53 protein-coding genes (2 of these 53 running past the window's edge) are annotated in these 56,967 nt (G+C 59.2%); 33 read left to right on the top strand and 20 right to left on the bottom strand.

Annotation, left to right across the window (positions count from 1 at the left end):
- The 7 genes from BLU01_RS19770 to BLU01_RS19740 form a co-directional block, all read left to right on the top strand.
- Positions 1 to 713: the 3' portion of a putative bifunctional diguanylate cyclase/phosphodiesterase gene (locus BLU01_RS19770; protein ID WP_092278685.1), read on the top strand. The gene continues 1,339 nt to the left of window position 1, outside the view; only the last 713 of its 2,052 coding nucleotides appear in the window; its start codon lies off the left edge, out of view; it ends in the stop codon at positions 711 to 713.
- A gap of 303 nt (positions 714 to 1,016) precedes the next feature.
- Positions 1,017 to 2,372 carry an imelysin family protein gene (locus tag BLU01_RS19765; protein WP_092278683.1) on the top strand — a complete coding sequence of 452 codons (1,356 nt, stop codon included), beginning with the start codon at positions 1,017 to 1,019 and terminating at the stop codon, positions 2,370 to 2,372.
- Between the two features lie 289 nt (positions 2,373 to 2,661).
- A complete protein-coding gene (locus tag BLU01_RS19760) occupies positions 2,662 to 4,089 on the top strand; it encodes a di-heme oxidoreductase family protein (RefSeq protein WP_092278681.1) in 1,428 nt (475 codons plus the stop codon).
- Between the two features lie 30 nt (positions 4,090 to 4,119).
- Positions 4,120 to 5,184 carry an imelysin family protein gene (locus BLU01_RS19755; protein WP_092278679.1) on the top strand — a complete coding sequence of 355 codons (1,065 nt, stop codon included), beginning with the start codon at positions 4,120 to 4,122 and terminating at the stop codon, positions 5,182 to 5,184.
- Positions 5,185 to 5,198: 14 nt separating this feature from the next.
- Positions 5,199 to 6,296, top strand: coding sequence for a DUF1513 domain-containing protein (locus tag BLU01_RS19750; protein ID WP_092278677.1), 1,098 nt, complete (start codon positions 5,199 to 5,201; stop codon positions 6,294 to 6,296).
- Between the two features lie 146 nt (positions 6,297 to 6,442).
- On the top strand, positions 6,443 to 7,591 hold the full coding sequence (locus tag BLU01_RS19745; RefSeq protein WP_092278675.1) for an efflux RND transporter periplasmic adaptor subunit: 1,149 nt from the start codon (positions 6,443 to 6,445) through the stop codon (positions 7,589 to 7,591).
- A 13-nt stretch (positions 7,592 to 7,604) separates the two neighbouring features.
- On the top strand, positions 7,605 to 10,631 hold the full coding sequence (locus BLU01_RS19740) for a multidrug efflux RND transporter permease subunit (RefSeq protein WP_092278673.1): 3,027 nt from the start codon (positions 7,605 to 7,607) through the stop codon (positions 10,629 to 10,631).
- A gap of 181 nt (positions 10,632 to 10,812) precedes the next feature.
- On the opposite strand, the gene BLU01_RS19735 is transcribed toward BLU01_RS19740, so the two are convergent.
- The 5 genes from BLU01_RS19735 to colR all read right to left on the bottom strand — a co-directional run bounded on the left by BLU01_RS19735 (position 10,813) and on the right by colR (position 14,549).
- Entirely contained in the window at positions 10,813 to 11,034 is a 222-nt protein-coding gene (locus BLU01_RS19735) for a hypothetical protein (RefSeq protein WP_092278671.1), read from the bottom strand.
- Positions 11,035 to 11,036: 2 nt separating this feature from the next.
- The gene (locus tag BLU01_RS19730) at positions 11,037 to 11,750 is read right to left on the bottom strand and encodes a lipopolysaccharide kinase InaA family protein (protein WP_092278669.1); all 714 of its coding nucleotides are present in this window, start codon (positions 11,748 to 11,750) and stop codon (positions 11,037 to 11,039) included.
- 4 nt (positions 11,751 to 11,754) lie between these two features.
- Positions 11,755 to 12,423 carry a class I SAM-dependent methyltransferase gene (locus BLU01_RS19725; protein ID WP_092281670.1) on the bottom strand — a complete coding sequence of 223 codons (669 nt, stop codon included), beginning with the start codon at positions 12,421 to 12,423 and terminating at the stop codon, positions 11,755 to 11,757.
- A gap of 172 nt (positions 12,424 to 12,595) precedes the next feature.
- Positions 12,596 to 13,876, bottom strand: a complete 1,281-nt coding sequence (locus tag BLU01_RS19720; protein WP_092278667.1) for a sensor histidine kinase — start codon at positions 13,874 to 13,876, stop codon at positions 12,596 to 12,598.
- The gene (gene colR, locus BLU01_RS19715) at positions 13,866 to 14,549 is read right to left on the bottom strand and encodes a two-component system response regulator ColR (protein WP_054045155.1); all 684 of its coding nucleotides are present in this window, start codon (positions 14,547 to 14,549) and stop codon (positions 13,866 to 13,868) included. Before colR ends, BLU01_RS19720 begins: the two co-directional genes overlap by 11 nt.
- Before the next feature lie 219 nt (positions 14,550 to 14,768).
- Between colR and BLU01_RS19710 the strand changes: the two genes are divergently transcribed.
- A complete protein-coding gene (locus tag BLU01_RS19710) occupies positions 14,769 to 15,512 on the top strand; it encodes a phosphatase PAP2 family protein (protein WP_092278665.1) in 744 nt (247 codons plus the stop codon).
- An 889-nt stretch (positions 15,513 to 16,401) separates the two neighbouring features.
- On the opposite strand, the gene BLU01_RS19705 is transcribed toward BLU01_RS19710, so the two are convergent.
- The 6 genes from BLU01_RS19705 to BLU01_RS19685 all read right to left on the bottom strand — a co-directional run bounded on the left by BLU01_RS19705 (position 16,402) and on the right by BLU01_RS19685 (position 22,089).
- The gene (locus BLU01_RS19705; RefSeq protein WP_231987174.1) at positions 16,402 to 17,226 is read right to left on the bottom strand and encodes an IS3 family transposase; all 825 of its coding nucleotides are present in this window, start codon (positions 17,224 to 17,226) and stop codon (positions 16,402 to 16,404) included.
- A gap of 8 nt (positions 17,227 to 17,234) precedes the next feature.
- Positions 17,235 to 17,537, bottom strand: coding sequence for a transposase (locus tag BLU01_RS28050; RefSeq protein WP_231987094.1), 303 nt, complete (start codon positions 17,535 to 17,537; stop codon positions 17,235 to 17,237).
- A 1,043-nt stretch (positions 17,538 to 18,580) separates the two neighbouring features.
- A complete protein-coding gene (gene groL, locus BLU01_RS19700; protein WP_092278663.1) occupies positions 18,581 to 20,224 on the bottom strand; it encodes a chaperonin GroEL in 1,644 nt (547 codons plus the stop codon).
- Positions 20,225 to 20,273: 49 nt separating this feature from the next.
- Positions 20,274 to 20,567 (bottom strand): co-chaperone GroES, encoded by a 294-nt coding sequence (locus BLU01_RS19695; protein ID WP_019827816.1) that lies wholly within the window; start codon positions 20,565 to 20,567, stop codon positions 20,274 to 20,276.
- Between the two features lie 247 nt (positions 20,568 to 20,814).
- On the bottom strand, positions 20,815 to 21,291 hold the full coding sequence (locus BLU01_RS19690) for an FxsA family protein (RefSeq protein WP_092278661.1): 477 nt from the start codon (positions 21,289 to 21,291) through the stop codon (positions 20,815 to 20,817).
- Positions 21,292 to 21,357: 66 nt separating this feature from the next.
- Positions 21,358 to 22,089: a HugZ family pyridoxamine 5'-phosphate oxidase gene (locus BLU01_RS19685; RefSeq protein WP_092278659.1), complete on the bottom strand. Its 732-nt coding sequence runs from the start codon at positions 22,087 to 22,089 to the stop codon at positions 21,358 to 21,360.
- 164 nt (positions 22,090 to 22,253) lie between these two features.
- Between BLU01_RS19685 and BLU01_RS19680 the strand changes: the two genes are divergently transcribed.
- Positions 22,254 to 23,012, top strand: coding sequence for an SDR family oxidoreductase (locus BLU01_RS19680; RefSeq protein ID WP_092278657.1), 759 nt, complete (start codon positions 22,254 to 22,256; stop codon positions 23,010 to 23,012).
- Positions 23,013 to 23,142: 130 nt separating this feature from the next.
- Here BLU01_RS19680 and apbC read toward each other — a convergent pair whose 3' ends face one another.
- On the bottom strand, positions 23,143 to 24,237 hold the full coding sequence (apbC, locus tag BLU01_RS19675) for an iron-sulfur cluster carrier protein ApbC (RefSeq protein WP_092278655.1): 1,095 nt from the start codon (positions 24,235 to 24,237) through the stop codon (positions 23,143 to 23,145).
- 315 nt (positions 24,238 to 24,552) lie between these two features.
- On the opposite strand from apbC, the gene metG reads away from it, so the two are divergent.
- The 8 genes from metG to BLU01_RS19635 all read left to right on the top strand — a co-directional run bounded on the left by metG (position 24,553) and on the right by BLU01_RS19635 (position 31,640).
- The gene (gene metG / locus BLU01_RS19670; RefSeq protein ID WP_092278653.1) at positions 24,553 to 26,604 is read left to right on the top strand and encodes a methionine--tRNA ligase; all 2,052 of its coding nucleotides are present in this window, start codon (positions 24,553 to 24,555) and stop codon (positions 26,602 to 26,604) included.
- A 128-nt stretch (positions 26,605 to 26,732) separates the two neighbouring features.
- Positions 26,733 to 27,302 carry an Rnf-Nqr domain containing protein gene (locus BLU01_RS19665; RefSeq protein ID WP_092281668.1) on the top strand — a complete coding sequence of 190 codons (570 nt, stop codon included), beginning with the start codon at positions 26,733 to 26,735 and terminating at the stop codon, positions 27,300 to 27,302.
- On the top strand, positions 27,299 to 28,531 hold the full coding sequence (gene rsxB, locus BLU01_RS19660) for an electron transport complex subunit RsxB (RefSeq protein ID WP_092278651.1): 1,233 nt from the start codon (positions 27,299 to 27,301) through the stop codon (positions 28,529 to 28,531). The genes BLU01_RS19665 and rsxB overlap by 4 nt, the downstream gene beginning before the upstream one ends.
- Positions 28,518 to 29,510, top strand: coding sequence for an RnfABCDGE type electron transport complex subunit D (locus BLU01_RS19655; protein ID WP_092278649.1), 993 nt, complete (start codon positions 28,518 to 28,520; stop codon positions 29,508 to 29,510). Before rsxB ends, BLU01_RS19655 begins: the two co-directional genes overlap by 14 nt.
- Complete coding sequence (locus tag BLU01_RS19650; RefSeq protein ID WP_092278647.1) at positions 29,507 to 30,118, top strand: RnfABCDGE type electron transport complex subunit G; 612 nt, start codon at positions 29,507 to 29,509, stop codon at positions 30,116 to 30,118. The genes BLU01_RS19655 and BLU01_RS19650 overlap by 4 nt, the downstream gene beginning before the upstream one ends.
- On the top strand, positions 30,111 to 30,719 hold the full coding sequence (locus tag BLU01_RS19645) for an Rnf-Nqr domain containing protein (RefSeq protein WP_092278645.1): 609 nt from the start codon (positions 30,111 to 30,113) through the stop codon (positions 30,717 to 30,719). Before BLU01_RS19650 ends, BLU01_RS19645 begins: the two co-directional genes overlap by 8 nt.
- Complete coding sequence (gene nth, locus BLU01_RS19640; RefSeq protein ID WP_092278643.1) at positions 30,716 to 31,354, top strand: endonuclease III; 639 nt, start codon at positions 30,716 to 30,718, stop codon at positions 31,352 to 31,354. The genes BLU01_RS19645 and nth overlap by 4 nt, the downstream gene beginning before the upstream one ends.
- Before the next feature lie 106 nt (positions 31,355 to 31,460).
- Complete coding sequence (locus BLU01_RS19635) at positions 31,461 to 31,640, top strand: PA3496 family putative envelope integrity protein (protein WP_092278641.1); 180 nt, start codon at positions 31,461 to 31,463, stop codon at positions 31,638 to 31,640.
- A gap of 43 nt (positions 31,641 to 31,683) precedes the next feature.
- On the opposite strand, the gene BLU01_RS19630 is transcribed toward BLU01_RS19635, so the two are convergent.
- On the bottom strand, positions 31,684 to 32,310 hold the full coding sequence (locus tag BLU01_RS19630) for a response regulator transcription factor (RefSeq protein WP_092278639.1): 627 nt from the start codon (positions 32,308 to 32,310) through the stop codon (positions 31,684 to 31,686).
- A 549-nt stretch (positions 32,311 to 32,859) separates the two neighbouring features.
- Between BLU01_RS19630 and BLU01_RS19625 the strand changes: the two genes are divergently transcribed.
- Positions 32,860 to 33,558: a hypothetical protein gene (locus BLU01_RS19625; protein WP_092278637.1), complete on the top strand. Its 699-nt coding sequence runs from the start codon at positions 32,860 to 32,862 to the stop codon at positions 33,556 to 33,558.
- Positions 33,559 to 33,687: 129 nt separating this feature from the next.
- On the opposite strand, the gene BLU01_RS19620 is transcribed toward BLU01_RS19625, so the two are convergent.
- Positions 33,688 to 34,905 (bottom strand): argininosuccinate synthase, encoded by a 1,218-nt coding sequence (locus BLU01_RS19620; protein ID WP_092278635.1) that lies wholly within the window; start codon positions 34,903 to 34,905, stop codon positions 33,688 to 33,690.
- Between the two features lie 128 nt (positions 34,906 to 35,033).
- Positions 35,034 to 35,942 carry a flagellar protein MotY gene (locus BLU01_RS19615; RefSeq protein WP_092278633.1) on the bottom strand — a complete coding sequence of 303 codons (909 nt, stop codon included), beginning with the start codon at positions 35,940 to 35,942 and terminating at the stop codon, positions 35,034 to 35,036.
- Between the two features lie 157 nt (positions 35,943 to 36,099).
- Here BLU01_RS19615 and pyrC point away from each other — a divergent pair, with 157 nt between their 5' ends.
- Entirely contained in the window at positions 36,100 to 37,146 is a 1,047-nt protein-coding gene (pyrC, locus tag BLU01_RS19610) for a dihydroorotase (protein ID WP_092278631.1), read from the top strand.
- Entirely contained in the window at positions 37,143 to 37,820 is a 678-nt protein-coding gene (gene rnt / locus BLU01_RS19605) for a ribonuclease T (protein WP_092278628.1), read from the top strand. The genes pyrC and rnt overlap by 4 nt, the downstream gene beginning before the upstream one ends.
- Positions 37,821 to 37,895: 75 nt before the next feature.
- Here the strand turns inward: rnt and BLU01_RS19600 are convergent, their stop codons facing one another.
- Complete coding sequence (locus tag BLU01_RS19600) at positions 37,896 to 38,498, bottom strand: peroxiredoxin (protein ID WP_092278626.1); 603 nt, start codon at positions 38,496 to 38,498, stop codon at positions 37,896 to 37,898.
- Between the two features lie 313 nt (positions 38,499 to 38,811).
- Here BLU01_RS19600 and BLU01_RS19595 point away from each other — a divergent pair, with 313 nt between their 5' ends.
- The gene (locus tag BLU01_RS19595; protein WP_008057530.1) at positions 38,812 to 39,030 is read left to right on the top strand and encodes a bacterioferritin-associated ferredoxin; all 219 of its coding nucleotides are present in this window, start codon (positions 38,812 to 38,814) and stop codon (positions 39,028 to 39,030) included.
- A gap of 198 nt (positions 39,031 to 39,228) precedes the next feature.
- Positions 39,229 to 39,702, top strand: a complete 474-nt coding sequence (gene bfr / locus BLU01_RS19590) for a bacterioferritin (RefSeq protein WP_092278624.1) — start codon at positions 39,229 to 39,231, stop codon at positions 39,700 to 39,702.
- Between the two features lie 203 nt (positions 39,703 to 39,905).
- Here bfr and grxD read toward each other — a convergent pair whose 3' ends face one another.
- The 3 genes from grxD to BLU01_RS19575 all read right to left on the bottom strand — a co-directional run bounded on the left by grxD (position 39,906) and on the right by BLU01_RS19575 (position 42,875).
- Positions 39,906 to 40,247 (bottom strand): Grx4 family monothiol glutaredoxin, encoded by a 342-nt coding sequence (grxD, locus tag BLU01_RS19585; RefSeq protein WP_092278622.1) that lies wholly within the window; start codon positions 40,245 to 40,247, stop codon positions 39,906 to 39,908.
- Between the two features lie 97 nt (positions 40,248 to 40,344).
- Positions 40,345 to 42,450, bottom strand: coding sequence for a molybdopterin oxidoreductase family protein (locus BLU01_RS19580; protein ID WP_092278620.1), 2,106 nt, complete (start codon positions 42,448 to 42,450; stop codon positions 40,345 to 40,347).
- A 134-nt stretch (positions 42,451 to 42,584) separates the two neighbouring features.
- Positions 42,585 to 42,875, bottom strand: a complete 291-nt coding sequence (locus tag BLU01_RS19575) for a hypothetical protein (protein WP_092278618.1) — start codon at positions 42,873 to 42,875, stop codon at positions 42,585 to 42,587.
- A gap of 393 nt (positions 42,876 to 43,268) precedes the next feature.
- Between BLU01_RS19575 and argF the strand changes: the two genes are divergently transcribed.
- Both argF and BLU01_RS19565 read left to right on the top strand, forming a co-directional pair.
- Positions 43,269 to 44,189: an ornithine carbamoyltransferase gene (gene argF / locus BLU01_RS19570; RefSeq protein ID WP_092278616.1), complete on the top strand. Its 921-nt coding sequence runs from the start codon at positions 43,269 to 43,271 to the stop codon at positions 44,187 to 44,189.
- Complete coding sequence (locus BLU01_RS19565) at positions 44,186 to 45,295, top strand: ABC transporter ATP-binding protein (protein WP_092278614.1); 1,110 nt, start codon at positions 44,186 to 44,188, stop codon at positions 45,293 to 45,295. Before argF ends, BLU01_RS19565 begins: the two co-directional genes overlap by 4 nt.
- A 115-nt stretch (positions 45,296 to 45,410) precedes the next feature.
- Here BLU01_RS19565 and ybaK read toward each other — a convergent pair whose 3' ends face one another.
- Positions 45,411 to 45,881, bottom strand: a complete 471-nt coding sequence (ybaK, locus tag BLU01_RS19560; RefSeq protein ID WP_092278612.1) for a Cys-tRNA(Pro) deacylase — start codon at positions 45,879 to 45,881, stop codon at positions 45,411 to 45,413.
- Positions 45,882 to 46,251: 370 nt separating this feature from the next.
- On the opposite strand from ybaK, the gene BLU01_RS19555 reads away from it, so the two are divergent.
- From BLU01_RS19555 to aauS, 9 genes are all read left to right on the top strand, one after another.
- The gene (locus BLU01_RS19555; protein WP_092278610.1) at positions 46,252 to 47,103 is read left to right on the top strand and encodes an MIP/aquaporin family protein; all 852 of its coding nucleotides are present in this window, start codon (positions 46,252 to 46,254) and stop codon (positions 47,101 to 47,103) included.
- Between the two features lie 73 nt (positions 47,104 to 47,176).
- Positions 47,177 to 48,682, top strand: a complete 1,506-nt coding sequence (gene glpK, locus BLU01_RS19550) for a glycerol kinase GlpK (RefSeq protein WP_092278608.1) — start codon at positions 47,177 to 47,179, stop codon at positions 48,680 to 48,682.
- A 95-nt stretch (positions 48,683 to 48,777) separates the two neighbouring features.
- Positions 48,778 to 49,533 carry a DeoR/GlpR family transcriptional regulator gene (locus BLU01_RS19545; RefSeq protein ID WP_007916700.1) on the top strand — a complete coding sequence of 252 codons (756 nt, stop codon included), beginning with the start codon at positions 48,778 to 48,780 and terminating at the stop codon, positions 49,531 to 49,533.
- Between the two features lie 295 nt (positions 49,534 to 49,828).
- Positions 49,829 to 51,367 (top strand): glycerol-3-phosphate dehydrogenase, encoded by a 1,539-nt coding sequence (gene glpD / locus BLU01_RS19540; protein WP_092278606.1) that lies wholly within the window; start codon positions 49,829 to 49,831, stop codon positions 51,365 to 51,367.
- Between the two features lie 434 nt (positions 51,368 to 51,801).
- Positions 51,802 to 52,716 (top strand): glutamate/aspartate ABC transporter substrate-binding protein, encoded by a 915-nt coding sequence (locus BLU01_RS19535; protein ID WP_092278604.1) that lies wholly within the window; start codon positions 51,802 to 51,804, stop codon positions 52,714 to 52,716.
- A 193-nt stretch (positions 52,717 to 52,909) separates the two neighbouring features.
- A complete protein-coding gene (locus BLU01_RS19530; protein WP_092278602.1) occupies positions 52,910 to 53,656 on the top strand; it encodes an amino acid ABC transporter permease in 747 nt (248 codons plus the stop codon).
- Entirely contained in the window at positions 53,656 to 54,327 is a 672-nt protein-coding gene (locus BLU01_RS19525) for an amino acid ABC transporter permease (RefSeq protein WP_092278600.1), read from the top strand. The genes BLU01_RS19530 and BLU01_RS19525 overlap by 1 nt, the downstream gene beginning before the upstream one ends.
- Positions 54,324 to 55,058, top strand: coding sequence for an amino acid ABC transporter ATP-binding protein (locus tag BLU01_RS19520; protein WP_092278598.1), 735 nt, complete (start codon positions 54,324 to 54,326; stop codon positions 55,056 to 55,058). Before BLU01_RS19525 ends, BLU01_RS19520 begins: the two co-directional genes overlap by 4 nt.
- Positions 55,059 to 55,281: 223 nt before the next feature.
- Positions 55,282 to 56,967, top strand: partial view of a two-component sensor histidine kinase AauS gene (gene aauS, locus BLU01_RS19515; RefSeq protein WP_092278596.1) — the 5' portion only. The gene runs 216 nt beyond the window's last position; only the first 1,686 of its 1,902 coding nucleotides appear in the window; it begins with the start codon at positions 55,282 to 55,284; its stop codon lies off the right edge, out of view.

Raw genomic sequence — 56,967 nt, 5'->3', positions numbered from 1 at the left:
GCTATCGCGACCATCGCGTGGTCGGCGTCGAAGCGTTGATTCGCTGGCAGCATCCCGAGCACGGTTTGGTGCCGCCGGACCTGTTTATCCCGCTAGCGGAACAGAACGGCACGATCATCGCCATCGGCGAATGGGTGCTCGATCAGGCCTGCAAACAGCTGCGCGACTGGCATGACCAAGGGTTCGCCGACCTGCGCATGGCGGTCAACCTGTCCACCGTGCAGTTGCACCACGCCGAGTTGCCGCGGGTGGTCAACAACCTGCTGCAGATCTATCGCCTGCCGCCGCGCAGCCTGGAACTGGAAGTCACCGAAACCGGCCTGATGGAAGACATCAGCACCGCCGCCCAGCATTTGCTCAGCCTGCGGCGCTCCGGCGCGTTGATTGCGATTGATGACTTCGGCACCGGTTACTCGTCCCTCAGCTACCTGAAAAGCCTGCCGCTGGACAAGATCAAGATCGACAAAAGCTTCGTTCAGGACCTGCTTGATGACGACGATGACGCGACCATCGTTCGCGCGATCATTCAGTTGGGCAAGAGCCTCGGCATGCAGGTGATCGCCGAGGGCGTGGAAACCGCCGAGCAAGAGGCGTACATCATTTCCGAAGGCTGCCACGAAGGTCAGGGTTACCACTACAGCAAACCGCTGCCGGCGCGCGAATTGAGCGCCTACCTCAAGCAGGCGCAACGCAGCAACGCCGCGATCCTCTGACCACCGCAGTCCTGTGTAGCAGCTGGCGCAGCCTGCGTTCGGCGGCGCAGCCGTCGTGAAATCATGCACTTCGGTGTATCAGGCAGACCGCAGCGCCTGAATTCACGACGGCTTTGCCGCCGAACGCAGGCTGCGCCAGCTGCTACAGGGCTGCAATCTTTTGATCTATCGCACTATCCCTCCTGAATAAGAAATATTTCCAAGCGCAACCCCTTTACACAGAATGCGAAAGATTTGCATTATGTCGCAGCTTTGCGCGCCTGCGGGCGCCATTCCACCCCCCTTCGAAGCAGGATGTTCGCCATGATTCGTATGCCTCTGGCTACCGCCAGTCTGTTGGCCATCGCTATTTCCCTCGCCGGTTGCGGCGAAGGCAAAGACAAGGCCGCCGCGCCAGCAACGCCGACCCCGGCCGCCAGCACCGCGACGCCAGCGGCACCCGCCACGGCGCCAGCCGCCGCCGGCAAAGTCGACGAAGCCGCGGCCAAAGCCGTTGTCGCGCATTACGCTGACGTCGTCTTCGCCGTTTACAGCGATGCCGAATCTACCGCGAAAACCCTGCAAACCGCCGTCGACGCATTCCTCGCCAAGCCGGACGCCGAGACCCTGAAAGCCGCGAAGGCTGCCTGGGTTGCGGCACGCGTTCCTTACCTGCAGAGCGAAGTGTTCCGCTTCGGCAACACCATCATCGACGACTGGGAAGGTCAGGTGAACGCCTGGCCACTGGACGAAGGCCTGATCGACTACGTCGACAAATCCTACGAACACGCACTGGGTAACCCGGGCGCCACGGCCAACATCATCGCCAACACTCAGGTTCAGGTTGGCGAAGACAAGATCGACGTCAAGGACATCACCCCGGAAAAACTCGCCAGCCTGAACGAGCTGGGCGGTTCCGAAGCCAACGTGGCGACCGGCTACCACGCCATCGAATTCCTGCTGTGGGGCCAGGACCTCAACGGCACCGGCCCTGGCGCCGGCAACCGTCCTGCTTCCGACTACCTGGAAGGCAAAGGCGCGACTGGCGGGCATAACGATCGTCGTCGCGCGTACCTGAAATCCGTGACCCAACTGCTGGTCAGCGACCTCGAAGAAATGGTCGGTAACTGGAAGCCGAACGTGGCTGACAACTACCGCGCCACGCTGGAAGCCGAGCCAGGCGAAAGCGGCCTGCGCAAAATGCTCTTCGGCATGGGCAGCCTGTCCTTGGGCGAACTGGCGGGCGAGCGCATGAAGGTTTCCCTGGAAGCCAACTCCCCGGAAGACGAACACGACTGCTTCAGCGACAACACGCACAACTCGCAGTTTTACGATGCCAAAGGCATTCGTAACGTCTACCTGGGCGAATACACCCGCGTTGACGGCACCAAAATGACCGGCGCCAGCCTGTCGTCGCTGGTGGCCAAGGCTGACCCGGCTGCCGACACCGCACTGAAAGCTGACCTGGAAGCCACCGAAGCGAAGATGCAAGTCATCGTCGATCACGCCAACAAGGGTGAGCACTACGACCAACTGATCGCCGCGGGCAACACCGCTGGCAACCAGATCGTCCGCGACGCCATCGCATCGCTGGTCAAGCAGACCGGTTCGATCGAAGCCGCCGCTGGCAAACTGGGGATCAGCGACCTCAACCCGGACAACGCTGATCACGAATTCTGATCAACGCCGGCTGAGTAAAAAGGCGACCTTCGGGTCGCCTTTTTTATGCCCGCCACAACACGATCCATTGTGGGAGCGAGGCTTGCCCGCGAAGACGGCTTAACATGCAACATCTTTAGCGACTGACACGCCGCTTTCGCGAGCAAGCTTCGCTCCCACATTGGATCGCAGTGACCGTGGTATTCGGGGAAACCTGCCCCACGTCAACCAAACGATAATTCCTCTTATTCAATCCCCCCCGCCCTGTTAGACTTTGCGCCCATATTTTGCTCGCCCGTCAGGAATTCTGATGCCGTCGCTGCCTCTTCGCTGGTGCACCCTGTTCATGGCCCTGGGCCTGAGTGCCTGCGATGACGCCCCGCGTTTCACCCAGGCCGAACCCGGTGAAGCGCGCTCCGGTGGCGGCGCGACGGTGCGCAAGACCGATCAGAATGCGTTCTCGCTGCCCTCGGCGAATCTGCCGCCCTCGCGGCGCGTGGATTTCAGCGTCGGCAACAGTTTCTTCCGCAACCCGTGGGTGATCGCCCCGTCGACCACCACTGCGCGCGATGGCCTCGGGCCGCTCTTCAACACCAACGCTTGCCAGAACTGCCACATCAAGGACGGTCGCGGGCATCCGCCGACGCCTGATGCGGCGAACGCCGTGTCGATGCTGGTGCGCCTGTCGATTCCCGATGCGCCCGCCTACGCCAAAGTCATCGAGCAACTCGGCGTGGTGCCGGAGCCGGTCTACGGTGGCCAGTTCCAGGACATGTCGGTGCCCGGCGTAGTGCCGGAAGGCAAGGTCCGCGTCGAATACACGCCGGTGCCGGTGCGCTTCAAGGACGGCAGCGAAGTCGAACTGCGCAAACCGACGCTGCAGATCAGCCAGCTCGGCTACGGCCCGATGCACCCCGACACGCGCTTTTCGGCCCGCGTCGCGCCGCCGATGATCGGCCTCGGCCTGCTCGAAGCGATCCCCGACGAAGCGATCCTCGCCAATGCGCAAGCGCAGGCAAAAGACCACAACGGCATTGCCGGCCGGCCGAACCAGGTCTGGGACGATACACAGCAAAAAACCGTGCTCGGACGATTTGGCTGGAAGGCCGGACAACCGAACCTCAATCAGCAAAACGTCCACGCGTTCTCTGGCGACATGGGCCTGACCACCAGCCTGCGCCCCTTCGACGATTGCACCGAGACGCAAACCGCGTGCAAACAGGCGCCCAACGGCAATGGCGCCGACGGTGAACCGGAAGTCAGCGATAACATCCTGCGATTAGTGTTGTTCTACAGCCGCAACCTCGCCGTGCCCGCTCGCCGCGAGGTCAATGCGCCGCAAGTGCTGGCCGGGAAAAACCTGTTTTTCCAGGCCGGTTGCCAGTCCTGTCACACACCGAAATACACCACCCGCGCCGACGCCGCCGAACCTGAACTGGCCAATCAAGTGATTCGCCCTTACAGCGATCTGCTGCTGCATGACATGGGCGACGGCCTGGCCGACAACCGCACTGAATTCAAGGCCAGTGGCCGCGACTGGCGCACCCCGCCGTTGTGGGGCATTGGCCTGACGCAAGCGGTCAGCGGCCACACCCAGTTTTTGCACGATGGACGCGCGCGCAATCTGCTTGAAGCCGTGCTCTGGCATGGCGGCGAAGCGACGGCGGCGCAGCAACAGGTTTTAGCGTTCAATGCCGAGCAGCGCGCTGCGTTGCTGGCGTTTTTGAATTCTCTTTAAACACTTTTATAAAAGAATCGGGAGCCCGACATGTTCCGTCCCAAATTGTTGTTCACCAGCCTTGCAGCGCTCGCCCTCGGCGCCTGTTCGCCGCAAGACCCGCAAGCCGTGACTTCGGCCGCCATCGCCAAATCGGTGATTTTGCCGACCTACACGCGCTGGGTTGAAGCCGATCGCCAATTGGCCGTCAGCGCCCTCGCCTACTGCGAAGGCAAGGAAACCCTCGACACCGCGCGCAAGGATTTCCTCCACGCGCAAAAAGCCTGGGCACAGCTGCAACCGCTGCTGATCGGGCCGTTGGCGGAAGGCAATCGCGCCTGGTCGGTACAGTTCTGGCCGGACAAGAAAAACCTCGTCGGCCGTCAGGTCGAGCAACTGGTGATCGCCCAGCCCCAGATCGATGCCGCTGCGCTGGCGAAATCCAGCGTCGTCGTGCAAGGCCTGTCGGCTTACGAATACATCCTTTTCGACAGCAAGCCTGACGTTGCCAACGACGCGCAAAAAGCCAAGTATTGCCCGCTGCTCAAAGCGATTGGCGAGCACCAGAAACTTCTCGCCGAAGAGATTCTGCAGAGCTGGAACAACACTGACGGCATGCTCGCGCAGATGAGCAAATTCCCCAATCAGCGTTACGCCGATTCCCACGAAGCCATCGCCGACCTGCTGCGCGTGCAAGTCACCGCCCTCGACAGCCTGAAGAAAAAACTCGGCACGCCGATGGGCCGCCAGAGCAAAGGCGTGCCGCAACCGTTCCAGGCCGATGCATGGCGCAGCGCGTCTTCGTTGACCGCTCTGGAAGCCAGCCTTGCCGCCGCCAAAACGGTCTGGGAAGGTGTCGACAACAAAGGCCTGCGCGGTCTGTTGCCGAGCGAGCAGAAGCCGTTGGCCGACAAGATCGACGCCGCTTATGCAGCCTCCTTGAAACTGTTCGCCAGCAACCAGCGCTCGCTCAGCGAAATGCTCAACGACGATGCCGGGCGCCAGCAACTCAACGATATCTACGACAGCCTCAACGTCGTCCATCGCCTGCACGAAGGCGAACTGGCCAAGGCGCTGAGCATCCAACTGGGCTTTAACGCCAACGACGGTGACTGATGAGGACGAGTGCCATGCTGCGACGTCAGGCTCTGACTTTAGGTAGTTTGCTGCTGGGAGCAGTGACGCTGGGCGGCTGGACGCTGTTCAAACAAAAGGACAAGAGCCCGCTGCTGTTGTCGGCGCGCGACGATACCGACGGCAAGCATTACGCCGTCGGCTATCGGCTGGACGGCACTCGGGTGTTTGCCACCGAAGTCGGCCAGCGCTGCCACGACATCATCAATCACCCGACGTTGCCGATCGCACTGTTTGTCGCCCGGCGGCCGGGCACCGAGAGTTACCTGATCGACTTGCGCGACGGCACGCTGCTGCAAACCGTGACCTCGCAGCCGAACCGGCATTTCTACGGGCACGCGGTGATTCACAAGGACGGCGAGTTTCTATACGCGACCGAGAACGACACGTCCGATCCGGGCCGTGGCTTGCTCGGTGTGTATAAGTTCGAGGGCGAGCGACTTATCCACAGCGGCGAGATTCCCACCCACGGCATCGGCCCGCATCAGGTGTCGTGGATGCCTGACGGCGAAACCCTGGTGGTGGCCAACGGCGGCATTCGCACCGAGGCCGAAAGCCGCGTCGAAATGAACCTGAAGGCCATGGAGCCAAGCCTGGTATTGATGCAGCGCGACGGCACGTTGCTGAGCAAGGAAACCCTCGCCCAGCAAATGAACAGCGTGCGCCACATGGGCATCGCCAGCGACGGCACGATTGTCGCCGGCCAGCAATTCATGGGGCCGTCCCACGAGTCGTCGCAGCTGCTGGCGATCAAGCGTCCGGGCCAGCCATTCATGGCGTTCCCGGTGCCGGAACATCAGTTGCAGGCGATGGGGCATTACACCGCGAGCGTCGCGGTGCACAGCGATCTGCGCTTGGTGGCGTTGACGGCGCCGCGCGGTAACCGGTTTTTCATCTGGGACCTGGACAGCGGCGAAGTGCGCCTCGATGCACCGCTGCCGGACTGCGCCGGGGTTGGCGCGGTGGCTGACGGCTTTGTGGTGACCTCGGGTCAGGGGCGTTGCCGCTATTACGATTGTCGACAGGCTGAACTGGTGGCCAAACCGCTGGACCTGCCGGCAGGGCTCTGGGACAACCACCTTCACCTGATCTGACAACCCCCTCCTGTGCACATTCCCCCTCGCCACAGGGACTGGCTCGCGGCAAAGCCAGATGGCGAAAAGCAGCAGTTGGATTCACTGCCACACTCGGAGTAATGTCAGCGCCTGTCTCACCTGATTTTCTCCAAGGAAGTGGAAATATGCTGCGTCGCCGCATGCTGATCATGTTGGGAGTTGTGCTGCTGATCGTGTTGGTGCTGGGCGCTTACAAAGCGTTTTCGGTCTACACGATGATTCAGGGTTTCTCTAAACCGAAACCGCCCATCAGTGTTGCCGTGGCCACGGTCGCCGAACAGCCGTGGCAAATGCGCTTGCCCACGGTGGGCACGCTCAAGGCGTTGCAAGGGGTGAACCTCAGTCTGGAGATTGCCGGCACCGTCAAAGACCTGATGTTCGAATCCGGGCAGAAGGTCAAGGCCGGCCAGCCGCTGCTGCAACTCGACAGCGCGGTCGAAAGCGCGCTGCTCGAAACCGCCCAGGCTGACCTCGGTTTGGCCCAGCTGGATTTCGGCCGTGGCAGTCAACTGGTCGACAGCCGCGCGATCTCCAAAGGTGAGTTCGACCGGCTCTCGGCGCAATTGCAAAAGAACAAAGCCACGGTCAATCAGCTCAAGGCCTCACTGGCGAAAAAACGCATTGTTGCGCCGTTCAGCGGCACCATCGGCATTCGCCAGGTGGACGTCGGCGACTACCTCGCCAGCGGCACCATGATCGCCACCCTGCAAGACCTCAGCAGCCTGTATGTCGACTTCTTCCTGCCCGAGCAATCGGTGCCGAAAATCGCCCTCGGCCAACCGGTGCAGGTGATCGTCTCGGCCTATCCGAGCGAAAACTTCGCCGGGACCATCAGCGCGATCAACCCGAAAGTCGAGAACAGCACCCGCAACATCCTCGTGCGCGCCACCCTCGCCAACCCGGACGGCAAACTGTTGCCGGGCATGTTCGCCAGCCTGCAAGTGCTGCTGCCAGACCCGCAACCGCACATCGTCGTGCCGGAAAGCGCGATCACCTACACCCTGTACGGCAATTCGCTGTACGTGGTCGGGCAGAAAAAAGCCGAGGACGGCAGCGTCGAAAAAGATGACCAAGGCCAACCGATCCTGATCGCCGAACGTCGATTCATCGAAACCGGCGAGCGCCGTGATGGCTGGGTGATGATCAACAAAGGCGTGCAGACCGGCGAACAAGTGGTCACCGCTGGCCAGCTCAAACTGGACAACGGTGCACACATCGCAATCAGCGACGACAAGACCCTGACCGATAAGAACAGTCAGCCACGCACTGACTGATCAAGGAATCCTCATGGCTTTTACCGATCCGTTCATCCGCCGCCCGGTGCTCGCCACCGTGGTCAGCCTGTTGATTGTGCTGCTGGGTTTCCAGGCCTGGAGCAAGCTGCCGCTGCGCCAATACCCGCAAATGGAAAACGCCCTGATCACGGTGACAACCGCCTACCCCGGCGCCAACGCCGAAACCATCCAGGGCTACATCACCCAGCCGATGCAGCAAAGCCTGGCGAGCGCCGAAGGCATTGACTATATGACCTCGGTGAGTCGGCAGAACTTCTCGGTGATTTCGATCTACGCGCGCATCGGCGCCAACAGCGACCGCTTGTTTACCGAGTTGCTGGCCAAGGCCAACGAGGTGAAAAACCAGCTGCCGCAAGACGCCGAAGACCCGGTGCTGAGCAAGGAAGCCGCGGATGCCTCGGCGCTGATGTACATCAGTTATTTCAGCAAGGAACTGAATAACCCGCAGATCACCGATTACCTCTCGCGGGTAATCCAGCCAAAACTGGCGACGCTGCCGGGCATGGCCGAAGCAGAGATTCTCGGCAATCAGGTGTTCGCCATGCGCCTGTGGCTCGATCCGGTGAAACTTGCCGGTTTTGGCTTGAGCGCCAGCGACGTGACCAACGCGGTGCGCCAGTACAACTTCCTCTCCGCCGCCGGCGAAGTGAAAGGCGAGTACGTGGTCACCAGCATCAACGCCAACACCGAATTGAAGTCCGCCGAGGCGTTTGCGGCGATTCCGCTGAAGGTCGACGGTGACAGCCGCGTGCTGCTCAGCGATGTCGCGCGGGTCGAAATGGGCGCCGAAAACTACAACTCCATCAGCTCGTTCGGCGGCACGCCGTCGGTCTACATCGGCATCAAGGCAACGCCCGGCGCCAACCCGCTGGACGTGATCAAGGAAGTGCGCAAGATCATGCCGGAGCTCGAAGCGCAGTTGCCGCCCAACCTGAAAAGCGAAATTGCCTACGACGCCACACTGTTTATTCAGGCCTCGATCAACGAAGTGATCAAGACCTTGTTCGAAGCGGTGCTGATCGTCATCGTCGTGGTGTTCCTGTTCCTCGGCGCCCTGCGTTCGGTGGTGATTCCAGTGGTGACGATTCCGCTGTCGATGATCGGCGTGATGTTTTTCATGCAGATGATGGGCTACTCGATCAACCTGCTGACCCTGCTGGCGATGGTATTGGCCATCGGTCTGGTGGTGGATGACGCAATCGTCGTGGTGGAGAACATTCACCGCCACATCGAGGAAGGCAAAACTCCGCTCGACGCCGCGATTGAAGGCGCGCGGGAGATCGCCATGCCGGTGATTTCGATGACCATCACCCTCGCGGCGGTGTATGCGCCGATTGGTTTTCTCACCGGCCTGACCGGCGCGTTGTTCAAGGAATTCGCGTTGACGCTGGCCGGTGCCGTGGTGATTTCCGGGATCGTCGCCCTGACGCTGTCGCCGATGATGTGTGCCCTGCTGCTGCGCCACGATGAAAACCCCAGCGGCCTGGCGCATCGCCTCGACCGGATCTTCGAAAGCCTCAAGCGCCGCTATCAAAGCATGCTCCACGGCACGCTCAACACGCGGCCGGTGGTGCTGGTGTTCGCGGTGATTGTGCTGTGCCTGATTCCGGTTTTCCTCAAGTTCACCAAAACCGAACTGGCGCCGGACGAGGATCAGGGCATCATTTTCATGATCGCCACCGCCCCGCAGCCGACCAACCTCGATTACCTGAATGCCTACACCGACGAGTTCATCGAAATCTTCAAGCAGTTCCCGGAGTACTACTCGTCGTTCCAGATCAACGGCTACAACGGCGTGCAATCCGGGATTGGCGGCTTCCTGCTGAAACCGTGGAACGAGCGCGACCGCACGCAAATGCAGATCCTGCCCGAGGTGCAAAGCAAACTCGAAGGCATTCCAGGCCTGCAGATCTTCGGTTTCAACCTGCCGTCACTGCCGGGCACGGGTGAAGGCCTGCCGTTCGAGTTCGTGATCAACACGGCCAACGATTATCAGTTGTTGCTGCAAGTGGCGGATCGGATCAAGAAACGCGCCGCCGAGTCGGGCAAGTTCGCCTTCGTCGACCTCGACCTGGCGTTCGACAAACCGGAAGTGGTGGTTGATATCGACCGCGCGAAAGCCGCGCAAATGGGCGTGTCGATGCAGGATTTGGGCGGCACGCTGGCGACCCTGCTGGGTGAGGCGGAAATCAACCGGTTCACCATCGAAGGGCGCAGCTACAAGGTGATCGCTCAGGTCGAGCGCGCCTTTCGCGACAACCCGGACTGGCTCAACAACTATTACGTGAAAAACACTCAGGGTGAACTGCTGCCCTTGTCGACCCTGATCACCGTGACTGATCGCGCACGACCGAGGGAGCTCAAGCAGTTCCAGCAACTCAATGCGGCCAAGCTGTCGGGGTTTCCGCTGGTGAGCATGGGCGAAGCCATCGAGACCGTCTTGCAAATCGCCCGCGAAGAAGCGCCGGCCGGGTTTGCCTTCGACTACGGCGGCGCCTCGCGGCAATTCGTCCAGGAAGGCAGCGCGTTGTGGGTGACGTTTGCCTTGGCGCTGGCGATTATTTTCCTGGTGCTGGCGGCGCAGTTTGAAAGCTTCCGCGATCCGCTGGTGATTCTGGTGACGGTGCCGCTGTCGATTTGCGGGGCGTTGATTCCGCTGTTCCTCGGCTGGTCGAGCATGAACATTTACACCCAGGTTGGGCTGGTGACGCTGATCGGTTTGATCAGCAAGCACGGGATTCTGATCGTCGAGTTTGCCAACAAGCTGCGCAAGGAAAAGGGCCTGAGCCCGCGTGAAGCGGTGGAGGAAGCGGCGGCGATTCGCCTGCGGCCAGTGTTGATGACCACAGCGGCAATGGTGTTCGGCATGGTGCCGCTGATTCTGGCCAGCGGCGCGGGCGCGGTCAGCCGGTTTGATATCGGTACGGTGATCGCCACGGGAATGTCGATCGGCACGTTGTTTACCCTGTTTGTGTTGCCGTGCGTGTACACGCTGCTGGCCAAACCCGATAAACCCTGACCTCGCATGATCTCTGTAGGAGCAAGGCTTGCCCGCGATGAACGATAACGCGGTGTACCGGACACACCGAGGCGCCTCAATCGCGGGCAAGCCCTGCTCCCACAGAAGGCAAAAAACACAGAGGGCAAAAAAAAGCCCCGCATCTGCGAGGCTTTTTATTTTGGCTTCAATCTGTTCAACGCTACGGCCTCAATCCTTGTGAAAGACCGAACATGAACAGCAACAAGTCATGATCAGGTTGTGTCGCCACGGATGCCTTGGCAATCCGTGGCAACGGGCAGTGAGCGCCATCGCTCACTGCACTGAGGACTTGTGTGCGCGGCTGCTCCCAGGCAGCCATCGCCAATGAAGCAACTGCCAAGGCACCTATCAGAAACACACCTCGTGCAATTTCGAGTTTCATCGCTATAAACCCTTGATAGCGCTGCCAAACGCCGTCTCATAAAAGTAGACGAGTTTGCGCCAATCCGCGTCGCTGAACGACGAGTGGCGACGTAATTGCTTCATGTCGTGCGAAGCCGCGCGGTAGGCGGTCAGGCGTTGGCGGCACTTTTCCAGATCGATCAGCGCCACTTCCGCCGTCGCGGCCTCACCTTCGCCGGTTACTCGCACAAAGGCATGTTTGATATAGATGCAACTGTGCTGCCAACGACCCTTGTGCATGCGGGCGAGGTTCTCGGCCAGATCCTTGAGCACACGCTCCCAGACCACTTGGCCGTGGCGCTCGACACCGCCACCGGCGCGCCAATGTTCGATTTCTTCGAAACCGTCCAGCGACTTGGTCACCAGCAGCGCACGCCATTTGTGCACCGGGTCACGTTGCGCGCCGCAGAAGACCATTTCCGGCACTCGCACACCCAACGCCGAAACGCCATTGAGCGCATCACGTTCGCGCAACACGGTCGGGCGGCCGAACGGGTGCAGCCAGCTGCGATAAATGTGGCCGGTTTGCCGCTTGGCATACAGCAGTTGTCCATTGCTGCCCACGACCCGCTGCACGCCACTCTCGCCACCGCGTCGAACGTTGGGTTCTTCTACCCATTCGCCGCGCTGATTCCAGAAATAGTCGAAACGATCCTGAGGAGCAACTTCCGTTTCTGCCGCATATTGCACTGCCATCCTGCTACCTCTTGCGTAATACGTAAACTCGCCACATGGCATAAAGCGGTATGAAATCCAATTGTTCCTGAATGCGGAAACCAGCCTGCTCGAACTCTTTCTCAACCGTAGCGGCCGGTAACACAAAGCGATTTTGGTAACCTTCCTGCCCGCGTTTCTGCTCTGAACGCTTGCGTTTCCAGGCTTTGAAATTGCCGTCCACCCACAGCGAAATGATCACGCTGTCACGGGTGACACGCTCGAACTCGCGCAAAATGGCCAGTCGGTGCTCGGCTTCGCCAACGTGATGGAGCAAACGCATGCAGAAAATGTTGTCGACGGCGTTATCCGGCAAGGCAATGTCGAATGCAGAAGTGTGCAAGGGTTGTACCCGTTTCACCACGTCGGCAGGTTGCGCCTGCGTCGCGATCTTCAACATCGACTCGGAGTTGTCGGCTCCGATGATTACACGGTTGTGTTTCTCGGCCAGTAACGGCCAGAAACGCCCCGCTCCGCTCGGCAAATCAAGCACCAGTCCAGGATCGCCGGCCAAGGCCAGCGCCTTGCGGGCCAGTTGCTCATCCCGCCAATGGGACAAGCGACGACCGATCCCGTTCTGGTGTTTGCGCAGGTATTTCTGCGCGTGCTGATCGTCGTACTTCTCGGAAAAATCCAGTTTGATCGGCGTAGTCATCATCAAAGTCTCCTGAACTGCTGATGACAACCACCTTAGGTAGCGCCGTGTCAGCGTCAGGTCATGACTTTGTGAAAACTTCGTTGAGCAAAACGCTGAAGTATTTCAGGGTTTTACAAGCGTTGACTAGTGGCAATCGTCTTTATGAAGAAGATTTCAGGTTTGAGGCCTTTTACTTCGCGGTTTGAGTCAGCTCGACTTCGAAGCGGCAACCGTTGGGTTCCATGGTCGTCAGGCTGACCGTCCAGCCTTGGTTCTCACAGATCCGCTGCACCAGCGACAAGCCCAGCCCGAGGCCTTCGCCGCGCTTTTCGCTGCCGCGCACAAACGGTTCGAACATCGCTTCACGCTTCTCTTCGGGAATGCCGACGCCGCTGTCCTCGACCATAAAGCCTTTGTCGGTCAGGGCCAGGCGAATGAAGCCGGTTTCGGTGTAGTGCAGCGCGTTGCGCAACAGATTGCCCATCACCGCGTTCAACAACGTTGCGTTGTAGCGCGCGTCCGGCGGATTGCCCGGCTCGAAATTGAGGATCAGGCCTTTGGATTCGATCGGATCGCGCCACAGGCACAGCAAGCCGTCGGCAACCTGGGTCACGGTTTGCTGTGGCGAGGCGCTGGATTCTTCGCGTTGCGCGCGGGCGAGCGTGAGGAAGGTTTGCACCAGTTCGCGCATTTCCTCACAGGCGCGAGCGATGCGCTCGACCTGATTGCGCCCGCGCTGGTCGATGCCGGGGTTTTCCAGCAGCAGTTCGCAGGAGCTGGCGAGGACCATCAACGGCGTACGCAATTCGTGGCTGACGTCACTGGTGAACAACCGCTCGCGGGTCAACGCCTGCCGCAGACGCCCGAGGGTGGCGTCGAACGCCACGGCCAGTTCGCCCACTTCGTCGGCGGCATAGTCCGGGGCCAGCGGCGGCGCCAATCCGAGCAACTGGTCGCGATGGCGCACTTGCCGCGCGAGCCGCACCACTGGCGCCATCACCTTGCGCGCGAGGATCCAGCCGAGAAACACCGCCAGCGCCAGGCTCAATACAAAACCGACCAGCACCACGGCAAACAGCACGCGTTCACGTTCTTCGAAATCGCTTTGATCCTGCAACAGCACGTAACGCCGGCCATCGACCACTTCAACCATCGCGTGGTAGGACAATTGTTCGCGAAATACTTCGTGGAAACCCGGCTCGAGGTGGCGCAGGTCCTTGGGCAATTCGAAGTCGCCCGGCCCGCCGCTGAAGTAGAACAACTGATCGGGTTCTGGGCGGTGGCTCCAGTCCGAGACGCTGTCCATCAGCAGCAGGCGCTGCAAATCACCGCCCAGACCGGCCGAAATCAGCTTCTCTTCGACCAGGTGCACGGTGGCGACGATGCCCATGGCGAACGCCCCGGCAACCAATGCGCTCATCAGCGCAAAGGCAATGATGATCCGTTGGGCAAGGCTCTGCTTAAACTCCATCTCGGCCCTCGGCCAAGCGGTAACCCACGCCGTGCACGGTTTGCAGCAGCGGTTTGGCGAACGGTTTGTCGATCACCTGGCGCAATTGGTGAACGTGACTGCGCAGGCTGTCGCTGTCCGGGCAATCATCACCCCACAGCGCTTCTTCGAGGATTTCGCGGCGCAATACGTGAGGGCTTTTCTGCATCAGCACGGCGAGCAATTTGAGGCCGACCGGGTTGAGTTTGAGCAAACGGCCTTCGCGGGTGACTTCGAGGGTGTCGAGGTCGTAGCTCAGATCGCCGACCTGCAACGCACGACGCCCGCCGCCCTGGGCTCGGCGCATGACCGCTTCGATGCGCGCGGCGAGTTCGGACAATGCGAACGGCTTGATCAGGTAATCGTCGGCGCCGGATTTGAAGCCTTGCAGGCGGTCGTCGAGCTGATCGCGCGCGGTGAGCATGATCACCGGCGTGTCGCGCCGCGCATCTTCACGCAGGCGTTTGCACAAGGTGTAGCCGTCGATGCCGGGCAGCATGATGTCGAGCACGATCAAGTCGTAATGCTCGGTGGCCGCCAGGTGCAGCCCCGACAAGCCGTCCTGCGCACAATCCACGGTGTAACCCTTAAGCCCCAGATAATCCGCCAGATTGGCGAGGATATCGCGGTTGTCTTCAACCAATAAAATTCGCATGGGCACTCCTCCGCACACAGTAACGGCCGTCTTCGGCTCGCGCAGCTTACGGCCAAGTGTGGCTCACGGCTAGGCCTGAGTGCGGGGGATATTTGATCAACGTGGTGCGTGCGGTTTTAACGAGTTTTTCACTCGCCATTCACGGGGCCGCGACAGCCTCGCGCCCACACTCCGCGCGGCTGACCTCCCCAGAACCTGCCCGACGATCAAGGAATTGCCATGGTTTCTACCCCTGCCCGCCCCGCTTCGCGCCCGCTGAATTTCTGGGTATGCCTTGGGGTTCCCGCCGTTGCGGCGATGATTCTGGTGTTGCTGGAACTGACGGATCTGGACATGGCGCTGGCCCGGCTGTTTTACGATCCGCTGGCCGGGGATTTTATTGGTCGGCACAGTTATTTTCTCGAAGACATCCTGCATGACCGGGCCAAGCAAGTGGTGATCGGATTTTCGTTGTTTGCGGTGATCGGGTTTGTCGGTGCATTTTTTGTTCAGCGGCTTAAGCCGTTCAAGCGCGAATTCGGCTGTCTGGTGTTATCGCTGGGCTTGGCCACTTCGTTTGTCACGCCGGTGAAAGTGGTGACGGCGGTGCAGTGCCCGTGGAGTCTTGAGCAGTTTGGCGGGCACGAACAATACAGCGAACTGCTGAGCCCGCGTCCGCCCACCGACAAGCCCGGCCGTTGCTGGCCGGGCGGGCATGCGGCGACCGGTTTTACCTTGTTTGCGTTGTTCTTCGTATTGCGCGATCGGCGCCCGCGACTGGCAAGAAGCGCGTTTATCTTCGCGTTCGCGCTCGGCTCGGTGTTCTCGATCAGCCGCATGATGCAAGGCGCTCACTTCTTCTCGCACAACGTGTGGACCGCGATCTTCTGCTGGTTGATATGCCTGGGGTCGTATTACTACATCCTCTATCGACCGGCTTCCAGCGCTGCGCGGTTGGGAAAAGCTCAACCGGCCAACGCCTGAGGCGCAGCTCCAGAATTGGTGGATCACCACAATCCCTGGAGCAAGGCTTGCCCGCGAAGGGGCCGGCACGTCCAACATCAATCTCGGCTGAAGACCGCCATCGCGGGCAAGCCTCGCTCCTACAGGGTTTGTGTTGATCATGGAATTTGTGGCTGGCCACGTTCCAATGTAGGAGTGAGCCTGCTCGCGATGGCGGTGGGTCAGTCACTTCAATGCTGACGGGTAGTCAGCAATCGCGAGCAGGCTCACTCCTACAGGTAATCTGTGGTGGATCGGCAATTGGCGGATCACCACAATCCCTGTAGGAGCAAGGCTTGCCCGCGAAGGGGCCGGCACGTCCAACATCAATCTTGGCTGGAACACCGCCATCGCGGGCAAGCCTTGCTCCCACAGGTTTTGTGTTGGTCACGGAATTTGTGGCTGGCCACGTTCCAATGTGGGAGTGAGCCTGCTCGCGATGGCAGTGGGTCAGTCACTTCAATGCTGACGGGTAGTCAGCTATCGCGAGCAGGCTCACTCCTACAGGTGATCTGTGGTGGATCGGCGATTGGTGGATCACCACAATCCCTGTAGGAGCAAGGCTTGCCCGCGAAGGGGCCGGCACGTCCAACATCAATCTCGGCTGAGAGACCGCTTTCGCGGGCAAGCCTCGCTCCTACAGGTTTAGCGTTGATCACGGGATTTGTGAACGACACGTTCCAATGTAGGAGTGAGCTTGCCCGCTATGGCGGTGGGTCAGTTACTTCAATACTGACGGGTAGTCAGCTATCGCGAGCAGGCTCACTCCTACAGGTGATCTGTGGTGAATCGGCGATTGGCGGATCACCACAATCCCTGTAGGAGCAAGGCTGATCTGGTCAAGTAATCCTGGACACCAATTACGGTTTTTTCACGCCGCCATTTTCTCCATGGCGACCGGTGACCGGTAATCGTTGTAGCTATGGAGCCTGAAGTTGTTGTAGCGCACCACGTAGCGCTGCAAATCAGCCCGGGCTTCATACTCCGAGCGGTAACCGGCTTCAGGCATCCACTCTGATTTCAGACTTCCAAAGAAACGCTCCATCGGGGCGTTATCCCAGCATTCGCCTTTACGACTCATGCTTTGCCGCAGTCCATTCGCCAGCAACTCATTCCTGAACTTATGACTGGTGTACTGGCAGCCTTGATCGGAGTGAAACAGCACGTCTTTGGGTTTGCCTCGCAGCTCAACCGCCATCCGTAGGGCCTCGCAGGTCAGCTCCGCATCCGAGATCATCGAAAACGCCCACCCCACGAGCCGGCGGGCGAACAGGTCCAGAACCGCTGCAAAATACATCCACCGCGTGCCGACCTTGATGTACGTCACGTCCGCGCACCACACTTGGTTGATCGCCGTGACATCAAACTCGCGCTTGAGCACGTGCGGCGCCACCAAGGCTTCAACGCCAGATGACTTGTATTTGTGACGTCGGCGCTGACGACTGACCACGCCGGCTTCTCGCATCAAGCTGCGAGCCATGTGCCTCCCGACGCGATGCCCCTTGGCTTGCAGCTCCCTGGAAAGGGTGCGCGCCCCCGCGGAAGCTCTGGATTCCTTGTGATGCTCGACCAGCATGGCTTTGAGTTTCTCCCGCTCAGGGTTCACCTTGCCTTGGCGCTGACGCCAGGCATAAAAACTGCTGCGGCTGACTTCAAACACCCGGCAGCAGTCGTTAACGCCGTATCGCTCACCCAGCTCATTGATCAGTGAGAATGATCTTTGGCGTCCAAAAGCAGGAGAGCACTGGCCTTTTTTAGGATTTCGATATCCCGGTCTTTTTGCCTGAGCAAGGCTTTGAGTTCCTGGATTTCTCGCTGGTCAGCGGTGATCGCTTTGGCTCCCACCGGCGTCGATCCCTGACGTTCTTTACGCACCTGATCGACCCAGCGACGCAAGGCCGTAGGGCCAATATCTAAACTGGCGCAAACCTCGGGAACCGATATCCCCTCATCCAGCACCATGCCAGCAGCCTTGAGTTTGAACTCAGTTGAATAAGAATTACGCATATCCAAAAACACCTCAGATTTGGGCGCCATCATAGCGCCCGATTGAAGTGTCCAAAATCATTAGGCCAGTTCAGGCTTGCCCGCGAAGGGGCCGGCACGTCCAACATCAATCTTGGCTGGAAGACCGCTTTCGCGGGCAAGCCTCGCTCCTACAGGGTTGGCATCGATCATGGAATTTGTGGCTGGCCACGTTCCAATGTGGGAGTGAGCTTGCTCGCGATGGCGGTGGGTCAGTCACTTCAATGCTGACGGGTAGTCAGCTATCGCGAGCAGGCTCACTCCTACAGGTGATCTGTGGTGGATCGGCGATTGGTGGATCTCCACAATCCCTGTAGGAGCAAGGCTTGCCCGCGAAGGGGTCGGCATGTCCTACATCAATCTCGGCTGAGAGACCGCTTTCGCGGGCAAGCCTCGCTCCTACAGGTTTAGCGTTGATCACGGGATTTGTGAACGACACGTTCCAATGTAGGAGTGAGCTTGCCCGCGATGGCGGTGGGTCAGTTACTTCAATACTGACGGGTAGTCAGCTATCGCGAGCAGGCTCACTCCTACAGGTGATCTCTGGTGGATCGGCGATTGGCGGATCACCACAATCCCTGTAGGAGCAAGGCTTGCCCGCGAAGGGGCCGGCACGTCCCACATCAATGTTGGCTGAAAGACCGCTTTCGCGGGCAAGCCTTGCTCCTACAGGTTTTGTGTTGGTCACGGAATTTGTGGCTGGCCACGACCAAATGTGGGAGTGAGCCTGCTCGCGATGGCGGTGGGTCAGTCACTTCAATGCTGACGGGTAGTCAGCTATCGCGAGCAGGCTCACTCCTACAGGTGATCTGTGGTGGATCGGCAATTGGCGGATCACCACAATCCCTGTAGGAGCAAGGCTTGCCCGCGAAGGGGTCGGCACCTCCAACATCAATCTCGGCTGAAGACCGCTTTCGCGGGCAAGCCTCGCTCCTACACTCGACCGAGGTGGGATGGAATGCCGGGCAATAAAAAACCCCGCGGGCTTAACGCCAGCGGGGTTTTTGTGTACGGGTGGGGCTGGCTTACATCATGCCGCCCATGCCGCCCATACCGCCCATGTCTGGCATGCCGCCGCCAGCAGAGCCTTCTTCCTTGATCTCGGCGATCATGGCTTCGGTCGTGATCATCAGGCTGGCGATGGAAGCCGCTGCCTGCAGAGCCGAACGAGTCACTTTGGCCGGGTCGAGGATACCCATTTCGATCATGTCGCCGTATTCGCCGGTAGCAGCGTTGTAACCGTAGTTACCCGAACCCTGCTTGACCTTGTCGACTACTACGCTTGGCTCGTCGCCGGAGTTGGCAACGATCTGGCGCAGTGGCGCTTCAACAGCGCGACGCAGCAACTGGATACCCACGTCCTGATCGGCGTTGTCGCCTTTCAGTTCGGAGATAGCCTGCAGAGCGCGAACCAGTGCCACGCCGCCGCCAGGTACCACGCCTTCTTCAACGGCTGCACGGGTTGCGTGCAGGGCGTCTTCAACGCGGGCTTTCTTCTCTTTCATTTCAACTTCGGAACCAGCGCCAACCTTGATCACTGCAACGCCGCCGGACAGCTTGGCCAGACGCTCTTGCAGTTTTTCACGGTCGTAGTCGGACGAAGTGTCAGCCACTTGCTGACGGATCTGCAGAACGCGAGCCTGGATATCAGTCTCAACGCCAGCGCCGTCGATCACGGTGGTGTTTTCTTTGGACAGGATCACGCGCTTGGCATTACCCAGGTGTTCCAGGGTAGTGCTTTCCAGGCTCAGGCCGATCTCTTCGGAGATAACGGTACCGCCAGTCAGAACAGCGATGTCCTGCAGCATTGCCTTGCGACGGTCGCCGAAGCCTGGAGCCTTGACGGCTGCAACCTTGACGATGCCACGCATGTTGTTCACTACCAGAGTCGCCAGGGCTTCGCCTTCAACGTCTTCAGCAACGATCAGCAGTGGACGGCCGGCTTTGGCAACGGCTTCCAGTACTGGCAACATTTCGCGGATGTTGGAGATCTTTTTGTCGACCAGCAGGATCAGCGGACCGTCGAGCTCGGCGGTCATGGTTTCCGGCTTGTTGACGAAGTACGGGGACAGGTAACCACGGTCGAACTGCATGCCTTCAACAACCGACAGTTCGTTTTCCAGGCCCGAGCCTTCTTCAACGGTGATCACGCCTTCTTTACCGACTTTTTCCATGGCTTCGGCAATGATGTCGCCGATGGAGTTGTCGGAGTTGGCCGAGATGGTGCCGACCTGAGCGATGGCCTTGGTGTCAGCGCAAGGCTTGGACAGGGCTTTGAGCTCTTTGACGATAGCGATGGTCGCTTTGTCGATGCCGCGCTTCAGGTCCATCGGGTTCATGCCGGCAGCGACGGCTTTCAGGCCTTCGTTGACGATCGATTGAGCCAGAACGGTAGCGGTAGTGGTGCCGTCGCCGGCGTCATCGTTGGCACGGGAGGCAACGTCTTTGACCAGCTGCGCGCCCATGTTTTCGAAGCGATCTTTCAGCTCGATTTCTTTGGCGACGGACACGCCATCCTTGGTGATGGTCGGAGCGCCGAAGCTCTTCTCGATGATCACGTTACGGCCTTTAGGGCCCAGGGTCGCTTTTACTGCGTCAGCCAGGACGTTGACACCGGCGAGCATTTTCTTGCGGGCGGAATCGCCGAATTTAACTTCTTTAGCAGCCATGATCGATATTCCTTAAATACTTTGTAGTAGCGGGAAAATGAGCGGGGAATCAGCCTTCGATAACAGCGAGAATCTCGTTCTCAGCCATTACCAGCAGGTCTTCGCCGTCAACTTTCACAGTGTTGCTGCCGGAGTACGGACCGAACACAACCTTGTCACCCACTTTAACGGCCAGTGCGCGCACTTCACCGTTGTCCAGCACGCGGCCGGTGCCGACAGCGAGGATCTCGCCGCTGTTGGCTTTTTCAGCAGCCGAACCTGGCAGGACGATACCGCCAGCGGTTTTCTTTTCTTCTTCGCTGCGACGGATGACGACGCGGTCATGCAGAGGACGAAGCTTCATTGTCGATCTCTCCTAATTGTGGTTTTCATCGGCCGGTGTGTTCCCGGCGGGTTTAACAAATCCGGCGGTGCCGGGTGCGGTTCGTCAAGCGAACCGCGGAAGTCTGTCTGGCGTGTTCGCCAGAAACCTTGCGGTGACCGTTACATAAGGGCGCATAAGCTTATTACAAGGGCGGACAGACAAAATTTTTGTGTTTTTGCGGCGCAAATGAACACGGCACCCGAGGGTGCCGTGTCGCTGAAACGCTTTACTTGGGATCGCGATGTTCGAACTCGCCTTCAATCACATCCGGCTCGCGAGTCAATGGCTGCCGCGGAGCGGGACCGCCGCGCGGCTGCAGGTCGTCGGCGAACGCGCGTTGGCGGATCGCCGCCTCTTCGGCGCGCTGGCGCATCTTGTTTGCCAGCAGTCGACGCGAGATCGGCAGCAGCATGATCAGACCCAGCACGTCAGTGACGAAACCCGGCAGGATCAACAGGCCGCCGGCCAATGCCAGCATCAGGCCTTCGAGCATGGTCTGCGCCGGCAGTTCACCGCGGTTCAGGCTTTCCCGGGCTCGCAATGCAGTCGCCAGACCGGCGATGCGCAGCACGAACACGCCGAGCATCGAGCCGAGAATCACTAGCAGCAGCGCCGGGAAAAACCCGATCGCGCCGCTGACCTTGACGAATACGAACAGCTCCAACACCGGAAACAGTACAAAGAGCAATAAAAAAGGGCGCATCTAATGGTTCCTCAACGCAAGAATGCCTTGCCAGTCTTCCCTAGATGACGTCGCCGTTTCGTGAATTCAAGCGTCGGCCTCTGCATTTTTCGGCCAATGTTCGGCGTGAGCCAGGAAAACCAAGGCTTCGCGCACTTGTGTCGGCGTATTACATGGCGCTTGAAACGGCAGCCAGTAGAGCCCTTGGCCGATGCGCAGGTGCATGCCTTCGGTATCGATGCCGGCCAGTTGCGCCGGGCTGGTCGTCGGCAGACCGGCCAGTTCGACGTAGTGCGCGATAGCCTTGGCATGGTCAGCGTTCATGTGCTCGACCATGCTCACTTCAGCCTTGCCGGCGAACGGGTTGGCGAGGGTCAATTGATCGACCCAATGGATCGCGCCGAAACCGCCGATGTAGCGATGACGCACCGGCTCAAGTACCCAGAAATCGAAATCGTGAGCCTTGTGGTAACTCTGCGATTCGGGGAAATAGCGGTAATAACGCCCGGCCGCCGCTTCGATGGCCGCCTCGTCTTCAAGCTTCTGCGCTTGGGCGAGGTAGGTCAGGCGCCCGACCGCTTGCGCATCTTCTGCCCCGCGTTCACCGACGAACAGTGAGCACTTCGGGTCTTTTTGCAGGTTGTGCGTGTGCTGGGCGATGCGGCTGATCAAGATCAGCGGCCGGCCCTGCTCGTCGAGGCAGTAGGGAACCACCGAGCCGAACGGGAAACCGGGCATGGCTTTGGAGTGCGTCGACAACACGCCCCGGTATTCCTTGAGAAGCAATTCTCGTGCATTCTTGGCCGCTTCAACGCTCAATTTATGACTCCTTATATAGAATCCGTCGAAAAAACGGACAGGCGCCTGGGAATAAGTTTCCAGTCGCGCTCGGGGCAGTTCTCATGTGCAGCCGGCCACTTCAGGCGCAGATCGAGAGGCCCTCTTCAAGGACAACCACTCAGACCTGCTATTGGGGCATGCGAATGCAACTCACTGACAAAGTAATCATTATCACTGGCGGTTGCCAGGGTTTAGGCCGTTCGATGGCCGAGTATTTCGCCGGCAAAGGCGCCAAATTGGCGCTGGTCGATCTGAACCAGGAGAAGCTCGACGACACGGTTGCCGCGTGCAAAGCCAAGGGTGTCGAGGCTCGCGCCTATTTGTGCAACGTCGCCAATGAAGAACAGGTAACGCACATGGTGGCGCAAGTGGCCGAAGATTTCGGCGCGATTCACGGCTTGATCAACAATGCCGGGATCTTGCGCGACGGCTTGCTGCTGAAGGTCAAGGACGGCGAGATGACCAAGATGAGCCTGGCGCAATGGCAGGCGGTTATCGACGTCAACCTGACCGGCGTGTTCCTGTGCACCCGTGAGGTCGCCGCGAAGATGGTCGAGCTGAAAAACAGCGGCGCGATCATCAATATTTCGTCGATCTCGCGTGCCGGCAACGTTGGCCAGACCAACTATTCCGCAGCCAAGGCTGGCGTCGCCGCAGCGACCGTGACCTGGGCCAAGGAACTGGCGCGCTACGGGATTCGCGTCGCCGGCATTGCGCCAGGCTTTATCGAAACCGAGATGACCCTGGGCATGAAGCCGGAAGCGCTGGAGAAGATGACGTCCGGGATTCCGCTGAAGCGCATGGGCAAACCGGATGAGATTGCCCATTCGGCGGCGTATATCTTCGAGAACGACTACTACACCGGACGGATTCTGGAGATGGACGGCGGCTTGCGCATCTAAGTCCGACACAAAACAACTGTGGGAGCGAGCTTGCTCGCGATGAGGCCATAACATTCACCATTGATGGTGACTGTTACACCGCTATCGCGAGCAAGCTCGCTCCCACAGGAGATCGCATTTATTCAGCGGATCAATCGTCGCTGATGGTGATGTTCGGCATTGCCGGGCTTGCCGCTTCCTGCAACACGATCCGTGCACCGACATGGCGCGCCAGTTCCTGGTAAACCAGGGCAATCGGGCCGTCCGGCTCGGCAACTACCGTTGGTTTGCCACTGTCGGCCTGCTCGCGGATATCCATCGCCAGCGGCAGTGACGCCAGCAGTTCGACGCCATACTGATTGGCCAACTTGACCCCGCCACCTTCACCGAACAGATGCTCGGCATGCCCGCAGTTGGAGCAGATGTGCACGGCCATGTTTTCCACCACGCCGAGCACCGGAATGTTGACCTTGCGGAACATTTCCACGCCTTTGCGCGCGTCCAGCAGGGCCAGATCCTGCGGCGTGGTGACGATCACCGCGCCGGCCACCGGGACTTTCTGCGCCAGGGTCAGCTGAATGTCGCCGGTGCCTGGCGGCATGTCGATGACCAGGTAATCGAGGTCGCCCCACGCGGTTTGCGTGACCAGTTGCAACAAGGCGCCGGAGACCATCGGGCCGCGCCAGACCATCGGCGTGTTGTCATCGGTGAGGAACGCCATCGACATCACTTCAACGCCGTGAGAAACGATAGGCACGAACCATTTCTGATCCTTGACCTGCGGCCGCGTGCCTTCGGCGATGCCGAACATGATGCCTTGGCTCGGGCCGTAGATGTCGGCGTCGAGAATCCCGACTTTGGCGCCTTCGCGGGCCAGCGCCAGCGCAAGGTTGGCGGCGGTGGTCGACTTGCCGACGCCGCCCTTGCCCGAAGCCACGGCGACCACGTTCTTGACGTTGGCCAGGCCTGGAATCTGTGCCTGAGCCTTGTGCGCGGCGATCACGCTGGTGATCTCGACGCGTGCGGCAGTCACGCCGTCGAGGCCTTGAATGGCCATTTCCAGCATCTGCGCCCAGCCGCTTTTGAACAGGCCGGCGGCATAACCGAGTTCGAGCTGGACGCTGACGCGATCGCCCTGAATCTCGATACTGCGCACGCACCCGGCGCTGACCGGATCCTGGTTCAGATAAGGGTCGGTGTATTGGCGAAGGACGGCTTCCACCGCTGCGCGATTGACGGCGCTCATGGGCAACTCCGATAGCAAGACTGGAAAATCAGGCGGGTATCGTACGCCGGACACGGATGTGTGGCGAACAGATTACTCTGGCTGGAGAGCGTCCTGTGGCGAGGGGGCTTGCCCCCGTTGGGTGGCGGAGCCGCCCCAGCAATCTGCCAGACAGACCGAGTCGTCTGGATTCACGACTGCTGCGCAGCCGAACGGGGCAAGCCCCCTCGCCACAAAAGCATGTTTGTCACAACGAGCCCTTAGGTGGCGGGGGTGAAAATTATTGCCCGGCGCTTTATAGTGGCCGACCTCCGTTTCATCAAGTAGCCGAGCCCCATGTCCGAGCCACGCAAGATCCTCGTCACCAGCGCCCTGCCCTATGCCAATGGTTCGATCCATCTTGGCCACATGCTGGAATATATCCAGACCGACATGTGGGTGCGCTTCCAGAAGCACCGCGGCAATCAATGCATTTATGTCTGCGCCGACGACGCCCACGGTTCGGCCATCATGCTGCGCGCGGAAAAGGAAGGCATCACCCCGGAACAACTGATCGCCAACGTCCAGGCTGAACACAGCGCCGACTTCGCCGAGTTCCTGGTCGACTTCGACAATTTCCACTCCACTCACTCCGATGAAAACCGTGAGCTGTCGAGTCAGATCTACCTGAAACTGCGCGACGCCGGGCACATCGCCCAGCGCTCGATCACGCAATATTTCGACCCGGAAAAGAAAATGTTCCTGGCCGACCGCTTCATCAAGGGCACCTGCCCGAAATGCGGCACCGAAGACCAGTACGGCGACAACTGCGAAAAATGCGGCGCGACCTACGCGCCGACCGATCTGAAGGATCCGAAGTCGGCAATCTCTGGCGCCACCCCGGTGCTCAAGGATTCCCAGCACTTCTTCTTCAAATTGCCGGACTTCCAGGAAATGCTTCAGGCCTGGACCCGCAGCGGCACCCTGCAAGACGCCGTGGCCAACAAGATCGCCGAATGGCTGGACGCCGGCCTGCAACAGTGGGACATCTCCCGCGATGCGCCGTACTTCGGTTTCGAGATTCCGGGCGAACCGGGCAAATATTTCTACGTGTGGCTGGACGCGCCGATCGGCTACATGGCCAGCTTCAAGAACCTCTGCGCACGTCGTCCGGACCTGGATTTCGATGCGTTCTGGGCCAAGGATTCCACCGCCGAGCTGTACCACTTCATCGGCAAGGACATCGTCAATTTCCACGCTTTGTTCTGGCCAGCGATGCTCGAAGGTGCGGGTTTGCGCAAACCGACCGGCATCAACGTCCACGGCTACCTGACCGTCAACGGCCAGAAGATGTCCAAGTCTCGCGGCACCTTCGTCAAGGCGCGCACTTACCTGGATCACCTGTCGCCGGAATACCTGCGTTACTACTACGCGGCGAAACTGGGCCGTGGCGTCGATGACCTCGACCTGAACCTCGAAGACTTCGTGCAGAAGGTCAACTCCGACCTGGTCGGCAAAGTTGTCAACATCGCCAGCCGTTGCGCCGGTTTCATCCAGAAGGGCAACGCCGGGATACTGGTCGAAGGCAACGCCGCGCCGGAACTGACCGACGCCTTCCTCGCCGCCGCGCCGAGCATCGCCGACGCTTATGAAGCGCGCGACTTTGCCCGCGCCATGCGCGAGATCATGGGCCTGGCCGACCGCGCCAACGCCTGGATCGCCGACAAAGCGCCGTGGTCGCTGAACAAGCAGGAAGGCAAGCACGACGAAGTTCAGGCCATTTGCGCTCTGGGCATCAACCTGTTCCGCCAACTGGTGATCTTCCTCAAACCGGTGCTGCCGCTGCTGGCCGCCGACGCCGAGGCGTTCCTCAACGTCGCGCCGCTGACCTGGAACGACCACGCCACGCTGCTGAGCAATCATCAGTTGAACGAGTTCAAACCGTTGATGACCCGCATCGACCCGGTAAAAGTCCAAGCCATGACCGACGCCTCGAAAGAAGACCTGACCGCCAGCGCCACCGATACCGGCGCAACTGCACCGGCCGGCAACGGTGAACTGCTCAAGGAACCGCTGTCGCCGGAAATCGACTTTGATGCCTTCGCCGCCATCGATTTGCGCGTGGCGCTGATCCTCAAGGCTGAAGCCGTGGAAGGTGCCGACAAACTGCTGCGCCTGACCCTCGACATCGGTGACGAGCAACGCAACGTGTTCTCCGGGATCAAGAGCGCTTACCCGGATCCGTCCAAGCTCGATGGTCGCCTGACCATGATGATCGCCAACCTCAAGCCACGGAAAATGAAGTTCGGTATCTCCGAAGGCATGGTGATGGCCGCCGGTCCTGGCGGTGAAGAAATCTACCTGCTGAGCCCTGACAGCGGCGCCAAGCCGGGTCAACGCATCAAGTAAGATTTCGCGCTGAACCGATCCCACAGTCGTGCCCCGTGCGACTGTGGGATTTTCATGTCTGGCCCACCCTCCTTCCTTGCCGGATAATGCCTGACCTTGGCACACAGCCCGTAGTGACCGGCACGATCATGACCGCATTGCTCCTCACGATTATCAGCGCCGCCCTGATCAACAACCTCGTGTTGCAATGGCCGCTGGGCGTCGATCCGCTATTGGCCGCCGAACGACGGCAGGTTCATGCCTTGGGCGTGGCGACGGCGAGCCTGATGTTGATCGTCGGGGTGCTCGGTGATTTGCTCTATCGCGGGTTGCTGGTGCCGCTGGACCTGACGGCGTTGCGGCTGTTTGTGTTTCTGCCGCTGAGCGTTCTGCTGATCGCGCCGCTGCTGAAATTGCTCGCACGGGCGCTGCCTGGACTGTCCTTCGATGGCCTGTGGCCGTTGCTGCTCGGCAATGCCGGCGTGCTCGGGTTGACCTTGCTCAATGCCGAGGACGATAAGGGATTACTGCACGCCACGGCGCTGAGCCTGGGCGCCGGGCTGGGCTTTTGGCTGGTGCTGAGCCTGTTCAGCGATTTGCGCCAACGCACTCTCGACAACGATGTTCCCCTGCCCTTTCGTGGCTTGCCGATCCAGTTGATCGGCGCCGGATTGCTCGCAGTGGCTTTTCTCGGATTCAGTGGACTGATCAAAACATGAGTCTGATTCAACGCATCGACGCCCTCCTGCCGCAGACCCAGTGCGGCAAGTGCGGCCACCCCGGATGCCAGCCCTACGCCGCCGGCATCGTCAGCGGCGAGGCAATCAACAAGTGCCCGCCGGGCGGCGCCGAAACCATCGCCGCGCTCGCTGAATTGCTGCAGGTGCCGGTGCTCGAACTCGACACCAGTCGCGGCGCGGCGCCGGCGCAAATCGCGTATATCCGCGAGGCCGAATGTATCGGTTGCACCAAATGCATTCAGGCCTGCCCGGTCGATGCGATCGTCGGCGCGGCGAAGCTGATGCACACAGTGATTGTCGATGAATGCACCGGTTGCGATTTGTGCGTGGCGCCCTGCCCGGTGGACTGCATTGAAATGCAGCCATTACCGCTGGCCACGGTGCTGCCGATTGTCGGTGGCTTGGCCTTCAGCCTTGAAGAACAACGGGCGCGGGCGCTCAAACGCAACCGCGCACGGCGCCGTTTCGAGCAACGCAACGCACGCCTGCAACGCGAAGAACAGCAGCGCATCGCCGAGCGTCAGGCCCGCGCGCAGCGTGCCGCGCAACCAAGCGCGGCGGCGGTCAATCCGGTGCAAGCCGCGCTGGAACGGGTTCGCGCACAGAAAGCTGCGACGGCTGACGCGGCGCTGAAAAAAGCCAAGATCGATGTAGCGATGAGTCGGGCGCAACTGAACAAATCGCTGAAAGCTTTCGGCCATCCGCCGACCTTCGAACAGCAATCGCAACTGATCGTCCTGCAACAACAGTTTGAAGTTGCCGAACGCGTTTTGGCGCAACTGGAAAGTGTTGCGCCAGCGCTATCGGCACCAGAACCGGCAACGCCGGCAGCCGTTGCGCCGGTGAAAGATGCGGAGCTGAAACGGGCGAAAATCCAATTGGCGATGCGTCGCGCCGAACTGAAAAAAGCCCAGACTCACGAAGCGCCAGCAGAGCAGATTCAAGCTTTGCAGCAGGCGCTGAGCAACGCCGAGCAAGCCTTGCACGCAGCGGAAGCCGTCAGCGAGCAACCGGTGCCTGAACTGACGCGCGTCGAAAAACGCCCGATCAACAATCAGCTTCGCCAACTGAAAACCGAATTGGCCTACGCCCGCGCCGACGTCAGCAAACTCGAGCGGCAAGCCGATACGCCGAGCGAAGTGCTTGAAAAGGCCCGCGCCCGACTAGCGCAAGCCGAACGGCAAGTGGAGGCTCATGTCGCCCCTTGAATCGGTGGATCAACGCCTGCAGCAGGCGATGAAACTGGTATTGCTCGCCGCTGCGCCGGGCCTGCTGGTGATGTTTTGGTTGTACGGCTGGGGCGTTCTGATCAACCTGATGCTGGCCGCGCTGACCGCATTGGCGGTCGAAGCCGCCGTGATCAAACTGCGCCAGCGGTCAATCCAATCGAGCTTGAGCGACGGCAGCGCGCTGGTCACCGCGACACTGCTGACACTGGCGTTGCCGCCCTATTGCCCGTGGTGGCTGACGGTCAGCGCGGCGGCGGCAGCGTTGTTGTTCGGCAAGCATTTGTATGGCGGCGTCGGCAGCAACCCGTTCAACCCGGCGATGCTCGGTGTGGCGTTGGCGCTGGTGTCTTTTCCGCAATCGATGACCCATTGGCCGGCCGCGCATGGCGTGGATTTGGTCACCGGCCTGCAGCAGATTTTCGGTTTCAGCCTCAGCCAGACGCCGGACGCCTGGGTTCAAGCGACGGCGCTGGACGCATTGCGCGTCAATAAAAGCCTGACCATTGATGAACTGTTCGCCAGCCATTCGGCGTTCGGGCGGTTCGGCGGGCGCGGCGTCGAATGGCTCAACCTGGCGTTTCTCGCCGGTGGCGTATTTTTGCTGCAACGCCGCGTGTTCACCTGGCATGCGCCGGTCGGCATGCTCGCCAGCCTGTTCGTCATCAGCCTGCTGTGCTGGAACGGTTCGGGCTCCGACTCGAACGGTTCGCCGCTGTTTCATCTGCTCAGCGGCGCAAGCATGTTGGGTGCGTTCTTCATCGTCACCGAACCGGTGTCCGGCGCCAAAAGCCCCGGCGCGCGGTTGTTGTTCGGGGTCGGCGTCGGGCTGCTGACCTACCTGATTCGGACGTGGGGCGGCTACCCCGATGGCGTCGCGTTTGCCGTGCTGCTGATGAACCTGTGCGTGCCGGCACTCGACCGGTTTGTCGCCGCACGCCAGCAACGAATCGCCTCATGAACCGGGCCACGAGTGTTGCGACGTTGCTGCTGGTGGCCGGGCTGGGGCTCGGCGGGACTTACGCGCTGCAACAGCTGAGCACGGCGCGCATCGCCAGCGAACAACGGCAGATCGATAGCCGCACCCTGCTCGATATGCTGCCGCCCGCCAGCTACGACAATCAGCCGCTGGACCAACCGTTGGCGCTCGACAAAGTGTCGCTGAGCACCAGCACATTGCTGGCGGGCTACCGGGCGACCCATGCCGGTCAAACCAGCGCCGTGTTGCTGCGCAGCCAAACTACGGGCTACACCGCCAGCATCGAGTTGCTGATTGCCATTGATGCCAACGGCAAACTGCTGGGGGTGAAAACCCTCAAGCAATCGGAAACCCCAGGCTTGGGCGGACGAATTGCCGAGTGGCCAAATACCTGGCTGCAGAGCTTCAGCGGCAAGTCGCGCAACGATCCTGTCGATAGCGCTTGGCGGTTAAAAAAGGATCAGGGGCAATTTGATCAGATCGCTGGAGCGACCACGACTTCAAGGGCCGTGATCAATGCGATCCATGACGCGTTGCGCTACTTCGATGAACATCGGCAAACACTGGTCGGGAGCGTTGCCAATGACTAAACCAGGTTTGCAGAACTCGCTGATGCTGCTGCCGCTGATCGGTGCCACCGGTTCGCTGATGAGTGCGATGGGCGTGAGCCTGATGTTGCTGCTGGTGATTGCGCTGTTTGGCGTGGCGATGGCGCCACTGCGCTCGCGCCTCGCGCCATGGGCTTGTCTGCCCGTCGCGGTTTTGCTGGCGGCGACGCTGACCAGTTGCGCGCAAATCGCCGGGCAAGCGTGGTCGCTGCAATGGCAGCAACATTTGGGAATGTACGCCGGGCTGATCGCGCTGCAATGCGTGGTGCTGGAGTACAACGGTTTTTTCCGCAGCCCACGGCGTGACCGAATGCGTCTGTGCGGCGGGTTCGTCGTGCTGATGCTGGTCATGGGTGTGCTGCGCGAACTGATCGGCAACGGCACGTTGGCGGCGCATCTGTCGTGGCTGACCGGCGCGGCAGATTGGCCAGGCCTGGTGCTGAATGCCGACGGCGGTTTGCGCCTGGCCACCCTCGCCCCTGGTGGATTTATCCTGTTGGGATTAATGATCGCCGGGTGGCAAGCCTGGGTCCGCCCAACGCCTTCACAATCGACCGCTTTCGAGGAAACGCATCATCCATGAATGCCGCAAAACGTTACGAAATCTTTCGCAGGCTTCACGAAGACAACCCGGAACCGAAGACCGAGCTGGCCTATTCCTCGGCGTTCGAATTGCTGATCGCGGTGATTCTGTCGGCGCAGTCCACCGATGTCGGCGTCAACAAAGCCACGGCCAAACTGTACCCGGTGGCCAACACCCCGGCGGCGATTTACGCATTGGGCGTTGAGGGTCTGTCGCACTACATCAAGACCATTGGCCTGTTTAACAGCAAGGCGAAAAATGTCATCGAGACTTGCCGCTTGCTGGTCGAGCGCCACGGCGGTGAAGTGCCGCAGACCCGCGAGGAGCTCGAAGCCTTGCCCGGCGTAGGCCGCAAGACTGCCAACGTGGTGCTCAATACAGCATTCCGGCAACTGACCATGGCGGTGGACACGCACATTTTCCGCGTCAGCAACCGCACCGGCATTGCTCCGGGCAAGAACGTGGTCGAAGTGGAAATGAAGCTGATGAAGTTTGTGCCCAAGGAGTTTCTGCTCGATTCACATCACTGGCTGATCCTCCATGGGCGCTACGTGTGCCTGGCGCGCAAGCCTCGCTGCGGCAGTTGCCGGATCGAGGATTTGTGCGAGTACAAGCAAAAGACCTCGGACGATTGAGGCGCTATTAGCTTTATTGATTTATCGATTGAAAAAATCTTTTTTACCCGCCGGGAGAATGTCGATATAAGGAGCGCCAAAGGCACTCTTGGCCTGGAGTAACAAAATGAGTACTGGCAAAGAGCAATTGGAAGTGGAAGAAGACTTCACCCCCGTTGAGGCCGATGACGCTGAACCGGTGGTCGAGGTCGCGAAAACCAACCTGAGCAAGCGCCGCACCATCGACAATCTGCTGGAGGAGCGCCGATTGCAAAAGCAGTTGGCCGATTACGATTTTGATCTATGACACCTGAAAGCCTCCCGAAACGGAGGCTTTTTCTTTGCTGCCATTAAACCAGTCCATTGCGCTGCGCCAGTTCGATCAGGTCCACCAGCGACCGTGCATTAAGTTTCAACAACAAACGTGTCTTGTAAGTGCTGACAGTCTTGTTGCTGAGGAACATGCCATCGGCGATTTCCTTGTTGGTCTTACCCCGAGCCAGTTGTTGCAGCACCATCATTTCCCGGCCTGACAATCGATCAACCATATCCGCTTCGCTGGCATTGCCCAGACTTGCACGGACGGTATGCAACGCTTGATTGGGAAAGTAACTATAACCTGACAATACAGCCTTTATTGCACTCAGCAGTTCCGTCAGATCTTGTTGTTTGCATACATAACCGGCAGCCCCCGACTGCATGCAGCGCATTGAAAAATGCCCCGGCGCCTGCGAGGTCAGCACTAATACTTTCAAAGGCAGTTGCACGGATGTCAGGCGCGCAATGACTTCAAGTCCGTCGAGCTTCGGTATGCCAATATCCAGGATGACAATATCCGGCATATGTTCACGCGCAAGTTGCAATGCATCGACACCGTTATCTGTTTCTGCGACGACTTCGTAGCCATGACGTTCCATTAGCAAACGCACCGCAAGACGAATGACGGGGTGATCATCCACGATCAGCACTTTATTCATGGGCAAGTCCAATTTCGCTGTTCGAATTTTTAGAGCCCGCACAATAACGTAGTCGTTTCGCCCATGGGACGCCGCCCCCCCCAAGCACCTACAGCGAGAGACATTCCCTACAATTAACGCGGATTATTCCTACAAGAAAACCCTGAATGTAATGGGTGAGAAAACGTCGCATCCGAGAGATGACTCGTAAGGTGCAGATTTTTTTTGTATCGGCCTACAACTTCCGAGGTGCCTGACCGACCGTTTGGCTGCTGAATCCGTGCAAATCGAGCGCATGGCGACGTTTAAAAGCAACCAATATTGTCGGATCAAAATTCATTCCACAACATAACGCGTCGACATTTTTTCACTACTGAACAATACACGGGAAACACTGTATAAACTTTTGAAACAACAACAGCCAACAAAATTATCCGAACCAAACTAGAGTTACCCACATAAAATACAACTGACGCATACAACACTTACGCACTTTAATAAAACATTTGCACCCGAACTTAAACTACTACTGCAACCCACGAGAAAACCCAGAACTCATGAGCCATAGATATGAAAAAACTCCACAGGAAAATATCCAACCCGATGACAATTATTGCGATATTCGCAACGCTGTCTGAAGCCTCAGCCGCTGTTTCCTTACCTTTTCTTGGTGATGATGACCGAGAAGTCTACGTATGGTTTTTGATCAGCTTTCCTTTTTACTTGCTGTTTCTTTTCTTTCTGACGCTCAACTTCAACTATCGATCACTGTACGCGCCCTCGGACTTCAATGAGGATCAAAGTTTCCTCAAAGTCCTCGGCGAGGCCGAGCCTGCACAAGACGCAAAACCTGCTCGCATCAGGGGTTCCGTGACAAAACTGAAAAACAGTGTTCGCTCGGCGCCCCGGCAACAATCACCTCCGGGCTTCAGCGCACCCGAGTCGCCCACCCATATCCATCTGCAAACCCGGACGCGAGTGCGACACAGCTTCCATTTGCCGGGCCCACTGAAGAAGTTGCAGATCATCGACACACGCGGAATGAACGCCGCCGCGGATTTCGTCACATTGATAGAGGGCATTCACGGCGCACGCTCTCAGCCAACGAAGGCGATCGTATTTTTGGCGTGCAACAAATCGGAGAAATTACTTGAGCAAGGCATGCAGGTGTACTCGCAACAGCAGCAAAAGGACTTCTGCGCCTTCTGTGTGGTTTACAACCTGAGTTCACTGACGGTGACAGAGCCGGACCAAACGGAGGATGAATGATCGGCAAGAGAAAGGTTTTACGGGAAAGGACACAGGTGCGGACAACGACATGTCAGCGATGAGAAACGAACTGTGGCCCTGTCGACGAAAAGCGACAGGGCCACACGTTCAATCAGCGCAACCAATGTCTCAGAACAGCTTGCGACCCTTGTTCGCAGCGATGCGCATGCGCAAGGCGTTGAGCTTGATGAAGCCCGCCGCGTCGGCCTGGTTGTAAGCACCGCCATCTTCTTCGAAGGTTGCAATGTTGGCGTCGAACAGCGACTCATCGGACTTGCGGCCAGTGACGATCACGTTGCCCTTGTACAGTTTCAGGCGCACAACGCCGTTCACGTGTGCCTGGGACGCATCGATCATCTGTTGCAGCATCAGACGCTCAGGGCTCCACCAGTAACCGGTGTAGATCAGGCTGGCGTATTTAGGCATCAACTCGTCTTTGAGGTGAGCGACTTCGCGGTCCAGGGTGATCGATTCGATCGCACGGTGAGCGCGCAGCATGATGGTGCCGCCAGGGGTTTCGTAGCAGCCACGGGACTTCATGCCCACGTAACGGTTCTCGACGATGTCGAGGCGACCGATACCGTGTTCGCCACCGATTTTGTTCAGCGTCGCCAGCACGGTGGCCGGGGTCATTTCGACGCCGTCCAGTGCAACGATGTCGCCGTTGCGGTAGGTCAGTTCCAGGTACTGCGCTTTATCAGGAGCCTTCTCCGGGGAGACGGTCCATTTCCACATGTCTTCTTCGTGCTCGGTCCAGGTGTCTTCCAGCACGCCGCCTTCATAGGAGATGTGCAGCAGGTTGGCATCCATCGAGTACGGGGATTTTTTCTTGCCGTGACGCTCGATCGGGATGTTGTGCTTTTCAGCATAATCCATGAGCTTTTCACGCGAGAGCAGGTCCCATTCGCGCCACGGGGCGATGACTTTCACGCCAGGCTTGAGCGCGTAGGCGCCCAGTTCGAAACGGACCTGGTCGTTGCCCTTGCCGGTCGCGCCGTGGGAAATGGCGTCGGCGCCGGTTTCGTTGGCGATTTCGATCAAGCGCTTGGCGATCAACGGACGAGCGATGGAAGTACCCAGCAGGTACTCGCCTTCGTAAACGGTGTTGGCGCGGAACATCGGATAGACGAAGTCACGCACGAATTCTTCGCGCAGATCGTCGATGTAGATTTCTTTGACGCCCATGGCCTGAGCCTTGGCGCGGGCCGGTTCGACCTCTTCGCCCTGACCCAGGTCAGCGGTGAAGGTCACTACTTCACAGTTATAAGTATCCTGCAGCCACTTGAGGATCACCGAAGTGTCCAGGCCGCCGGAATACGCCAGAACGACCTTGTTTACGTCCGCCATGCCATCACTCCACGGGGTTTACGGAAAGCCGGGAAGTCTACCGCTCATACGGAATAATTTACAGAGGCGCGACAGCTTATGACGACGAAGCGACAGATTGTTACGCCGGCGCGACGATGACCGCCGAGTCAGGAAGTGGCCGCAGCACTCGCCGCCGAGGCCGATTGCGGCGCCGGTTTGTCGGTCGGCGCGACGCGTTCGAGGCGCACCGCGACCCGGCGATTCTTCGCCCGGTTGGCCGCATTCGAGTTCGGCACCAACGGGTAGCGTTCGCCGTGGAAACGCATGGTGATCTGCGATTCCTGGATGCCATTGGCTTTGAAGAAGTCCATTACCGCCAATGCGCGACGACGTGAAAGTTCACGATTGGTCAGGCGGTTGCCGCTGTTGTCAGAGTGGCCGTCGAGCTCGATGTGATTGACCGTCGGGTCGGCTTTGATGAATTCCAGCATCACCTGCAATTTGGCTTTGGCGTGTGGATCGAGATCCACGCCTTCACCGGGGAAGCCGACTTCGGACTGCTTCACCTGTTCGAAATTCTGTGGCAGCAGCTTGGCCACGCAACTTTGATAGTCATTGAAAGCCTTGTTGAATTTCACCGGCAGCAGACGCACCTCCGACACCCGGCCATCGCCCGAAGCACGACGAATCACCGGGCTGCGGCCGTCCATCAAACCGCTGATCAGGCGCCCGGCCTGCACTTGCGAACTGTTGAACAGGACGTTGCCGCTGCCGATGTTCACCGAACCCAGGTTGATGTCGCCACGTCCCGGCTGCCATGGCGCAGCGGCCGCGAGCAAAGTTGCGGAACCGCCGCCGATCACCGAGTTGTAGGCCTTGAGACGAAAAATCGCCTGCTCGCCAGCACGTCGCACGAACTCGCCCGAACCGAAATCGGTGATCGGCTGGGTCAGGCGGCATTCGAACTTGTCACCTTCGACCGTCCACTCGATGCTCTCCAGACGTGTCTGGAAAGTGAGCGCCATTGCGGGAAGGCTGGCAAACACACTGAGCAAGGCTAAATAACGCTGGCGCACGGGAGGCTCCACTGGCTTCTACAACAAAAAGACCGACAAAGATGTTTACGGCATACCCATTGGATATCGTCAGGTTCCTGCAAAACTTGATAGCGGGTGCCTGCATGAGTCTTTTCCGGTAGCATTCCCCTCAGTTTGACCCGCCTGGAATCCCCTCATGTCCGACCGCCTGACCCTGCTGCGTCCCGACGACTGGCATATTCATCTTCGCGATGGTGCTGTTTTGTCCAATACCGTTGCGGATGTCGCGCGCACCTTTGGTCGCGCCATCATCATGCCTAACCTGGTACCTCCGGTGCGAAACGCCGCTGAAGCCGACGGCTATCGCCAGCGGATTCTCGCTGCACGCCCGGCCGGCAGTCGTTTCGAACCGCTGATGGTGCTGTACCTGACCGACCGCACCCAGCCCGAAGAAATTCGTGAAGCCAAGGCCAGCGGTTTCGTTCACGCCGCCAAGCTGTACCCGGCCGGCGCCACCACCAACTCGGATTCTGGCGTCACCAGCATCGACAAGATCTTCCCGGCGATCGAGGCCATGGCCGAAGTCGGGATGCCTTTGCTGATTCACGGTGAAGTCACCCGTGGCGATGTCGACGTCTTCGACCGCGAAAAAATCTTCATCGATGAGCACATGCGGCGTGTGGTCGAGCGTTTCCCGACGCTCAAAGTGGTGTTCGAACACATCACCACCCGCGACGCCGTGGAATTCGTCAACGCGGCCCCGGCCAACGTTGGCGCGACCATCACCGCGCATCACCTTCTGTACAACCGCAACCACATGCTGGTGGGCGGGATTCGGCCGCACTTCTACTGCTTGCCGATTCTCAAGCGCAATACTCACCAGGAAGCCCTGCTCGACGCCGCCACCAGCGGCAGCGCGAAGTTCTTCCTCGGCACCGACTCGGCGCCGCATGCGCAACACGCCAAAGAAGCCGCTTGCGGCTGTGCCGGTTGCTACACCGCTTATGCGGCGATTGAGATGTACGCCGAAGCCTTTGAACAACGCAATGCGCTGGACAAGCTCGAAGCCTTCGCCAGTCTCAACGGCCCGCGCTTCTATGGCCTGCCGGTGAACACCGATCGCATTACTCTGGTCCGCGAAGAGTGGACCGCCCCAACCAGCCTGCCATTTGGCGAGCTGACCGTAATCCCGCTGCGCGCCGGTGAAAAACTGCGCTGGCGCCTGCTGGAGGAACACGCGTGAGTGAAGACCATTTCGACGACGAACAGGACGGTCAGGGCGGCGGCGGCGGTCCTCGCCATCCAATGGCAGCGCGCTTTCGTGGTTACCTGCCGGTTGTCGTCGACGTAGAAACCGGTGGTTTCAACTCGGCCACCGACGCATTGCTGGAAATCGCCGCGACCACCATCGCGATGGATGAAAAAGGCTTTGTGTATCCCGACCACACCTACTTCTTCCGTGTCGAGCCGTTTGAAGGCGCGAACGTAGAAGCCGCAGCGCTGGAATTCACCGGGATCAAGCTTGATCACCCGCTGCGCATGGCCGTCAGCGAAGAAACCGCGCTGACCGATATTTTCCGTGGGATCCGCAAGGCGCTGAAAGCCAACGGCTGCAAACGGGCGATTCTGGTCGGCCACAACAGCAGCTTCGACCTGGGCTTCCTCAACGCCGCGGTCGCGCGTCTGGACATGAAACGCAACCCGTTTCACCCGTTCTCCAGTTTCGACACCGCGACCCTTGCAGGCCTGGCTTACGGCCAGACTGTATTGGCCAAGGCCTGCCAGGCTGCCGACATCGACTTTGACGGTCGCGAGGCTCACTCGGCACGCTACGACACCGAGAAGACTGCCGAGCTGTTCTGCGGCATCGTCAATCGCTGGAAACAAATGGGCGGCTGGGAAGACTTCAACGACTGATGCAGTCGCCGGGTTTATCCCGCCCACAAAAAAACCGGCCGCAATGGCCGGTTTTTTTATGCCTGACGCTTGGGCTTACAGCGCCGCAGCGTGCTCGGTCAGGTAAGCCGCAACACCTTCGGTGGAAGCGGTCATGCCTTTGTCGCCCTTTTTCCAGTTGGCTGGGCAGACTTCGCCGTGCTCTTCGTGGAATTGCAGAGCGTCGACCAGACGGACCAGCTCTTCGATGTTACGGCCCAGCGGCAGGTCGTTGATGATCTGCGAGCGGACAACGCCTTTGTCGTCGATCAGGAAGGCGCCACGGAATGCCACGCCGTCAGCGGACTGAACGTCGTAGGCCTTCATGATTTCCTGCTTGATGTCGGCAGCCATGGTGTATTGAACCTGGCCGATACCGCCATTGTTCACCGGGGTGTTGCGCCATGCATTGTGGGTGAAGTGCGAGTCGGTCGAAACGGTGATCACTTCAACGTTGCGTGCCTTGAAGTCAGCAACGCGGTTGTCCAGAGCGATCAGCTCGGACGGGCAAACGAAGGTGAAGTCCAGTGGGTAGAAGAACACCAGGCCGTATTTGCCTTTGATGGCCGAGGACAGGGTGAAGCTGTCGACGATTTCGCCGTTGCCGAGAACGGCCGGTACGGTGAAGTCCGGGGCTTGTTTGCCTACGAGTACGCTCATTGGATATCTCCTGGTCTAATAACGTGAAGCTCGGGTTTCGCGTCAGCCTGCCACCCGCAAGCGACATCCCTGTGACACGAACCTGCTTGGTAAGGACCGCCCATCATACACGGCGTATTTGAGCTGTCTTTAATGGTTTTTTGATGGCACGGCAATTTGCTGCCGAGAGCGCTAATGGCCGATTGCCCGACTAAAACCGTTCGTCAGACACTGGCAGTTGTTGCACAGGGTTTACAGAAACCACTTTGACAATCATTCTCGTTAACATTAAGATCCACCGCAATTGAGTCACAACCAGCGACGGTTCTCACTTATGTATGTCTGCCTCTGCACTGGCGTCACCGACGGTCAAATCCGCGATGCAATCTATGAAGGATGCTGCAGCTACAAGGAAGTCCGTCAGGCTACCGGCGTAGCCAGCCAATGCGGCAAATGCGCCTGCCTGGCCAAAGAAGTGGTTCGCGAAACCCTTACCAAGCTGCAAACGGCCCAGGCTGCGATTCCTTTTCCAGTTGAATTTACAGCCGCATAACTACCCAATTTCTAAGAACCGGACTCATGTCCGGTTTTTTTATGCCTGAAAATCAATCGCTTAGGTTCTAGACGCGGAACACAAACATTCTTATTCCGATTAATTTTCATATAACTTTCAATAACTTAGGTTTGACACTGTTAGTTGTGCGGCTCAAACTCTGGCCCATAGTCAGTTAATACAGGACAGGACCCGATCATGAAAGGCGACATTACAGTCATCCAGCATCTCAACAAGATCCTTGCCAATGAGCTGGTCGCGATCAATCAATACTTTCTGCATGCACGCATGTACGAAGATTGGGGCCTGAACAAGCTGGGCAAGCACGAGTACAAAGAATCCATCGACGAGATGAAGCATGCGGACAAGCTGATCAAGCGCATCCTGTTTCTCGAAGGTCTGCCGAACGTGCAGGACCTGGGCAAGCTGCAGATCGGCGAGCACACCCGCGAAATGCTTGAGTGCGACCTGCGTATCGAACGCACCGGTCACGCGGATTTGAAGGTCGCGATCGCACACTGCGAAACCGTTGGCGACTTCGGTAGCCGTGAACTGCTTGAAGATATTCTTGAAGCCGAAGAAGAACATATCGACTGGCTGGAAACTCAGCTGGGCCTGATCGACAAGATTGGTCTTGAGAACTATCTGCAATCGCAGATGGGCGAAGAGTAATTAGCGTTCGCTAAACTCGAGACACTAAAAAGCCCCGCCCTCTTATGAGGTGCGGGGCTTTTTATTGCCTCGCTTCTGTAGGAGCGAGGCTTGCCCGCGAAGAACGATGACGCGGTGTAACTGATAAACCGCGGCGCCTGCTTCGCGAGCAAGCTTTGCTCCTACAAGAAGCAGATCAGGTCGTTCCCCGTAGAGAACCCGGATCAGGCTTCGGTCTTGGCTGCTGCGGCTTTCTCGGCAGCGGCTTTGATCGTGGTCTGCAGCGAACCGTCAGCGGCCATTTCGGTCATGATGTCGCTACCGCCGACCAGTTCACCACCAACCCACAATTGCGGGAAGGTTGGCCAGTTGGCGTACTTAGGCAGGTTGGCGCGGATTTCCGGGTTCTGCAGGATGTCCACGTAAGCGAACTTTTCGCCACAGGCCATTACAGCCTGCGCGGCTTTCGCGGAGAAGCCACACTGCGGGGCATTCGGCGAGCCTTTCATGTAAAGCAGAATGGTGTTGTTAGCAATCTGCTCTTTAATCGTTTCGATGATATCCATGGAGCACCTCGGCTGAACTTTCCGACTCAGTGGTCGGCACGGTGGCGCATTGTAACGGAAACCCGAGCGCCATGCTCGGACTCCCCGACAGACTCGATCAAGCCGCCGCCACGGTCACCGGCACACCATTCAACGCCGCATTCCCCGACAACTCATCGAGCTGACACTCATCAGTCAGGTCATTGGCGCTCGATCCCGGCTGACTGCTGGCAATCGCCATCTGCACGCCCGGTCGCGCGTGACCCCAACCGTGCGGCAGGCTGACCACGCCTTTCATCATGTCGAGGCTGCCGAGCACTTCGACTTCAATCGCCCCGACCCGCGAGCTGACTCGCACCAGTTGCCCATCACTGAGCCCACGACTGGCCAGGTCCTCAGGGTGCATCAGCAACTGATGACGCGGCTTGCCTTTCACCAATCGATGATAGTTGTGCATCCACGAATTATTGCTGCGCACATGCCGACGGCCAATCATCAGCAACTCATCGGGCGCCGGGGCTTGCAGCGCAGCGAAACGCGCCAGATCGGCAAGGATCGCCGGCGGCGCGGCTTGCACACGCTGATTCGCGGTTCTCAGGCGTGGCGCCAAATTGGCTTTGAGCGCGCCCAGATCAACGCCGTGAGGATGATCGAACAAGGTCGCCAGCGAGAGTTTTTGCTCCGCCGCATCGCCATACATGCCCATGCGCAAACCCCGGTCGATCATCTGCGCCGGGGCAATCGTCGGCTTGAGTTCCTTGCCGGTTTTCGCCGCGAAGGCTTTGGCCAGCCCGACAAAAATCTCCCAGTCATGCAGCGCGCCTTGCGGCTTGGCGAGGATCGCTCGATTGAAACGGCTGACATTGCGCACCGCGAACATATTGAAGGTGGTGTCGTAATGATCGTTTTCCAGCGCCGAGGTCGACGGCAGGATCAGATCGGCGTAACGCGTGGTTTCGTTGATGTACAGGTCGATGCTGACCATGAACTCCAGGCCATCCAGCGCCTGCTCGAGTTGGCGGCCGTTGGGCGTCGACAGCACCGGATTGCCCGCCACAGTGACCAGCGCGCGCACCTGCCCTTCACCGCCAGTGAGCATTTCCTCGGCCAGCGCTGACACCGGCAATTCCCCGGCATATTCCGGGCGCCCGGACACGCGGCTCTGCCACAGATTGAAATGCCCACCCGAGGTCGAAGCCACCAGATCCACCGCCGGCTCGGTGCACAGCGCGCCGCCGACCCGGTCAAGATTGCCGGTCACCAGATTGATCAACTGCACGACCCAATGGCACAACGTCCCGAACGCCTGGGTCGAGACGCCCATGCGTCCATAACACACGGCGCTTGGCGCCGCCGCAAAGTCCCGGGCCAATTGGCGAATCTGCTCGGCAGGCACGGCACACAGCGGGCTCATGGCCTCCGCAGTAAAACTCGCGACCGCTTCGCGCATCTGATCCAGACCATCGACCGGCAAATGGCTGTCGCGCGTGAGGTTTTCGGCGAACAAGGTATTCAGTAGCCCGAACAGGAGCGCCGCATCGCCACCGGGGCGCACGAACACGTGCTGATCAGCAATGGCAGCGGTTTCGCTACGGCGCGGATCGACCACCACCACTTTGCCGCCGCGCGCCTGAATCGCCTTCAGACGCTTTTCCACGTCCGGCACGGTCATGATGCTGCCGTTCGACGCCAGCGGATTGCCGCCGAGGATCAGCATGAAATCGGTGTGATCAATGTCCGGAATCGGCAACAGCAAACCGTGGCCGTACATCAGGTGACTGGTGAGGTGATGCGGCAGCTGATCGACCGAGGTCGCAGAAAAACGGTTGCGGGTTTTCAGCAGGCCGAGGAAATAATTGCTGTGAGTCATCAACCCATAGTTGTGCACGCTGGGGTTGCCCTGATAGACCGCCACCGCGTTTTGCCCATGCCGCTCCTGAATCGCCGCCAGCCGTTCGGCGACCAGATTGAAGGCGTCTTCCCAGGCAATCGGCTGCCATTCACTGCCCACGCGCTGCATCGGCTGATGCAGGCGATCGGGGTCATTCTGAATATCCTGCAGCGCCACCGCTTTTGGGCAAATGTGCCCACGGCTGAAGGTGTCCAGCGGATCACCCTTGATCGAGGTGATCTGCACCTGGCCTTCGGCTTCGGTGGTTTCGATGGTCAGGCCGCAAATGGCTTCACACAGGTGGCAGGCACGGTGGTGGAGAGTCTTGGTCATGGCCAGTCTCTGTTTTGTTCTGGGCGGGCAAAGTCGGCCGCGGGAACAAAACTATGGCGCGCGAACCGTCGCTGCGCCAGCGACGTTCGTCTTGTGAATCGCCAGCCATCAGGCCAGCCGATGGCCCGCAAGCGTCAGTTGGTCGGCAGCCGCGGCGGCGCCTGCAACTGGATTTCCTGGATGGTTTCGATCTGCTCGTGGGCGATATGCACCCCGGTCAGTTCGCCGATCAGGCGCCAATGCTCATCGAGCCCGGAGCTGATGGTCGCCATGCGGTCGATCATGCGTCGGCCGGCGGCTTTGGTCACTTCGTCGTCGCTGCGCATCAACTCAAACGACATTGAAGTCATGGAGGCGGTGAGATGGGTCAGAGAGCGGGCCGTGAGGCCAAGTAGTTCCATTAACTGTTGTTCTTTCGATTCCATGCGTAGGCTTCCTGCGTCGCTCGAGCCGTAGTTATAACCCAGCACTTTGCATTAGCAAATGTTTCGACGCCGACAGCGTGGCTGTTCCGACCAAATGAACGCTCACCGAGCTTGGTAAGCGCTTGGCGACTCTCGAAGATCTCGCTTTCTGCGTCCGGGTTATTTGCAATCGAGCTTGGGCACCGTGTACAAATGCGTCATTCCACTGCAAATCCTGAAACATCTGCGCAGGCGGAAAAATAAGCCCCCTATTGGTAAGACGCGACATTTAATTATAAGATCGCGCCTTCCCCTATTTCGTCGCCCCGTGCGGCTTACGCCGCAGGTCTCGCCCGTTGTTCCGTTAAACAAGGCTTTGAGCATCTGCGGTTTGTAGCAAAAAGGTAGTCAATGATGAGCGCAAGGCACTTTCTCTCCCTGATGGATTGCACGCCCGAAGAGCTGGTCAGCGTGATCCGTCGAGGCGTTGAGCTCAAGGACCTGCGTAACCGCGGCGTACTGTTCGAGCCTCTGAAAAACCGCGTGCTCGGGATGATTTTCGAGAAGTCGTCGACGCGCACGCGTATCTCGTTCGAAGCCGGGATGATCCAGCTCGGCGGCCAGGCGATTTTCCTCTCGCCGCGCGACACTCAACTGGGCCGTGGCGAACCGATTGGTGACGCCGCGATTGTCATGTCGAGCATGCTTGATGCGGTGATGATCCGTACTTTTTCCCACAGCACCCTGACCGAATTCGCTGCCAATTCGCGCGTGCCGCTGATCAACGGCCTGTCCGATGACTTGCACCCGTGCCAGTTGCTGGCAGACATGCAGACCTTCCTCGAACATCGGGGCTCGATTCAGGGCAAAAGCGTGGCGTGGATCGGCGACGGCAACAACATGTGCAACAGCTATATAGAAGCGGCGATTCAGTTCGACTTCCAATTGCGCATTGCCTGCCCGGAAGGTTTCGAGCCTAGCGCCGAGTTCATGGCCAAGGCCGGCGATCGCGTGACCATCGTCCGCGATCCTCGGGATGCCGTGCGCGGCGCGCATCTGGTCAGCACCGACGTCTGGACCTCAATGGGTCAGGAAGAAGAAACCGCCAAACGCTTGAAGCTGTTCGCACCGTTCCAGGTCAACCGTGCCCTGCTCGACCTCGCGGCCGAAGATGTGTTGTTCATGCACTGCCTGCCAGCGCACCGGGGCGAAGAGATCAGCCTCGACTTGCTCGACGATCCGCGCTCGGTTGCCTGGGATCAAGCGGAAAACCGTCTGCACGCGCAGAAAGCATTGCTCGAATTTCTGGTCACTCCGGCGTATCACCACGCATGAGCCAGCCATTACTGCTTAACCTGCGCAACCTCGCCTGCGGCTATCAAGACCAGCGCGTGGTGCAGAACCTCAACCTGCACTTGAATGCCGGCGACATCGGTTGCCTGCTGGGTTCTTCGGGTTGCGGCAAAACCACCACGTTGCGTGCCATCGCCGGTTTCGAACCGGTGCACGAAGGTGAAATCCAGTTGGGTGGCGAGACTATTTCCAGCGCCGGTTTCACCCTCGCCCCGGAGAAACGCCGGATCGGCATGGTGTTCCAGGATTACGCGCTGTTCCCGCACTTGAGCGTCGCCGAAAACATCGCGTTCGGCATTCGCAAGCATCCGCAAAAGGATCGCGTCACCGAAGAGTTGCTGGAACTGGTCAACCTGAAAAACCTCGGCAAGCGCTTCCCGCACGAGCTGTCCGGCGGCCAGCAGCAACGTGTCGCCCTCGCCCGCGCACTGGCGCCGGAACCGCAATTACTGCTGCTTGATGAGCCGTTTTCCAATCTCGATGGCGAATTGCGCCGCAAGCTCAGCCATGAAGTGCGCGACATTCTAAAGGCGCGTGGCACCAGTGCGATTCTGGTCACTCACGACCAGGAAGAAGCCTTTGCCGTGAGCGATCATGTCGGGGTGTTCAAGGAAGGTCGGCTTGAGCAGTGGGATACGCCCTACAACCTCTATCACGAACCGCTGACACCTTATGTCGCCAGTTTCATTGGCCAGGGTTATTTCATTCGCGGCCAGTTGAGCAGCCCGGAATCGGTACAGACCGAACTCGGTGAGTTGCGCGGCAACCGTGCCTACACCTGGCCGATTGGCGGCGCGGTGGATGTATTGTTGCGCCCGGACGACATCGTGTATGACCCGGACAGCGCCTTGAAAGCGCGGATCGTCGGCAAGACGTTCCTCGGTGCATCGACGTTGTATCGCTTGCAGTTGCCGACGGGAGCGCAACTGGAATCGATCTTCCCGAGCCACGCGGACCACTTGGTCGGTGCGCAGGTCGGGATTCGTGTGGTCGCCGAGCATCTGGTGTTGTTCCAGGCGTCCGGCAGCACGGCGGCGCAGATTCCAGTGGTCGAATCCGGCGTTCGCCGTTACAGCACCGCCAACTGATCGCACCTCTCAATGTAGGCGCGAGGTTTGCCCACGAGAGCGCCAGTTTTGCCGATAAAAATGTCGGTAATACTGACGCCTTCGCGGGCAAGCCTCGCTCCTACATCAGCATTCGTCAGGGACGGCCGATGTCGGCGAACTTCGCTTGCGTATGTTCGGCCAACACCGCCGGCGCCAATTCGACCTCCAGCCCTCGGCGCCCGGCGCTGACAAAAATACTCGCGAACGGCTGCGCCGAACTGTCGATAAAGGTGCGCAGACGCTTCTTCTGGCCCAACGGGCTGATCCCGCCCAGCAGATAACCTGTCGCGCGTTGCGCCGCTGCGGGGTCAGCCATTTCGACTTTCTTCACCCCGGCCGCCTGCGCCAAGTGCTTTAAATCCAGACTTCCGACCACCGGCACCACCGCCACCAGCAATTCGCCTTTCTCGCTGGCCGCCAGCAGCGTCTTGAACACCTGCGCCGGGGCCAACGCCAGTTTCTCCGCGGCCTCCAGCCCATACGACGCAGCTTTCGGATCATGTTCGTAACTGTGCACGCGATGTTCGGCTCGAACTTTTTTCAACAAATCCAATGCGGGTGTCATGACGCCTCCAGTCGCGACGGCAGAAGAAAAACACTGCGCCGGATTCTAGGTCATCGCCGCGCAAAACGCTCTATTGCGGCGCTATTTCAAAGGCTTGGCACCAGCCTGCGCGAAGGGTTCGCGAGCAATTCGCCGCGCCATCAAGACGATCATTCACACCACTAATAGTTTAATTGTGACTGACGGTTCACTTTCGACCTTTGACAGCGGCGTTTCTTGTCTATATTTTTTCGAATGCGAATACTGTACGAATGAGCACAAAGCAGCACCCGGCAGTAAATCAGAAAGAGGATGGGGATCCTGTTCTGGTGAAAATCGCGCTTTGCCCACGATGACAAAGCGCCAGACAACAACAAAAAAGAGGTTTTCGATGACAACTGCTTTAAAACAACCGCCACTCTCCAGCCAATGCATGGCCGAATTCCTCGGCACCGCCCTGTTGATCTTTTTCGGCACCGGTTGCGTTGCTGCGCTCAAGGTCGCGGGTGCCAGCTTCGGTTTGTGGGAAATCAGCATTATCTGGGGCGTCGGCGTCAGCATGGCGATCTACCTCACCGCCGGGATTTCCGGGGCGCATCTCAATCCAGCCGTCAGCATCGCCCTGAGCATTTTCACCGATTTCGAAAAGCGCAAACTGCCCTTCTACATCCTCGCCCAAGTAGCTGGCGCGTTTTGCGGTGCCCTGTTGGTTTACACCCTCTACAGCAATCTGTTCTTCGATTACGAACAAACTCACCAAATGGTTCGCGGCACTCAGGCCAGCCTTGAATTGGCCTCGGTGTTCTCCACATTCCCGCACCCTGCGCTGTCTACAGCCCAGGCGTTTCTGGTTGAAGTGGTCATCACCGCGATCCTCATGGGCGTAATCATGTCCCTGACTGACGACAACAATGGCTTGCCGAAAGGCCCGCTGGCGCCACTGTTGATCGGCCTGTTGATTGCGGTGATTGGCAGCTCGATGGGCCCGCTGACCGGTTTTGCGATGAACCCGGCGCGTGATTTCGGACCCAAGCTGATGACTTTCTTTACCGGTTGGGGTGAAATTTCCCTCACCGGCGGGCGCGATATCCCGTATTTCCTGATTCCGATCTTTGCACCGATTGTCGGTGCCTGCCTCGGGGCTGCTGCTTATCGCGGGCTGATTGCCCGTCATTTGCCGAGCGCCGAACCTGCTACAAAGGACGCAGCACCGGCCATTGACGGCAAACCAAGAACTTCTTGATACCGTTGGCGCGTGATCCTGCCCATTTGATCGCGCGCCTGACCTCACTTCTTTTTCGTCCAAGGCAATCGACATGACCGATATTCAGAATAAGAACTACATCATTGCCCTTGATCAGGGTACGACCAGCTCCCGCGCGATCATTTTCGATCGCGACGCGAACGTGGTCTGCACCGCGCAGCGCGAATTCGTTCAGCATTACCCGCAAGCCGGTTGGGTCGAACATGACCCGATGGAAATCTTCGCGACGCAAAGCGCCGTGATGGTCGAGGCCCTGGCGCAAGCCGGCCTGCATCACGATCAGGTCGCCGCCATCGGCATCACCAACCAGCGTGAAACCACCGTGGTCTGGGACAAGACCACCGGCCGCCCGATCTACAACGCGATCGTCTGGCAGTGCCGCCGCAGCACCGAGATCTGCCAGCAGCTCAAGCGCGATGGCCACGAGCAATACATCAGCGAAACCACCGGCCTGGTCACCGACCCGTACTTCTCCGGCACCAAACTCAAGTGGATCCTCGACAACGTCGAAGGCAGCCGCGAGCGTGCGCGCAACGGCGAACTGCTGTTCGGCACCATCGACAGCTGGCTGATCTGGAAATTTACCGGCGGCAAAGTCCACGTCACCGACTACACCAACGCCTCGCGCACCATGCTCTTCAACATCCACTCGCTGGAGTGGGACGCGAAGATGCTGGAGATCCTCGACATCCCGCGCGAGATGCTCCCGGAAGTTAAGTCTTCCTCGGAAATCTACGGCCACACCAAAAGCGGGATCGCCATTGGCGGCATCGCTGGCGACCAACAGGCGGCCCTGTTCGGCCAGATGTGCGTCGAGCCCGGCCAGGCGAAAAACACCTACGGCACCGGTTGCTTCCTGCTGATGAACACCGGCGACAAAGCGGTGAAATCCCAGCACGGCATGCTCACCACCATTGCTTGCGGGCCGAAAGGCGAAGTGGCTTACGCACTGGAAGGCGCAGTGTTCAACGGCGGTTCGACCGTGCAGTGGCTGCGTGACGAACTGAAAATCATCAACGACGCGCACGACACTGAATACTTCGCCAGCAAGGTCAAGGACAGCAACGGCGTGTACCTGGTGCCGGCGTTTACCGGTCTCGGCGCGCCGTACTGGGACCCGTATGCCCGTGGCGCGTTGTTCGGTCTGACCCGCGGCGTGCGCGTTGATCACATCATCCGCGCCGCGCTGGAATCGATCGCTTACCAGACCCGCGACGTCCTCGACGCCATGCAGCAGGACTCCGGCGAACGCCTGAAATCCCTGCGCGTGGACGGCGGCGCAGTGGCCAACAACTTCTTGATGCAGTTCCAGGCCGACATCCTCGGCACTCAGGTCGAGCGTCCGCAAATGCGCGAAACCACCGCACTCGGCGCCGCTTACCTGGCCGGCCTGGCATGCGGCTTCTGGGGCAGCCTCGACGAATTGCGTGGCAAGGCTGTGATCGAGCGCGAATTCGAACCGGCACTGGACGAAAGCGCCAAGGAAAAACTCTACGCCGGCTGGAAGAAAGCGGTCAGCCGCACACGTGATTGGGAACCGCACGAAGGCGCTGAATAAGCCAAGCTGAGGACTCGTATCGGTATGTAACTGGCAGGGAGTGGATTCGTGCGGCATCATGGGCAAATTTTGCACGGCAGCCCAAAGGAAGCCCCATGAATCTGCCTCCCCGTCAGCAACAAATCCTCGAGCTGGTCCGCGAACGCGGCTATGTGAGCATCGAGGAAATGGCCACGCTGTTCGTCGTTACACCGCAAACCATTCGCCGCGACATCAATCAACTCGCGGAAGCCAATTTGCTGCGTCGCTACCACGGCGGCGCTGCCTACGATTCCAGTGTCGAAAACACCGCTTACGCCATGCGCGCCGACCAGATGCGCGATGAAAAGCAGCGTATCGGTGAAGCCATTGCCGCACAGATTCCCGACCACGCCTCGCTGTTCATCAATATCGGCACCACCACCGAATCGATTGCCCGGGCGCTGCTCAATCACAATCACCTGAAGATCATCACCAACAACCTGCACGTGGCTTCCATGCTCAGCGCCAAGGACGACTTCGATGTCCTGCTGACCGGCGGCAATGTGCGGCGCGACGGCGGCGTGGTCGGTCAGGCGAGTGTCGATTTCATCAACCAGTTCAAGGTGGATTTCGCCCTGGTCGGCATCAGCGGGATCGATGAAGACGGCAGTTTGCTCGACTTCGATTATCAGGAGGTGCGCGTTTCGCAGGCGATCATCGCCAACGCACGCCAGGTGATTCTGGCGGCGGACTCAAGCAAATTCGGGCGCAACGCCATGATTCGCCTCGGGCCAATCAGCTTGATCGATTGTCTGGTGACAGATCAGCAGCCGGTTCCGGCGCTGGCGCAGTTGTTGAGTCAGCACAAGATTCGGCTCGAGGTCGTTTAATCCCCTTCATAACTTCGTCGTTCCTACCGACGCTATCGCGAGCAAGCTCGCTCCCACAGGGTTCACCGCAATCCTTGTGGGAGCGAGCTTGCTCGCGATAGCGGTCGCCGATGCAACACACCCTCAGCCCTACCGCACATCCGAATGTTCGTAAATTTTCCTTTCTCAGCCCTTCGATCAGTATTTTCAATCGAAGTCGACTGGCTGTGCGCGGCTTTATGGGCTACCATTTTCGCAAATGAACATTAATGTTCGAATTCCAATATCGAAAATCATAAAAGCCCGAGGCCAGCCGATGCCCACTTCTACCTTGCCTACGCCCCCTCTCGCCGAGGTCTACGATATCGCCGTCATCGGTGGTGGGATCAATGGCGTGGGGATCGCAGCGGATGCCGCCGGTCGCGGTCTTTCGGTGTTCCTTTGTGAAAAAGACGACTTGGCCAGCCACACCTCGTCGGCCAGCAGCAAGCTGATCCACGGTGGCCTGCGCTACCTCGAACATTACGAATTCCGTCTGGTGCGTGAAGCCCTCGCCGAGCGCGAAGTGCTGTTGGCCAAAGCCCCGCACATCGTCAAGCAGATGCGCTTCGTGCTGCCGCATCGGCCGCACCTGCGTCCAGCGTGGATGATCCGTGCAGGTCTGTTCCTGTATGACAACCTTGGCAAACGGGAAAAACTCGAAGGCTCGAAAAGCCTGAAGTTCGGCCCGGACAGCCCGCTCAAAAGCGAAATCACCAAAGGCTTCGAATACTCCGATTGCTGGGTCGACGACGCCCGCCTCGTAGTATTGAACGCCATGGCCGCCCGCGAAAAAGGCGCGCACGTTCACACCCAGACCCGTTGCGTCAGCGCCCGACGCACCAAAGGCCTGTGGCACCTGCACCTGGAACGCGCCGACGGCAGCCTGTTTTCGATTCGCGCCAAAGCGCTGGTCAACGCCGCCGGTCCGTGGGTTGCCAAGTTCATTCGTGACGACCTGAAAATGGAATCGCCGTACGGCATCCGCTTGATTCAGGGCAGCCACTTGATCGTGCCGAAACTGTACGAAGGCGAACACGCGCACATTCTGCAAAACGAAGATCAGCGCATCGTCTTCACCATTCCGTACCTGAACCACTTCACCCTGATCGGCACCACCGACCGCGAGTACACCGGTGACCCGGCTGCCGTGGCGATCACCGAGGGTGAAACCGATTACCTGTTGAAAGTGGTCAACGCGCACTTCAAGAAGCAAGTCAGCCGCGACGACATTCTGCACAGCTATTCCGGCGTGCGTCCGCTGTGCAATGACGAGTCCGATAACCCTTCGGCCGTGACCCGCGACTACACGCTGGCGTTGTCCGGCACTGGCGAAGACGCGCCGCTGCTGTCGGTGTTCGGCGGCAAGCTGACCACCTACCGCAAACTGGCGGAATCGGCGATGGCGCAACTGGCGCCGTACTTCTCGCACATCAAACCGAGCTGGACCGCCAAAGCGACCCTGCCCGGCGGCGAAGACATGACCACCCCGCAAGCGCTGGCCGCGAAAATCCGCGACCAGTTCGACTGGGTGCCGACCGAAATCGCGCGCCGCTGGGCCACCACTTACGGCAGCCGCACCTGGCGCATGCTCGAAGGCGTGCAGAGCCTGAATGACTTGGGCGAGCACATCGGCGGCGGTCTCTACACCCGCGAAGTCGATTACCTGTGCAGCGAAGAATGGGCCACCACCGCCCACGACATCCTCTGGCGTCGCAGCAAACTCGGCTTGTTCACCACCCCGGATGAGCAGCAGAAACTGGCTGATTACCTGAGCAAGGTCGAACAGAACCGCAGCAAGATCGAAGCGGCCTGATCGGGTAGCCGGTTAAAGGAAAGCCCCTGAATCGTGAGGTTCGGGGGCTTTCTGCATTCCGCGGATCACCATCGCCCCTGTGGGAGCAAGGCTTGCCCGCGATGGCGTCTTCACAGAAATAGTTGTTTTGACTGATACACCGCCATCGCGGGCAAGCCTTGCTCCTACAGATACTCGTGGCATTCGGTTTTCCGAACGCGACTTGGCGGTCAATTCGGATTACCGGATAACCTTGTAACAAATTCTCCGTCACGAAAACTTAATAGCCTTATAAATCAACAAGTTGATCTGCGGTGACTGGTCTGGCACGAGTCATGCTCTACACTCTTGGACGAACGTATTGTCGAGCGACCTTTCAGGCGCCGCCCTGCGATCGAAGCACAAAAGGGCCGACGAACTGGCTCCATAAAAAAAACAATGTCGAGGAAAATTTGATGCGCATCGTTCCCCATATCCTGGGCGCAGCCATTGCTGCCGCTCTGATTAGCACGCCAGTTTTCGCTGCCGAGCTCACCGGCACACTGAAGAAGATCAAAGAGTCCGGCGTCATCACCCTCGGGCATCGCGACGCTTCCATTCCGTTTTCCTATATCGCGGATGCTTCCGGCAAGCCGGTTGGCTACTCCCACGATATCCAGCTGAAAATCGTCGAAGCCATCAAGAAAGACCTCGACCTGCCAAACCTTCAGGTCAAATACAACCTGGTCACCTCGCAAACCCGTATTCCGCTGGTGCAAAACGGTACCGTGGACGTCGAATGCGGCTCCACCACCAACAACGTCGAGCGTCAGCAGCAAGTTGACTTCTCCGTCGGCATCTTCGAAATCGGCACCCGTCTGCTGTCCAAGAAAGACTCGAAGTACAAGAACTTCGATGATCTGAAAGGCAAGAACGTCGTGACCACCGCTGGCACCACGTCCGAGCGCATCCTCAAGTCGATGAACGCCGACAAGCAGATGGGCATGAACGTTATCTCCGCCAAAGACCATGGCGAGTCCTTCCAGATGCTGGAATCGGGCCGCGCTGTGGCATTCATGATGGACGACGCCCTTCTGGCCGGTGAAGCCGCCAAAGCCAAGAAGGCCACCGACTGGGAAGTGACCGGTGATCCGCAGTCCTACGAGATCTACGGCTGCATGGTGCGCAAGGGTGATGCACCGTTCAAGAAGGCTGTAGACGACGCCATCGTGGCGACCTACAAGTCGGGCGAGATCAACAAGATCTACGACAAATGGTTCATGGCGCCAATCCCGCCTAAAGGCTTGAACCTGAACTTCCCGATGAGCGACGAGCTCAAGGCCCTGATCGCCAATCCGACCGATAAAGCGGCTGACGACAAGAAGTCCTGATTTCTGACTAATCTTATCTCCTGAGAGGGCCGCGACCCTTTCAGGAGGTAGTCACTCCCTGCTGGCATATTCTGGAAACACTCGAACCGGTGGTTGTCGAGCCGATCGCGTGTGCCTGATCTTCACGATCAGGCGGGAACGGAGCTTCCCCAGGCGGGCATTTGCATACTGATCGATCCGAGGGGAGACCCTGATGAATTACACATGGGACTGGGGCGTGTTCTTCAAGTCCACCGGCGTGGGCAGCGAGACCTATCTCGACTGGTTCATTTCCGGCCTGGGCTGGACCATCGCCATCGCCGTCGTAGCCTGGATTATCGCGCTGACGCTGGGCTCGATCCTGGGCGTCATGCGTACCGTGCCAAACCGCGTCGTTGCCGGCATTGCGACCTGCTACGTCGAACTCTTTCGTAACGTGCCGCTGCTGGTTCAGCTGTTCATCTGGTACTTCCTGGTGCCGGACCTGCTGCCGCAAGACTTGCAGGACTGGTACAAACAAGACCTCAACCCGACTACCTCGGCTTACCTGAGCGTTGTCGTGTGCCTGGGCTTGTTCACCGCCGCTCGCGTTTGCGAACAAGTGCGCACTGGCATCCAGGCACTGCCGCGCGGCCAGGAATCCGCCGCTCGCGCGATGGGTTTCAAGCTGCCGCAGATCTACTGGAACGTGCTGCTGCCCCAGGCTTACCGCATCATTATTCCGCCGCTTACCTCGGAATTTCTCAACGTGTTCAAGAACTCGTCGGTAGCCTCGCTGATCGGCCTGATGGAGCTGCTCGCGCAGACCAAACAGACCGCCGAGTTCTCCGCCAACCTGTTCGAAGCTTTCACTCTGGCCACGCTGATCTACTTCACCTTGAACATGAGCCTGATGCTGCTGATGCGTCTGGTCGAGAAGAAAGTCGCCGTGCCGGGCCTGATCTCGCTAGGGGGTAAATGATGGAATTCGACTTCTCGGGCATCATCCCTTCCCTGCCGGGTCTGTGGAATGGCATGGTCATGACCCTGCAACTGATGGCGCTGGGCGTCGTCGGCGGGATCATCCTCGGCACGATTCTGGCGTTGATGCGCTTGTCGCATAACAAGCTGCTGTCGAACCTGGCCGGCGCGTACGTCAACTATTTCCGCTCGATTCCGTTGCTGCTGGTCATCACCTGGTTCTACCTGGCGGTGCCGTTCGTGCTGCGCTGGATCACCGGTGAAGACACGCCGATTGGCGCATTCGCTTCCTGCATCGTTGCATTCATGATGTTCGAAGCCGCGTACTTCTGCGAAATCGTCCGGGCTGGGGTGCAATCGATCTCCAAAGGCCAGATGGGCGCCGCCCAGGCTTTGGGCATGACTTACGGCCAGATGATGCGTTTGATCATCCTGCCGCAAGCGTTCCGCAAGATGACCCCGCTGCTGCTGCAACAGAGCATCATCCTGTTTCAGGACACCTCGCTGGTGTACGCAGTCGGTCTGGTGGACTTCCTCAATGCTTCGCGCGCCAGTGGCGACATCATCGGTCGCTCCAATGAGTTCCTGATTTTCGCAGGTCTCACGTACTTCATAATCAGCTTTGCCGCCTCGCTGCTGGTCAAGCGTCTGCAAAAAAGGTTTGCCGTATGATCTCTATCAAGAACATCAACAAGTGGTATGGCGACTTCCAGGTGCTGACTGATTGCAGCACCGAGGTCAAAAAAGGCGAAGTGATCGTGGTGTGCGGGCCGTCCGGCTCGGGCAAATCGACCCTGATCAAATGCGTCAACGCCCTGGAACCGTTCCAGAAAGGCGACGTGGTAGTCGATGGCACGTCCATCGCCGACCCGAAGACCGATTTGCCGAAACTGCGTTCGCGCGTGGGCATGGTGTTCCAGCATTTCGAGCTGTTCCCGCACCTGTCGATCACCGAAAACCTGACCATCGCGCAGATCAAGGTGTTGGGCCGCAGCAAGGAAGAGGCCACCAAGAAAGGCCTGCAATTGCTCGAGCGCGTCGGCTTGTCGGCGCACGCTCACAAGCATCCGGGCCAGCTCTCCGGTGGCCAGCAACAGCGCGTGGCGATTGCCCGTGCGCTGGCGATGGACCCGATCGTCATGCTGTTCGACGAACCGACCTCGGCGCTCGACCCGGAAATGGTCAACGAAGTGCTCGATGTAATGGTGCAACTGGCGCACGAAGGCATGACCATGATGTGCGTAACCCACGAAATGGGCTTCGCCCGTAAAGTGGCCGACCGCGTGATCTTCATGGACCAGGGCAAGATCATCGAAGACTGCCCGAAGGAGGAGTTCTTCGGCGACATCAGCGCCCGCTCCGAACGCGCGCAGCATTTCCTCGAGAAAATTTTGCAGCACTAAGGAAGGCACCGCTCCCCACCTGTGGGAGCGGGCTTGTGTGGCGAGGGGGCTTGCCCCCGTTCGGCTGCGTAGCAGTCGCATCCTCATTGAATGCGATTTGACTTTGAAGAGCCGGGGCCGCTTCGCGACCCAACGGGGGCAAGCCCCCTCGCCACATGCCCGCTCCCACAAGGGACTGCGGCGATTCACAAGCAAGTGTTGTGGTTGACCCAAGGCATCTGTGATGAAATGCGACCCCACTCTCTATCGCGCCGCGCCGCCATCACTCGCCGTGAAACCCCGTCTGATCCGTCACCTGTTCCTGCCGCCACTGGTCATCGCCCTGATGATCGGGTTGGGCTACATCGGCTTCTGGATCAGCGAACACTACGGAATTCGCAGCCTCAGCGAGAATGGCCAGCGTCAGCTCGAACTGCACGCCCGCGCCGTCGAGAGCGAGATCAGCAAATACACCTACCTGCCGAGCCTGCTCGAACTGGAATCCGGCGTTTCCAAATTGCTCGACGAGCCGTCGCCGGAAACCCGGCAAACGGTCAACGAATACCTTGAAGGCCTGAACCGGCGCAGCCGCAGTCGGGCCATCTACGTGATGGACACCACCGGCCGCGTGCTGGCCACCAGCAACTGGCGCGATGTCGACAGTTACCTCGGCGAAGACCTGTCCTTCCGCGCTTATTTCCAGAACGCCGTGCGCGGTCAGCCGGGACGTTTCTACGGCATCGGCAGCACCAACGGCGAACCCGGTTACTACCTGGCCCACGGCCTCGAAGAACACGGCAAGATCATCGGCGTCGCCGTGGTCAAAGTCCGCCTCGAAGCCATGGAAGAACGCTGGCAGCGCGCGCGCCTTGAAGCGTTTGTCAGCGACGAAAACGGCATCATCATTCTCTCCAGCGACCCGGCGCGACGCCTCAAATCGGTGGTACCGCTGAGCGACGAGACCAAGGAAAAACTCGCCCGCAGCCTGCAGTATTACTGGTTCCCGCTCAACGAACTGCAACCGCTGGCCCGCGAAACCCTGGCCGAAGGTGTGGAGAAACTGACCTTCCCGGCCAACAGCGAACTGGCCTCCGACGAACAGGAAATCACTTACCTCGCGCAGACCCGGCCATTGAGCGACACGCCGTGGAATTTCACCCTGCTCACGCCGCTCGCGGATTTGCGCCGTGAAGCGATCAATCAGGGGATTCTGGTGGCGGTGGCGTTTGCTTTGGTGGCGTTTTTGCTGATCGCCTGGAACGAGCGACGCAAGGTGATTGCCACCCGCCTCGCCGCCCGCGAAGCCTTGCAGGAAGCCAACAATCAATTGGAACGTCGGATTACCGAACGCACCACCGACCTGCGCGCCAGCAACGATCGGCTCAAGGGCCAGATCCGCGAACGGCGCCAGGCGGAAGAGACCTTGCGCCGCGCTCAGGATGAACTGGTCCAGGCCGGCAAACTGGCGGCGATCGGGCAGATGTCGACCAGCATTGCCCACGAACTGAACCAGCCACTGGCGGCGCTACGCACCTTGTCCGGCAATACCGTGCGCTTTCTCGAACGCGGGCAACTCGACGTCGCCAGCACCAACTTGAAAACCATCAACGAACTGATCGACCGCATGGGCCGGATCACCGCCAGCCTGCGCTCCTTCGCCCGGCGTGGCGACGACAAGGGTCAGGCCAGCCTCGGCAAAGCGGTCGAGGCCGCGCTGCAATTGCTCGGCAGCCGGATGGAAAGCGCACACCTGCAATTGCACCGCGACTTCAACGACGTGCAAGTGCAGATCGACCAAACCCGGCTCGAGCAAATCCTCGTCAACCTGATCGGCAATGCGCTCGACGCCATGCAATCGCAACCGCTGCCCGCGCTGTGGCTGGAGGGCGAAGAGCACGACGGCAAATATCGCCTGCGGGTGCGCGACAAC

This window comes from Pseudomonas prosekii (assembly GCF_900105155.1).
Taxonomy (GTDB): domain Bacteria; phylum Pseudomonadota; class Gammaproteobacteria; order Pseudomonadales; family Pseudomonadaceae; genus Aquipseudomonas; species Aquipseudomonas prosekii.
Note: the sequence above shows the minus strand (reverse complement) of the source record. Positions and strands in the feature narration are given on the sequence as shown.

What these genes read in the sequence shown, in the direction of transcription:
- BLU01_RS19765 (WP_092278683.1), top strand. Translation starts at nt 1,017, where the DNA reads ATGATTCGTATGCCTCTGGCTACCGCCAGTCTGTTGGCCATCGCTATT.
- BLU01_RS19760 (WP_092278681.1), top strand. Translation starts at nt 2,662, where the DNA reads ATGCCGTCGCTGCCTCTTCGCTGGTGCACCCTGTTCATGGCCCTGGGC.
- BLU01_RS19755 (WP_092278679.1), top strand. Translation starts at nt 4,120, where the DNA reads ATGTTCCGTCCCAAATTGTTGTTCACCAGCCTTGCAGCGCTCGCCCTC.
- BLU01_RS19750 (WP_092278677.1), top strand. Translation starts at nt 5,199, where the DNA reads ATGCTGCGACGTCAGGCTCTGACTTTAGGTAGTTTGCTGCTGGGAGCA.
- BLU01_RS19745 (WP_092278675.1), top strand. Translation starts at nt 6,443, where the DNA reads ATGCTGCGTCGCCGCATGCTGATCATGTTGGGAGTTGTGCTGCTGATC.
- BLU01_RS19740 (WP_092278673.1), top strand. Translation starts at nt 7,605, where the DNA reads ATGGCTTTTACCGATCCGTTCATCCGCCGCCCGGTGCTCGCCACCGTG.
- BLU01_RS19735 (WP_092278671.1), bottom strand. Translation starts at nt 11,034, where the DNA reads ATGAAACTCGAAATTGCACGAGGTGTGTTTCTGATAGGTGCCTTGGCA.
- BLU01_RS19730 (WP_092278669.1), bottom strand. Translation starts at nt 11,750, where the DNA reads ATGGCAGTGCAATATGCGGCAGAAACGGAAGTTGCTCCTCAGGATCGT.
- BLU01_RS19725 (WP_092281670.1), bottom strand. Translation starts at nt 12,423, where the DNA reads ATGACTACGCCGATCAAACTGGATTTTTCCGAGAAGTACGACGATCAG.
- BLU01_RS19720 (WP_092278667.1), bottom strand. Translation starts at nt 13,876, where the DNA reads ATGGAGTTTAAGCAGAGCCTTGCCCAACGGATCATCATTGCCTTTGCG.
- colR (WP_054045155.1), bottom strand. Translation starts at nt 14,549, where the DNA reads ATGCGAATTTTATTGGTTGAAGACAACCGCGATATCCTCGCCAATCTG.
- BLU01_RS19710 (WP_092278665.1), top strand. Translation starts at nt 14,769, where the DNA reads ATGGTTTCTACCCCTGCCCGCCCCGCTTCGCGCCCGCTGAATTTCTGG.
- BLU01_RS28050 (WP_231987094.1), bottom strand. Translation starts at nt 17,537, where the DNA reads ATGCGTAATTCTTATTCAACTGAGTTCAAACTCAAGGCTGCTGGCATG.
- groL (WP_092278663.1), bottom strand. Translation starts at nt 20,224, where the DNA reads ATGGCTGCTAAAGAAGTTAAATTCGGCGATTCCGCCCGCAAGAAAATG.
- BLU01_RS19695 (WP_019827816.1), bottom strand. Translation starts at nt 20,567, where the DNA reads ATGAAGCTTCGTCCTCTGCATGACCGCGTCGTCATCCGTCGCAGCGAA.
- BLU01_RS19690 (WP_092278661.1), bottom strand. Translation starts at nt 21,291, where the DNA reads ATGCGCCCTTTTTTATTGCTCTTTGTACTGTTTCCGGTGTTGGAGCTG.
- BLU01_RS19680 (WP_092278657.1), top strand. Translation starts at nt 22,254, where the DNA reads ATGCAACTCACTGACAAAGTAATCATTATCACTGGCGGTTGCCAGGGT.
- apbC (WP_092278655.1), bottom strand. Translation starts at nt 24,237, where the DNA reads ATGAGCGCCGTCAATCGCGCAGCGGTGGAAGCCGTCCTTCGCCAATAC.
- metG (WP_092278653.1), top strand. Translation starts at nt 24,553, where the DNA reads ATGTCCGAGCCACGCAAGATCCTCGTCACCAGCGCCCTGCCCTATGCC.
- BLU01_RS19665 (WP_092281668.1), top strand. Translation starts at nt 26,733, where the DNA reads ATGACCGCATTGCTCCTCACGATTATCAGCGCCGCCCTGATCAACAAC.
- rsxB (WP_092278651.1), top strand. Translation starts at nt 27,299, where the DNA reads ATGAGTCTGATTCAACGCATCGACGCCCTCCTGCCGCAGACCCAGTGC.
- BLU01_RS19655 (WP_092278649.1), top strand. Translation starts at nt 28,518, where the DNA reads ATGTCGCCCCTTGAATCGGTGGATCAACGCCTGCAGCAGGCGATGAAA.
- BLU01_RS19650 (WP_092278647.1), top strand. Translation starts at nt 29,507, where the DNA reads ATGAACCGGGCCACGAGTGTTGCGACGTTGCTGCTGGTGGCCGGGCTG.
- BLU01_RS19645 (WP_092278645.1), top strand. Translation starts at nt 30,111, where the DNA reads ATGACTAAACCAGGTTTGCAGAACTCGCTGATGCTGCTGCCGCTGATC.
- nth (WP_092278643.1), top strand. Translation starts at nt 30,716, where the DNA reads ATGAATGCCGCAAAACGTTACGAAATCTTTCGCAGGCTTCACGAAGAC.
- BLU01_RS19635 (WP_092278641.1), top strand. Translation starts at nt 31,461, where the DNA reads ATGAGTACTGGCAAAGAGCAATTGGAAGTGGAAGAAGACTTCACCCCC.
- BLU01_RS19630 (WP_092278639.1), bottom strand. Translation starts at nt 32,310, where the DNA reads ATGAATAAAGTGCTGATCGTGGATGATCACCCCGTCATTCGTCTTGCG.
- BLU01_RS19625 (WP_092278637.1), top strand. Translation starts at nt 32,860, where the DNA reads ATGAAAAAACTCCACAGGAAAATATCCAACCCGATGACAATTATTGCG.
- BLU01_RS19620 (WP_092278635.1), bottom strand. Translation starts at nt 34,905, where the DNA reads ATGGCGGACGTAAACAAGGTCGTTCTGGCGTATTCCGGCGGCCTGGAC.
- pyrC (WP_092278631.1), top strand. Translation starts at nt 36,100, where the DNA reads ATGTCCGACCGCCTGACCCTGCTGCGTCCCGACGACTGGCATATTCAT.
- BLU01_RS19600 (WP_092278626.1), bottom strand. Translation starts at nt 38,498, where the DNA reads ATGAGCGTACTCGTAGGCAAACAAGCCCCGGACTTCACCGTACCGGCC.
- BLU01_RS19595 (WP_008057530.1), top strand. Translation starts at nt 38,812, where the DNA reads ATGTATGTCTGCCTCTGCACTGGCGTCACCGACGGTCAAATCCGCGAT.
- bfr (WP_092278624.1), top strand. Translation starts at nt 39,229, where the DNA reads ATGAAAGGCGACATTACAGTCATCCAGCATCTCAACAAGATCCTTGCC.
- grxD (WP_092278622.1), bottom strand. Translation starts at nt 40,247, where the DNA reads ATGGATATCATCGAAACGATTAAAGAGCAGATTGCTAACAACACCATT.
- BLU01_RS19580 (WP_092278620.1), bottom strand. Translation starts at nt 42,450, where the DNA reads ATGACCAAGACTCTCCACCACCGTGCCTGCCACCTGTGTGAAGCCATT.
- BLU01_RS19575 (WP_092278618.1), bottom strand. Translation starts at nt 42,875, where the DNA reads ATGGAATCGAAAGAACAACAGTTAATGGAACTACTTGGCCTCACGGCC.
- argF (WP_092278616.1), top strand. Translation starts at nt 43,269, where the DNA reads ATGAGCGCAAGGCACTTTCTCTCCCTGATGGATTGCACGCCCGAAGAG.
- BLU01_RS19565 (WP_092278614.1), top strand. Translation starts at nt 44,186, where the DNA reads ATGAGCCAGCCATTACTGCTTAACCTGCGCAACCTCGCCTGCGGCTAT.
- ybaK (WP_092278612.1), bottom strand. Translation starts at nt 45,881, where the DNA reads ATGACACCCGCATTGGATTTGTTGAAAAAAGTTCGAGCCGAACATCGC.
- BLU01_RS19555 (WP_092278610.1), top strand. Translation starts at nt 46,252, where the DNA reads ATGACAACTGCTTTAAAACAACCGCCACTCTCCAGCCAATGCATGGCC.
- glpK (WP_092278608.1), top strand. Translation starts at nt 47,177, where the DNA reads ATGACCGATATTCAGAATAAGAACTACATCATTGCCCTTGATCAGGGT.
- BLU01_RS19545 (WP_007916700.1), top strand. Translation starts at nt 48,778, where the DNA reads ATGAATCTGCCTCCCCGTCAGCAACAAATCCTCGAGCTGGTCCGCGAA.
- glpD (WP_092278606.1), top strand. Translation starts at nt 49,829, where the DNA reads ATGCCCACTTCTACCTTGCCTACGCCCCCTCTCGCCGAGGTCTACGAT.
- BLU01_RS19535 (WP_092278604.1), top strand. Translation starts at nt 51,802, where the DNA reads ATGCGCATCGTTCCCCATATCCTGGGCGCAGCCATTGCTGCCGCTCTG.
- BLU01_RS19530 (WP_092278602.1), top strand. Translation starts at nt 52,910, where the DNA reads ATGAATTACACATGGGACTGGGGCGTGTTCTTCAAGTCCACCGGCGTG.
- BLU01_RS19525 (WP_092278600.1), top strand. Translation starts at nt 53,656, where the DNA reads ATGGAATTCGACTTCTCGGGCATCATCCCTTCCCTGCCGGGTCTGTGG.
- BLU01_RS19520 (WP_092278598.1), top strand. Translation starts at nt 54,324, where the DNA reads ATGATCTCTATCAAGAACATCAACAAGTGGTATGGCGACTTCCAGGTG.